The sequence below is a fragment of the Arthrobacter sp. CJ23 genome, from assembly GCF_024741795.1.
GTDB lineage: Bacteria > Actinomycetota > Actinomycetes > Actinomycetales > Micrococcaceae > Arthrobacter.
In genome coordinates this window covers 2,865,354-2,923,024 of record NZ_CP102950.1, presented here as the reverse complement: position 1 = coordinate 2,923,024, position 57,671 = coordinate 2,865,354, and the positions used below count along the sequence as shown (strand labels likewise).

At 67.0% G+C, this 57,671-nt stretch carries 44 protein-coding genes and 5 tRNA genes (2 of these 49 cut by a window edge); 27 read left to right on the top strand and 22 right to left on the bottom strand.

The window, feature by feature from the left end:
• From NVV90_RS13010 to bcp, 6 genes are all read right to left on the bottom strand, one after another.
• Positions 1-971, bottom strand: partial view of an LLM class flavin-dependent oxidoreductase gene (locus NVV90_RS13010; protein ID WP_258437699.1) — the 5' portion only. It extends 148 nt beyond the left edge of the window; 971 of the gene's 1,119 nt are visible here — the first part of the coding sequence; its start codon is at positions 969-971; its stop codon lies off the left edge, out of view.
• A gap of 202 nt (positions 972-1,173) precedes the next feature.
• Positions 1,174-4,374 (bottom strand): efflux RND transporter permease subunit, encoded by a 3,201-nt coding sequence (locus NVV90_RS13005; protein WP_258437698.1) that lies wholly within the window; start codon positions 4,372-4,374, stop codon positions 1,174-1,176.
• 179 nt (positions 4,375-4,553) lie between these two features.
• Positions 4,554-6,059, bottom strand: a complete 1,506-nt coding sequence (locus NVV90_RS13000) for a malate:quinone oxidoreductase (RefSeq protein WP_258437697.1) — start codon at positions 6,057-6,059, stop codon at positions 4,554-4,556.
• Between the two features lie 79 nt (positions 6,060-6,138).
• Positions 6,139-7,803, bottom strand: coding sequence for an ABC transporter substrate-binding protein (locus tag NVV90_RS12995; protein WP_258437696.1), 1,665 nt, complete (start codon positions 7,801-7,803; stop codon positions 6,139-6,141).
• A 184-nt stretch (positions 7,804-7,987) separates the two neighbouring features.
• Positions 7,988-8,069: transfer RNA gene (locus NVV90_RS12990), tRNA-Leu, on the bottom strand.
• A 125-nt stretch (positions 8,070-8,194) separates the two neighbouring features.
• Positions 8,195-8,668, bottom strand: coding sequence for a thioredoxin-dependent thiol peroxidase (bcp, locus tag NVV90_RS12985; RefSeq protein ID WP_258437695.1), 474 nt, complete (start codon positions 8,666-8,668; stop codon positions 8,195-8,197).
• Between the two features lie 145 nt (positions 8,669-8,813).
• On the opposite strand from bcp, the gene NVV90_RS12980 reads away from it, so the two are divergent.
• A complete protein-coding gene (locus NVV90_RS12980; protein ID WP_258437694.1) occupies positions 8,814-9,275 on the top strand; it encodes a MarR family winged helix-turn-helix transcriptional regulator in 462 nt (153 codons plus the stop codon).
• 30 nt (positions 9,276-9,305) lie between these two features.
• On the opposite strand, the gene NVV90_RS12975 is transcribed toward NVV90_RS12980, so the two are convergent.
• The 4 genes from NVV90_RS12975 to NVV90_RS12960 form a co-directional block, all read right to left on the bottom strand.
• Positions 9,306-9,381 (bottom strand) — tRNA-Lys (locus tag NVV90_RS12975).
• Positions 9,382-9,602: 221 nt separating this feature from the next.
• Positions 9,603-9,678, bottom strand: a tRNA-Lys gene (locus tag NVV90_RS12970).
• Between the two features lie 122 nt (positions 9,679-9,800).
• The gene (locus NVV90_RS12965; RefSeq protein ID WP_258441163.1) at positions 9,801-10,928 is read right to left on the bottom strand and encodes a sorbosone dehydrogenase family protein; all 1,128 of its coding nucleotides are present in this window, start codon (positions 10,926-10,928) and stop codon (positions 9,801-9,803) included.
• A gap of 47 nt (positions 10,929-10,975) precedes the next feature.
• Complete coding sequence (locus NVV90_RS12960) at positions 10,976-12,118, bottom strand: hypothetical protein (protein ID WP_258437693.1); 1,143 nt, start codon at positions 12,116-12,118, stop codon at positions 10,976-10,978.
• Between the two features lie 152 nt (positions 12,119-12,270).
• Between NVV90_RS12960 and NVV90_RS12955 the strand changes: the two genes are divergently transcribed.
• From NVV90_RS12955 to metG, 9 genes are all read left to right on the top strand, one after another.
• Positions 12,271-13,197 carry a LysR family transcriptional regulator gene (locus NVV90_RS12955; protein WP_258437692.1) on the top strand — a complete coding sequence of 309 codons (927 nt, stop codon included), beginning with the start codon at positions 12,271-12,273 and terminating at the stop codon, positions 13,195-13,197.
• 198 nt (positions 13,198-13,395) lie between these two features.
• A complete protein-coding gene (ilvD, locus tag NVV90_RS12950) occupies positions 13,396-15,117 on the top strand; it encodes a dihydroxy-acid dehydratase (protein WP_258437691.1) in 1,722 nt (573 codons plus the stop codon).
• 379 nt (positions 15,118-15,496) lie between these two features.
• A complete protein-coding gene (locus NVV90_RS12945; RefSeq protein ID WP_258437690.1) occupies positions 15,497-17,401 on the top strand; it encodes an acetolactate synthase large subunit in 1,905 nt (634 codons plus the stop codon).
• 2 nt (positions 17,402-17,403) lie between these two features.
• Positions 17,404-17,916: an acetolactate synthase small subunit gene (ilvN, locus tag NVV90_RS12940; RefSeq protein WP_258437689.1), complete on the top strand. Its 513-nt coding sequence runs from the start codon at positions 17,404-17,406 to the stop codon at positions 17,914-17,916.
• An 81-nt stretch (positions 17,917-17,997) separates the two neighbouring features.
• Positions 17,998-19,023, top strand: a complete 1,026-nt coding sequence (gene ilvC / locus NVV90_RS12935) for a ketol-acid reductoisomerase (RefSeq protein ID WP_258437688.1) — start codon at positions 17,998-18,000, stop codon at positions 19,021-19,023.
• Positions 19,024-19,151: 128 nt separating this feature from the next.
• Positions 19,152-20,741, top strand: coding sequence for a phosphoglycerate dehydrogenase (serA, locus tag NVV90_RS12930; protein ID WP_258437687.1), 1,590 nt, complete (start codon positions 19,152-19,154; stop codon positions 20,739-20,741).
• Positions 20,742-20,950: 209 nt separating this feature from the next.
• Positions 20,951-23,761 (top strand): ABC transporter permease, encoded by a 2,811-nt coding sequence (locus NVV90_RS12925; protein ID WP_258437686.1) that lies wholly within the window; start codon positions 20,951-20,953, stop codon positions 23,759-23,761.
• Positions 23,758-24,513 carry an ABC transporter ATP-binding protein gene (locus NVV90_RS12920; protein WP_258437685.1) on the top strand — a complete coding sequence of 252 codons (756 nt, stop codon included), beginning with the start codon at positions 23,758-23,760 and terminating at the stop codon, positions 24,511-24,513. Before NVV90_RS12925 ends, NVV90_RS12920 begins: the two co-directional genes overlap by 4 nt.
• Positions 24,514-24,530: 17 nt before the next feature.
• Positions 24,531-26,090 (top strand): methionine--tRNA ligase, encoded by a 1,560-nt coding sequence (metG, locus tag NVV90_RS12915; protein ID WP_258437684.1) that lies wholly within the window; start codon positions 24,531-24,533, stop codon positions 26,088-26,090.
• A 101-nt stretch (positions 26,091-26,191) separates the two neighbouring features.
• Here metG and NVV90_RS12910 read toward each other — a convergent pair whose 3' ends face one another.
• The 4 genes from NVV90_RS12910 to NVV90_RS12895 form a co-directional block, all read right to left on the bottom strand.
• Positions 26,192-28,795, bottom strand: a complete 2,604-nt coding sequence (locus tag NVV90_RS12910) for an ABC transporter permease (protein WP_258437683.1) — start codon at positions 28,793-28,795, stop codon at positions 26,192-26,194.
• A 2-nt stretch (positions 28,796-28,797) separates the two neighbouring features.
• Positions 28,798-29,574, bottom strand: a complete 777-nt coding sequence (locus NVV90_RS12905) for an ABC transporter ATP-binding protein (RefSeq protein ID WP_258437682.1) — start codon at positions 29,572-29,574, stop codon at positions 28,798-28,800.
• Positions 29,575-29,693: 119 nt separating this feature from the next.
• Positions 29,694-30,407, bottom strand: a complete 714-nt coding sequence (locus NVV90_RS12900; RefSeq protein WP_258437681.1) for a response regulator transcription factor — start codon at positions 30,405-30,407, stop codon at positions 29,694-29,696.
• Between the two features lie 4 nt (positions 30,408-30,411).
• Complete coding sequence (locus tag NVV90_RS12895) at positions 30,412-31,593, bottom strand: sensor histidine kinase (RefSeq protein WP_258437680.1); 1,182 nt, start codon at positions 31,591-31,593, stop codon at positions 30,412-30,414.
• A 170-nt stretch (positions 31,594-31,763) separates the two neighbouring features.
• Here NVV90_RS12895 and NVV90_RS12890 point away from each other — a divergent pair, with 170 nt between their 5' ends.
• From NVV90_RS12890 to NVV90_RS12880, 3 genes are all read left to right on the top strand, one after another.
• Entirely contained in the window at positions 31,764-32,816 is a 1,053-nt protein-coding gene (locus NVV90_RS12890) for a 3-isopropylmalate dehydrogenase (RefSeq protein ID WP_258437679.1), read from the top strand.
• A gap of 133 nt (positions 32,817-32,949) precedes the next feature.
• Positions 32,950-34,062 (top strand): branched-chain amino acid aminotransferase, encoded by a 1,113-nt coding sequence (locus NVV90_RS12885; RefSeq protein WP_258437678.1) that lies wholly within the window; start codon positions 32,950-32,952, stop codon positions 34,060-34,062.
• Between the two features lie 173 nt (positions 34,063-34,235).
• Positions 34,236-35,096: a response regulator transcription factor gene (locus tag NVV90_RS12880; RefSeq protein ID WP_258437677.1), complete on the top strand. Its 861-nt coding sequence runs from the start codon at positions 34,236-34,238 to the stop codon at positions 35,094-35,096.
• On the opposite strand, the gene NVV90_RS12875 is transcribed toward NVV90_RS12880, so the two are convergent.
• From NVV90_RS12875 to NVV90_RS12860, 4 genes are all read right to left on the bottom strand, one after another.
• On the bottom strand, positions 35,093-36,691 hold the full coding sequence (locus NVV90_RS12875) for an ATP-binding protein (RefSeq protein WP_258437676.1): 1,599 nt from the start codon (positions 36,689-36,691) through the stop codon (positions 35,093-35,095). The two genes, NVV90_RS12880 and NVV90_RS12875, sit on opposite strands and share 4 nt — an antisense overlap.
• Positions 36,692-36,841: 150 nt before the next feature.
• Positions 36,842-37,276, bottom strand: coding sequence for a hypothetical protein (locus NVV90_RS12870; protein WP_258437675.1), 435 nt, complete (start codon positions 37,274-37,276; stop codon positions 36,842-36,844).
• A gap of 2 nt (positions 37,277-37,278) precedes the next feature.
• Positions 37,279-38,286, bottom strand: coding sequence for a signal peptidase I (locus NVV90_RS12865; RefSeq protein ID WP_258437674.1), 1,008 nt, complete (start codon positions 38,284-38,286; stop codon positions 37,279-37,281).
• Between the two features lie 86 nt (positions 38,287-38,372).
• Positions 38,373-38,993 (bottom strand): CalY family protein, encoded by a 621-nt coding sequence (locus NVV90_RS12860; RefSeq protein ID WP_258437673.1) that lies wholly within the window; start codon positions 38,991-38,993, stop codon positions 38,373-38,375.
• 223 nt (positions 38,994-39,216) lie between these two features.
• Between NVV90_RS12860 and NVV90_RS12855 the strand changes: the two genes are divergently transcribed.
• The 4 genes from NVV90_RS12855 to NVV90_RS12840 all read left to right on the top strand — a co-directional run bounded on the left by NVV90_RS12855 (position 39,217) and on the right by NVV90_RS12840 (position 43,230).
• On the top strand, positions 39,217-40,014 hold the full coding sequence (locus tag NVV90_RS12855; protein ID WP_258437672.1) for an MBL fold metallo-hydrolase: 798 nt from the start codon (positions 39,217-39,219) through the stop codon (positions 40,012-40,014).
• A gap of 56 nt (positions 40,015-40,070) precedes the next feature.
• Positions 40,071-40,847, top strand: coding sequence for a fumarylacetoacetate hydrolase family protein (locus NVV90_RS12850; RefSeq protein ID WP_258437671.1), 777 nt, complete (start codon positions 40,071-40,073; stop codon positions 40,845-40,847).
• Between the two features lie 134 nt (positions 40,848-40,981).
• A complete protein-coding gene (gene gltX, locus NVV90_RS12845) occupies positions 40,982-42,496 on the top strand; it encodes a glutamate--tRNA ligase (RefSeq protein WP_258437670.1) in 1,515 nt (504 codons plus the stop codon).
• A 20-nt stretch (positions 42,497-42,516) separates the two neighbouring features.
• The gene (locus NVV90_RS12840) at positions 42,517-43,230 is read left to right on the top strand and encodes an HAD family hydrolase (RefSeq protein ID WP_258437669.1); all 714 of its coding nucleotides are present in this window, start codon (positions 42,517-42,519) and stop codon (positions 43,228-43,230) included.
• Positions 43,231-43,263: 33 nt separating this feature from the next.
• Here NVV90_RS12840 and NVV90_RS12835 read toward each other — a convergent pair whose 3' ends face one another.
• Entirely contained in the window at positions 43,264-44,697 is a 1,434-nt protein-coding gene (locus tag NVV90_RS12835; RefSeq protein WP_258437668.1) for a hypothetical protein, read from the bottom strand.
• Positions 44,698-45,044: 347 nt separating this feature from the next.
• Between NVV90_RS12835 and NVV90_RS12830 the strand changes: the two genes are divergently transcribed.
• From NVV90_RS12830 to NVV90_RS12815, 4 genes are all read left to right on the top strand, one after another.
• A tRNA-Gln gene (locus NVV90_RS12830) sits at positions 45,045-45,116 on the top strand.
• 128 nt (positions 45,117-45,244) lie between these two features.
• Positions 45,245-45,317, top strand: a tRNA-Glu gene (locus NVV90_RS12825).
• A gap of 119 nt (positions 45,318-45,436) precedes the next feature.
• Positions 45,437-47,215, top strand: a complete 1,779-nt coding sequence (locus tag NVV90_RS12820) for a dynamin family protein (protein ID WP_258437667.1) — start codon at positions 45,437-45,439, stop codon at positions 47,213-47,215.
• Entirely contained in the window at positions 47,212-48,831 is a 1,620-nt protein-coding gene (locus tag NVV90_RS12815) for a GTPase (protein ID WP_258437666.1), read from the top strand. Before NVV90_RS12820 ends, NVV90_RS12815 begins: the two co-directional genes overlap by 4 nt.
• A 38-nt stretch (positions 48,832-48,869) precedes the next feature.
• Here NVV90_RS12815 and NVV90_RS12810 read toward each other — a convergent pair whose 3' ends face one another.
• Both NVV90_RS12810 and NVV90_RS12805 read right to left on the bottom strand, forming a co-directional pair.
• A complete protein-coding gene (locus NVV90_RS12810; RefSeq protein WP_258437665.1) occupies positions 48,870-49,421 on the bottom strand; it encodes a DUF1697 domain-containing protein in 552 nt (183 codons plus the stop codon).
• 109 nt (positions 49,422-49,530) lie between these two features.
• Positions 49,531-50,250 (bottom strand): IclR family transcriptional regulator, encoded by a 720-nt coding sequence (locus NVV90_RS12805; protein WP_258437664.1) that lies wholly within the window; start codon positions 50,248-50,250, stop codon positions 49,531-49,533.
• 113 nt (positions 50,251-50,363) lie between these two features.
• Here NVV90_RS12805 and leuC point away from each other — a divergent pair, with 113 nt between their 5' ends.
• The 6 genes from leuC to NVV90_RS12775 all read left to right on the top strand — a co-directional run bounded on the left by leuC (position 50,364) and on the right by NVV90_RS12775 (position 57,441).
• A complete protein-coding gene (gene leuC, locus NVV90_RS12800) occupies positions 50,364-51,812 on the top strand; it encodes a 3-isopropylmalate dehydratase large subunit (RefSeq protein ID WP_258437663.1) in 1,449 nt (482 codons plus the stop codon).
• Positions 51,813-51,821: 9 nt separating this feature from the next.
• Positions 51,822-52,427 (top strand): 3-isopropylmalate dehydratase small subunit, encoded by a 606-nt coding sequence (gene leuD / locus NVV90_RS12795; protein WP_258437662.1) that lies wholly within the window; start codon positions 51,822-51,824, stop codon positions 52,425-52,427.
• 671 nt (positions 52,428-53,098) lie between these two features.
• On the top strand, positions 53,099-54,424 hold the full coding sequence (murA, locus tag NVV90_RS12790; RefSeq protein WP_258437661.1) for a UDP-N-acetylglucosamine 1-carboxyvinyltransferase: 1,326 nt from the start codon (positions 53,099-53,101) through the stop codon (positions 54,422-54,424).
• Positions 54,425-54,437: 13 nt separating this feature from the next.
• Positions 54,438-55,265, top strand: coding sequence for a 1-acyl-sn-glycerol-3-phosphate acyltransferase (locus NVV90_RS12785; RefSeq protein ID WP_258437660.1), 828 nt, complete (start codon positions 54,438-54,440; stop codon positions 55,263-55,265).
• Positions 55,262-56,302, top strand: a complete 1,041-nt coding sequence (locus NVV90_RS12780) for an NAD(P)H-dependent glycerol-3-phosphate dehydrogenase (RefSeq protein ID WP_258437659.1) — start codon at positions 55,262-55,264, stop codon at positions 56,300-56,302. Before NVV90_RS12785 ends, NVV90_RS12780 begins: the two co-directional genes overlap by 4 nt.
• 2 nt (positions 56,303-56,304) lie before the next feature.
• Complete coding sequence (locus NVV90_RS12775; RefSeq protein WP_258437658.1) at positions 56,305-57,441, top strand: D-alanine--D-alanine ligase family protein; 1,137 nt, start codon at positions 56,305-56,307, stop codon at positions 57,439-57,441.
• 65 nt (positions 57,442-57,506) lie between these two features.
• On the opposite strand, the gene NVV90_RS12770 is transcribed toward NVV90_RS12775, so the two are convergent.
• A protein-coding gene (locus NVV90_RS12770; RefSeq protein ID WP_258441162.1) for a DUF3515 domain-containing protein crosses the window boundary here: on the bottom strand, positions 57,507-57,671 show its 3' portion. 330 nt of this gene lie beyond the right edge of the window; 165 of the gene's 495 nt are visible here — the last part of the coding sequence; its start codon lies off the right edge, out of view; the stop codon is at positions 57,507-57,509.

The following is a 57,671-nucleotide window of genomic DNA, read 5'->3' as shown; positions in this document are numbered from 1 at the left end:
CCGAACAGGTCAAGCTGCTCCAGCACGGTCTTCAGCGGCAGGCCGGCGTGGTCCACCAGGAACAGCTGGCGCTGGTAGTCGCCGAAGTGCTCGCGGAAGGTGAGCGTCTTCTCGATGACTTCCTGCGGGCTGCCCACGGTCAGCGGCGTCTGCGAGGTGAAGTCCTCCAGGGACGGGCCGTGGCCGTAGACGGGCGCATTGTCGAAGTACGGCCGGAATTCCTTGACGGCATCCTGGGAGTTCTTGCGCATGAAGAACTGCCCGCCCAGGCCGACGATCGCCTGGTCTGCCTTGCCGTGGCCGTAGTGCTCGTAGCGCTCGCGGTACAGGCCGATCAGCTGCTGGTAGTGCTCCTTGGGCCAGAAGATGTTGTTGGCGAAGAAGCCGTCACCGTAGTACGCGGCCAGTTCGGCGATCTGCGGGCTGCGGATGGAACCGTGCCACACGAAGGGGGCCACGCCGTCCAGCGGGCGCGGTGTGGAAGTGAAGTTCTGCAGCGGGGTGCGGTACTTGCCGCTCCAGTTGACGGTGTCTTCGTCCCAGAGGCGGCGCAGCAGCGAGTAGTTCTCGATGGCGAGTTCGATCCCGTCCTGGATGTTCTTGCCGAACCAGGGGTACACCGGGGCGGTGTTTCCGCGGCCCATGATGAGGTCCACGCGGCCGTCCGCCAGGTGCTGGAGCATGGCGAAGTCCTCCGCGATCTTTACGGGGTCGTTCGTGGTGATCAGCGTGGTGGACGTGGACAGCGTGATGCGTTCCGTCTGCGCCGCGATGTAGGCCAACGTGGTGCTGGGGGAGGAGGAGAAGAAGGGGCGGTTGTGGTGCTCGCCGATGGCGTAGACATCCATGCCGATCTCTTCGACCTTCTTGGCGATTGCCACTGAGGCCTTGATGCGCTCGTTCTCGGTGGGCGTGTGGCCCGTGGTGGGGTCAGTGGTGATGTCACTGACGCTGAAAATACCGATCTCCATGGTGTGCCTTCCTGCCTGCCCGGTTGTGCCGGGGTTCTTCCAACAGTGTATCCCAAACTAGATGCATTTGCATGTATCACCGCTTGCAACAGTGCTGCCGGGGGATTTGTTCCCGGTGAGGGCGGGCGGTGAGGGCAGGCGGTGTGGGCGGCGGGCAGTGAGGGCGGGCGGCGTGCGGTGCGGGCCACGCAGGGCCCGGAAGCTATTCGGCCGGCGCGTTGGCCGCGCGGCGGCCGGAGACCTTGGACATCATCCCGGTGGTCAAGTAATCCTTGTCCTCGCCGCCGCCGGGCAGGACCTCGGGGCGCTCCGTCATCGAGCGCAGCAGGGCCCGCTTCTCCCGGCGCCCCTCCACCAGCTTGTAGAGCACCGGCACCAGGACCAGGGTCAGCGCCGTGGAGGACACCAGCCCGCCGATCACCACGATCGCCAGCGGCTGCGAAATGAAGCCGCCGCCACCAGTGAGGCCCAGCGCCATGGGAGTCAAAGCGAAAACGGTAGCCAAAGCCGTCATCAGGATGGGGCGGAGGCGTTGGCGCGCACCGTGGGTGATGGCGTCGGCCACGCTCATGCCGGGGCTGCCGTCGTGCGGCTTGCGGTACTGGTTGATGAGGTCGATCAGCACGATCGCATTCGTGACCACGATGCCCACCAGCATGAGCATGCCGATCAGCGACGGCAGGCCCAACGGAACACCCGTCACCAGCAGCAGGCCCACGGCGCCGGTGGCAGCGAAGGGGACAGAAACCAGCAGTATCAGCGGCTGAACAAGCGACTTGAAGGCGGCCACCATGATGACGTAGACAATGGCGATGGCGGCCAGCAATGCGAGCCCGAGCTGCCGGAAGGACTCGGCCTGCTGGGTGGTGGCGCCGCCGATCGCGGCGGTCACGCCAGGCGGAAGCTCCACCGAGGCCAGGCGTTCCTGTACGGCGGAGCTGACGGCCCCCAGGTTTCCGCCCGACGGCGTCACCGTCACCTTGGCGGTCCTCTGGCCGTTGCTGCTGGTGATGGACACCGGAGTGTCCACCTGCTCGACGGCGGCGATGCTTTCCAGCGCCACCCCGCCTCCCGCCGTCGGGACCTTCAGCCCGCGCACCGCGGCGATGCTGGTGAAGCGCGTTCCCTGGCCGATCTGTACGGGGTAGTCGTTGGTCTCGATGCGCACAGTGCCGGCAGGTATGGGGCTGACAGTCGATGCCAGGAAGGCGCCCACTTGTTCTTCCGTCAGGCCCGCCGCCACCGCCTTGGCCCTATCTACGCGGACCTGGACCACTGCTTGGCTTGAGGCCAGGTTGGTGGCTACCTCTGTGCTGCCCGGCACGCCGTCCATGGCCTTGACCATGGCATCGCTGGCTGTACGCAGCTCTGCCGTGTTGGCGGCCTTGATGGTGATGTCCACGGTGGATGACGTGCCGAAGCCACCCTGTTGGGATCCGACGGTGATCTTGCCGGCCGCTCCCTCCAGCTTGGCCCGGACGTCATCCTGGAGCTTCTTCTGGTCGACCTTCTCATCGGTGACGATCGTGAAGGTCGAGTTGGACGAGCCCGTGGACATCAAGGCCGCAAATCCTGTTTGGGCGTTGCCGGAAGTCACTTGGACGTCCTTGATCCCGTCCATGCCGCGGAGCAGGTCCTCGATCTTCCCGGCTTCATCGCTGGTTGCCTGGAGGCTGGTGCCGGCAGGGAGGACCTGGCGGACCGTCATGCTGTTCTCGCCGGACCGTCCCAGGAGGTCCGTGGCCAGGAGGGGGGAGACGGCCACGGTCGCGACGAGGATCAACGCAGCGGCCGACAACGTCATGACCGGGTGCTTTTGGGTTTTCGAGAGGATCGGAAGGTAGCTGCGCTGAAGCCGGCTCCGTTGTTCCGCTTGCCTGGCCTTGTCCGCGGCATCTTTGGCGGCCGTCCCCGGCGAATCAGCGCCGGTTGCGGGGGATTTGAGGAACCAGTAGGCCAAGACCGGAACTATCGTCAGGGCGACGAGCAGGGATGACAGCAGGGCTATGGTCACTGTCAACGCGAACGGACGGAACAACTCGCCGGCAAGGTCGCCCACGAAAGCGATCGGAAGGAAGACTGCCACCGTGGTGAGGGTGGAGGCCGTGATGGCGCCCGCTACCTCGCGGATGGACGTCAGGATCGCGGTGAGTTTGTGTTCGCCGTAGCTGAGGTGGCGCTTGATGTTCTCGATGACCACGATCGAATCGTCAACCACTCGCCCGATCGCGATGGTAAGAGCACCCAGCGTGAGGATGTTCAGTGAGTACCCAGTGGCTGAGATACCGATGAAGGTAATCAGCAGGGACAGCGGAATGGACACGGCAGTGACCAGGGTGGACCGGACCGACATGAGGAAGACCAGAATGACCGCGACCGCAAACCCAAGTCCCAAAAGGCCCTCCGTCGTGAGGTCCTTGATGGATTTCTCAATGAACGGAGCTTGGTCGAACGCGGGCGTGAAGCTCGCATTGTTGCCCAGTTCAGCTTCCATCGGGGCAATGGCCTCGTGCACGGCGTGGGAAATTGCCACCGTGTCGCCGTCAGGCTTCTTGGTGACAGACAACGCGAGGCTGGGTTTGCCGTTGGTGCGCGTGATGGAGGTTGCGGCGTCATCCGCAATGCTGACGTCAGCCACGCTGCCAATCGTGGTTGCGGCCTTGGCGCCGGCCAGCGGCAATGCCTTGATGATGTCGAGGGAATCCACGGGGCTGCCGAGCTGGAGCGACAGCGTCTTGCCTTGGTCTTCGATGGTGCCGACTGGAATCAGGGTTCCGTTGTTCTTCAAGGCGTTGCCGATGGACTGGACCGAGGCCCCTGTTGCGGCCACGTCCGCAGGGCGGGGCTGGATGAGGATGTGCTGGCGGGAGCCGCCGGTGACATCGGCTCCCCGGACGCCGTCGATCTTCAGCAGCCTGGGAACGCTCAGTCGCTGCAGCTCGGCGTTCAGCTCGCTCAGCGGCTTGTCCGAGGACACCGCAAGGTAGATGATCGGGAAATCGCTGATGCTGCCTGCGATGGACTGCGGCTCGACGTCGGCCGGCAACACGCGCTTGGCGTTGGAGATGGCACGGTCGATCTGGTTGCGTGCACGGTCCAGGTTGGAACCGTACGCAAACACCATGGTGATCTGCGAAACGCCGTTGCGGGACGTGGACGTCGTGGACTCAAGCCCCTCGACACTGTTCAACGCCGTTTCCAGCGGCTGGCTCAGCTGCTTGTCCACCACCTCCGGGGAGGCGCCCGGCATGGACGTCACGACCGTGATCTGCGGGAACTCGATCGACGGAATGAGTTCCTGCTTCAGGGACCCCATGGTGATCACGCCGAACACCGCCGCAAAGACGGTGATCAGCGCGATCAGGGCCCGGTTTCCCAGGGACAGCTTGGCCAGGCGGAACATTGCATCGACTCCTGACGTCTACGGAATGACTCGGCTGACGGGAAGCGACCGCAGCCCGGTGTAGGCCCACGCCGCCCGGGTTCCCTGACCGAGCGTAGCGAGGTGAGGGTGGCGGTGGGTGGGCCCACGCCGCCCGGGTTCCCTGACCGAGCGTAGCGAGGTGAGGGTGGCGGTGGGGACTAACTCTGGACGGCGTTGGCCACTTCCAGCTGCAGCGAGCGTGCCGTGCTGGCTTCGAGTTCGGCGGCCAGCTCCGGGTTGTCGTTCAGCTTGACGCCGTAGCCCGGCATCATGTCCTTGAGCTTGGACTGCCATCCCTTGAAGTTCTTGGGGAAGGACTTCTGCAAGAGTTCGATCATGATCGGGACGGCCGTGGAGGCTCCCGGGGAAGCACCAAGCAGGGCGCCGATGGAACCGTCGCGGGACGCGATGACCTCGGTGCCGAACTGCAGGACGCCGCCCTTGCGGGGGTCCTTCTTGATGATCTGCACGCGCTGGCCGGCAGTGATGAGCTCCCAGTCGCCGCCGGCGGCCTGCGGGTAGTACTCGCGCAGGGCCTCCACCTTGGCTCCGTGGCGCTTGGCCACCTCCTTGATGAGGTAGGTGGTCAGGTCCATGTTGTCCTTGGCTACCGCCAGCATCGGGATGATGTTGCCCGGGCGGATGGACAGCGGAAGGTCCAGGTAGCTGGAGGTCTTCAGGAAGTTCGTGGAGAAGCCGGCGTACGGGCCGAACAGCAGGGAGCGCTTGCCGTCAACGTAGCGGGTGTCCAGGTGCGGGACGGACATGGGCGGAGCGCCCACGGAGGCCTGGCCGTATACCTTGGCGCTGTGCTGCGAGGTGATCGAGTCATCCGTGCAGCGGAAGAACTGGCCGGAGACGGGGAAGCCGCCGTAGCCCTTGCTCTCCGGGATGCCGGAGGCCTGCAGCAGGTGAAGGGCGCCGCCGCCTGCGCCAACGAAGACGAACTTCGCGTGGATGCGGCCGTGCTCGCCGGAGGCGGGGTGCTTCGTGGTGAGGTCCCAGCCGCCGTCGGCGGAGCGGCTGACGTTGGTGACGTCGTGGCCGTAGTTGATTTCCGCGCCGTTGTCCTGGAGATAGCCGGTCAGCTCGCGCGTCAGCGCACCGAAGTCGACGTCGGTGCCTTCAGCCGCGCGGGTCGCGGCCACGCGCTGCTTGGCGTCGCGGCCCTTGACGACCAGGGGGGCCCACTTGGCGATCTGCGCCTGGTCCTCGGTGTATTCCATGCTCCGGAACAGCGCGTGCGGCTTGAGGGCCTCGAAGCGCTTCTTGAGGAAGTTCGAGTGGTCATCGCCGAGCACGAAGCTCATGTGCGGCACGGTGTTGATGAAGCCCTTGGGGGATCCGATCAGCTGGTTGTCCACCAGGTGGGACCAGAACTGGCGGGACAGCTGGAACTGCTCGTTGATGTGGAGGGCCTTGGCCGGGTCCACGCTGCCGTCTTTGGCTGCGGGCGTGTAGTTGAGCTCACACAGGGCTGCGTGCCCCGTGCCGGCGTTGTTCCACGGGCCGGAGCTTTCCAGTCCGGCCTCGTCCAGCCGCTCAAACAGCGAAATGGTCCAGGTGGGTTCAAGCTGCTTGATGAAGGCGCCGAGGGTGGCGCTCATGATTCCGCCGCCAATAAGGACGACGTCTGCGTGGGGGGTCTTGGAAATGAAGGTCACGATCAATCTCCGGTAGCGGCGGCACTGGCTGTCACAGAATATCCCCGCAGCATCCCATAACTGAAATTGCCGCGAATCGTCAAGGCTTTAGCCGGACGTTTGTGAAAACTTCGTTCAATACAGGGGAGGCAGGGTAACTTTCCACCTTGTCGGACAGGGCCAGCGCCGAGATCGGGAAAGCGATCGGTACGGCCGGAACCGCGGCGGCGATCGACGCATTGATGCCCTGGTACTGGGTGTTGCGCGCATCGCCGTCGGGCAGTCCGCGGGCGCGTTCGATCCTGTGGAAGACGTCCGAGTCGGTATAGCCGAACTCGCCCCGGCTCTCGCCGAAGAGCGGCCCCAGGAAGTTGTCGGCGTCGGCGTAGGCGCCGTTCCAGCCGAGCATGTGCAGGGCGTGATCGCCGGGGGACTGGACCTTCTGGAGGTAGCCGTCCTCCCAGTCGACCGGCACGGGCTTGATGTTCAGGCCCACGGCCACCAGCTGGCGGCTGATCTCGGCGTAGATCTTCTCCGGCGTCGGCATGTAGGCGCGGGTGGCGTTAAGCGGGTAGTAGAACTTCAGTTCCTCGCCCTTGTATCCGGCCTTCTCCAGGAGGTCCTTGGCCTTCTTGGGGTCGTAGCCCAGCGCCGGCGCGTTGTTGTTGAAGCCGCTCAGCTTGGGCGGCACGAACTGGGAGGCCTGGGCCGTGTTGTCGATGAAGAACTTCCGGATCAGGGTTTCCTTGTCGATGGCCAGCTCGATTGCCTGCCGCACCTCGAGCTTGTCCAGGGGTGCCACGGCCTGGTTGATGCCCACGTACATGACAGAGAAGGGATCGCGCTGGATGATCGGCAGGCCCTTCTTGACCAGTTCGTCGAAGGTACCGGGCGTCACGAAGTCGTAGGCGTCGATCTTGCCGTCCAGCAGTGCCTGTTGCCGGGTCTGCGCATGGTCATAGGGGATGAAGTTGACCGTGGCGATCTGCCCGCGGTTGCCCCAGTAGGCCTTGCTCGTGGACAGGGTGACCTTGTCCTTGTCCCAGGAGGTGAAGACATAGGGGCCCGTGCCCACCGGATGGCCGGCATAGGCGGACATTGCCTGGCCGTTCCGGAGCTGGTCGAGCACATCGGCCTTCTGCGCGGCCATCGCGGTTGGCGAGGACATGGCGAACGCCGGGAGGGTCAGGGCCTGCAGGAAACCCGTGTACGGGCGGGTGAGGTTGATCCGGACATTGTCCGTGGACACCACCGTGCAGTCCTTGAAGATCGAAAAGACCGGCTCGTCGGAGTACGCCTTGAAGATGCCCTTGAACGAGATGCCTGGGGCCTGCTGGCGGAGCGCCGCCGGGAAACTGAACCAGCGGTTGAAGTTGGCACACACGGCGGCGGCATCGAAGGGCGTGCCGTCGTGGAAGAGCACCTTGCTGCGCAGGGTGAAGTCGTAGCTGAGCCCGTTCTCGCTGTTCTTCCACTCCGTGGCGAGGAGGGGAGTGGGCTGGCCGGTGGCGCCGTCCACGCCCACCAGGCCCTCCAGGATCTGGCGGGTGACACGGTACGACTCGGAATCCGAGGTTACGGCAGGATCGAGCCCCAGGGGCATGGACGGCGTGCCGAAGTTGAAGGTGGCACTCGGCTCGGCCGGTGCGGAACTGGTGGCGGAGGTGGCTGGCGGATTCGGTGCCCCCGTGCAGGAGGTCAACGCCAGGGCCAGGAGACCGGCCCCGATTCGCACCGCTGTCCGGCGTATCTTGCTGCTTGCCACTCTCGTCCCCTCAAGACCGTCGGATGGGCTGTGGCCGGCTGCAGCCGGACCGCGTTCCAGTCTAGGGGAACGCCCTGAGTCTCCGGCGCGGCCCGGCGTGGCCCGGCGTGGCCCGGCCCGGCGCCGTCGCGGTCCGTCCCGGACGCGGAAATGCCCCGGTCCGGGGACCGGGGCATTTCATGTGTGCGCAAGGGGGGACTTGAACCCCCACGCCCGAAGGCACAGGAACCTAAATCCTGCGTGTCTGCCAATTTCACCACTCGCGCAAGGCCGGCGTCGGCCGCCGGTCCTCGTCCTGTTGGAAAAGGGTCCTGTTGGAAAGGCCCGGCGCCGTATGCCGCGTCCAGTGTACCTGCTACTGGACAGGCTTGGGCCACTTGGCAGGCTTGAACTACTTGTCCAGTTTGAGATCCCTGCGGAGCTTGGCCACATGGCCGGTGGCACGGATGTTGTACTGGGCCACGGCCACCTTGCCGTCGGGGTCCACCACGATGGTGGAGCGGATCAGGCCCATGTAGGTCCTGCCGTAGTTTTTCTTCTCTCCCCAGGCGGCATAGGCGTCTGCCACTGCGTGCCCTTCATCGGACAGCAAGGGGAACGTCAGGGCTTCTTCCGCCACGAACCTTGCGAGATCTTTGACCGGGTCCGGGGAGATCCCCACTACTTCGTAGCCGGCCGCCTGGAGGGAGGCCAGCGAATCGCGGAAGTCGCAGGCCTGCTTGGCGCAGGCAGGGGTGGACGCTGCCGGGTAGAAGTAGACGATGGTGTTGCGTCCTCGGAAGTCGGAGAGGCTGACGTCCTTGCCTTCCGCATTCTTCAGCGTGAAGTCGGGGGCGGCGGTGCCGGGGGTAAGTCGTTCAGCCAAAATGTGCTCCTTGCTTGCGTTCGCGACTCCCCAGCTTAGTGAGGGGCCGGGCCGTTCACGAATTGAAGGGCGCCGTCGCTGCGGGCTGTTCCGGGCACGAGCATGGCTCAGCGGGCTTCGGCGTGGCGTCTATATACTGGCGCTTATGCCTGACATGGAGCGTTGGCCAACGGTGCGTCTGCTCTCGACAGCGGCCCGTGTGGTGGAGCTTGCCTGGAACGAGAAGTTGAGCTCCATGGGACTGACCCATGCCGGAGTGATTGCCATGGAGGTGCTGGCCGTCAAGGGGGCGCTGAGCCAGGCGGCCCTGGCGCAGATCGTCCGCGTCCAGGCGCAGACCATGGGCAAGACCCTCGCCAGGCTTGAAAGCCACGGACACATCAGCCGCGAACGGAGCCAAACCGACCGACGGAGCCATCTGGTGACGCTGACCCGGGCCGGAGCCGTTGCCTTGGCACGTGCAGTCGAACTGGAACGGGACGTCCTTGGCCCCGTGCCGGTGGATACGGGCAGGCTCAGGCAGGAGCTCCTGACCGTGGTCCGGGACCTCGCCGGCAGGAACTCCTCGCAGGCCATGCGCGGGATTGTTAAACCTGAAAGGCCCTGAACGGCGTTTCCGCCATTCAGGGCCTTTCCTTGGTGCACCCCCCGGGACTTGAACCCGGAACCCATTGATTAAGAGTCAATTGCTCTGCCAATTGAGCTAGAGGTGCAGCTGTTGAATCCGACCACTCCCGGGAATCAATATTCCCTTGTTGATCTCCGCAACGAGCAATAACTCTACACCATGTTTCGCGCTCTTGTGTCCACCGCGCGCGCAACGTGATGGAAGCCATATTGGCAGCCATCACTGCGCGGAGCAGCACGCCGGCAGGCGGGAAAGGGCGCACTAAAAAGGCCCTGAACGGCGTTTCCGCCATTCAGGGCCTTTCCTTGGTGCACCCCCCGGGACTTGAACCCGGAACCCATTGATTAAGAGTCAATTGCTCTGCCAATTGAGCTAGAGGTGCATCTGTTGAATCCGATCACCCGAAGGCTTTTCTTCCCTCGTTGATCTCCGCAACGACATGTAACTCTACACGAGTTCCGGCCAACTGTGAAATCGGCGGATCCGCCCGGATGCCAGCACGCTTCACGGGCGCAAAACCAGCGCAAAGTCGGGGTTTCTGTTGTTGCTCAGGACCCACATGGTGCCGTCCGGTGCCCGCGCTACGTCCCGCAGCCGCCCGTATTCGCCGGTGAAATAGGCCGCCGGCGTCCCCGCCGCACCGTTCTCCAATGGCACGGCCCATAGGCGCTGGCCCCGCAGTGCGCCCGTGTAGGCAACGTCGTCGATGATTTCCAGCCCGCTGGGCGAGGCCTCGGCCGTGGAGGGCCACACCACCTTGGCGTCGATGAAGCCTGCCCGGCCCGGAGCCCCGGTGACCTCCGGCCAGCCGTAGTTCCCGCCGGGCTGGATGAGGTTCAGTTCGTCGTCCACGTCCGGGCCGAATTCACTGGCCCACAGCCTGCCGGCGCTGTCCCACGCGAGGCCTTGCACATTGCGGTGGCCGTAGCTGTAGACGGGATTGTCGCCAAAAGGATTGCCGGAGGCGGGCTTTCCGTCCGGGGTGAGGCGCAGGATCTTGCCGCCCAGGGCGTGGGCGTCCTGCGGTTGCTGCCGCCGCTGCGAGTCTCCGGTCCCCACATAGAGGAGGCCGTCGGGGCCGAAGCGGATGCGCCCGCCGTTGTGGGTGGATGCCTTGGACATGCCGGAGAACACCACCTCGGGGGCGCCGAGGGCGAGCCTGCCGCCGGTATCCTGGTCAAGGCGCATCCTGGCGATCCGGTTGTCTGTAGCCGAGGTGAAGTAGGCATAGAGCAGGTGGTCGTCCGCGAATGTGGGGGACAGTGCCAGGCCGAGAAGCCCGCCTTCACCGCCGGGCACGACGCCGGGCACCTCGCCCACCGTTGTTGCCTGCCCGTCCCGGATCGCCTTGATCAGGCGGGAATCGCGCTCGGAAATGATCGCGGTGCCGTCGGCCAGGAACACCACCGACCACGGAAGCTGCAGCCCGGCGTCGAGCTTGCGGAGCAGTTGGGGCTGTCCGGGTCCAGCGCCGGCGGGTTGGCTGGTGCCCCCTGGAGTCGCCGCGGTGCCCGGGGATGAAGGGCTGCCGATGCAGGAGGTGAGCAGCACGGCCGTGAGCAGCATCGCGGAGAGCCGCAGGGCAGCAGCGACGCCTGCCCTTGGGGCCCGTACCGCCGTCGCCCGCTCCATGCCGTCCAAGCCCTTTCAGTGCTGTGCTGCCTCCGCGGCCTTCAGCCTCAGTGCCGGCTCCGGCGGGGCGGCCGAAAGCCAGCGGCCTCGGCGTGGGCGGCGGATTCAAACCACACCTCTGCCGTGACAGTCGCGTATTCGGGGCTGTCCTCGTCGTGATAGGTCATGGAACCGGCCTCGCCTTTGACCGCATAGCCCTCCGGGCCGCTTCCGTCCGCTGCGGCAGCCGCCGAGCCGGAGCCATACGGGTGCTCGGCAGCCAGATGGCCCCCAGGGGCACTGGCTTCGGCCGCGGGCACTCCGGTGGCAGAGGATCCGTTGGCCGGAGATCCGGCGGGGTCGAGGTCTTCCGCCGCGCCCGATTCCGCGCCCGGCAGCGTGGGGGCATGCGGATCCGTGTATTCGTTGTGGTGGGCGGGGTTGCCCTCAGTCGGCGCGGCGGGTTCCGTTGTGGCCGCAGCTTCCGGCGCGGCTTCAGCCTCCGGTTCGGTTTTGTCGACGGCGGCCGCGGGGGCGGCCAGCGGAGCGCCGGCGGCGTCGGTCCAGGAAGCCTCCCATTCGGCTTTGTCGGCCGCCTCGGCTGCCGCTGCCGCCGTGTCGTCGCCCAGTGCTTTTTCTCCCGGCATTTCTTCCTCCGGCGCTGACGCTGCTTCTTCTGCCGGTACGGCAGTCTCGGCCGGTGCCGCGTCAGTTACGGCAGTCTCAGGAGCGGCGGCTTCGGGTGCTGAGGTATCGGCCGGCGTCACGTCGTCCGCAGTGACGCCTTCCTCAGCCGGCAAGGACTCTTCGCCGGCGTCGCTCGGCTCTTCGCCTGGGCCTGCGTCCGCTTCACTTGCCGCAGAGGCTTCTTCCGGCTCTGCCACCTCGGCTGGGGCGGCCGGCGCTGGCGCCTCCCAGTCATCGACATCGACGCCGCCGGCTTCGGTGGGCTCCTCGGTGGGCCGATCATCGGCGGGCTGATCGGTCGAGGTTGCAGCCGCCGTCGTGGTCGCTGCCGCGGCAGCGGGCTCATCAGGTTCGGGAAGCTGCGCCGCGTGAGGCGCGGAACCTGTCAGGCTGGCCGACTCCACATCCATGACGTGCGACGCTGGCGAACTCGGTGCCTGGCCGCCAGGGGGCGTGCGCCTCATGAACCTCCAGACAATCGCGACAATCAGCACAATGACGATGACCCAGATCAACCAGTCCATGGCGAGCCCCTTCTGTTCACGCGGCACAGTTTGTGGTGTTCCCGACGTTACGTGCCTGTCACGACGGCTGTCCAGCACTGTCAATCGATTCCCGGGAGCGGAACTGTTGAGGAAATCCCAGGCGATTCCGGAGCATCCCATAGTGTGGCTCCATGGACCTCAAGAGGCTGCGAATTCTCCGCGAGCTGGCCGACCGGCAGACCGTGGGAGCCACCGCCGATGCCATGAACGTGACGGCCTCGGCGGTTTCCCAGCAGCTCAAGACACTGCAGGAGGAACTCGGCGTCGTTCTGGTCGAGAAGGCCGGCAGGGGAGTGCGGCTGACCGAAGCCGGCCACGCCATGGCCGGGGCCGCGGCCGATGTTGCCACCGCGATGGCCAGGGCAGAATCGACCATCGACACCTACCGCAAGGGCTGGCAGACGCACATCAATGCGGCGTTCTTCCCGAGCGCCGCGGAAATGCTGCTCCCGGGGCTGCTGCACCGGCTTGCCGGGATTGCCGGCCTTCGCTTTGAAGCGCATTTCGAGGATCCCGGGACCGCCCATTTTGCCGGGCTGGCCGCGGACTACGACATCGTGCTGGCCCACAGCGTGGACGGTCCGGACGTGTTCGCCCGGCACGGCCTCGAAGTGTTCCCGCTGCTGGAAGAAGCCCTCGACGTCGCCATGCCGGCCGGCCACGCCCTGGCGGCCATGGCGCGGCTCACCGCGCAGGACGTGGTGGACTACCAATGGATCGGCGTGCCGGAGGGATTTCCCTTCGACACGGTGCTTCGACAGATCGAGCTCCATGCCGGGCGCACGGCCACCCGGAGCCAGCGCTATCCGGACCTGCGCGTTTTGGAAGCGCTGGTCAGTGCCGGCCATGGCATCTGCCTCCTGCCGCGCTACACAGCCCTGGCCAATGCCGGGCGGGGCCTGGTGCTGCGGCCCCTCACGGGAGTCAAGGCCAGCCGCAGCATCGTGGCCCTGGCCCGTCCCGAGATTGCGGCCCGGACCACCATCAAGCAGGTGCTGGGCATGCTGCAGGACGAGGCGGCGCACATCGCGAGCGAGCTCCAGCTCCGTGAGCCGTGATTGTGACCCGCCCATGGCCTGTGTCCGGTTCGTGACCCGACCGGCGACCCCGGCAAGCCCCGGAATGGTGGCGAAGGGACCCGCGCGTCTCATTATATGAGACGCATGTCCAGTATTTGATCGAAATATTCTCGATTTTCCGCTTAACGCGCCCAAAGGGGTCGTTCGGCGCATCGCGGGACACATAGACTTTGGGTCATGAGTGACCAGACCCATATTGCGACAGACGCCAAGCCGGACATCAAACCGCGTAGCCGGGTCGTGACGGATGGAATTCATGCGGCTCCCGCGCGAGGCATGTTCCGCGCGGTTGGCATGGGCGATGACGACTTTGCCAAGCCCCAGATCGGCGTCGCGAGCTCGTGGAACGAAATCACTCCCTGCAACCTTTCCCTGAACCGTCTGGCCCAGGGCGCCAAGGAAGGCGTTCACGCCGGCGGCGGTTTTCCCATGCAGTTCGGCACCATCTCCGTGTCCGACGGCATCTCCATGGGCCACGAGGGCATGCATTTCTCCCTGGTGTCCCGTGAGGTCATTGCGGACTCCGTGGAGACGGTCATGCAGGCTGAGCGCATCGACGGCTCCGTGCTCCTGGCCGGCTGCGACAAGTCCCTTCCGGGCATGCTCATGGCTGCCGCCCGCCTGGACCTCGCCAGCGTCTTCCTCTATGCCGGCTCCATCATGCCCGGCTGGGTCAAGCTTGAGGACGGTTCCGAAAAGGAAGTCACCCTCATTGATGCCTTCGAAGCCGTCGGCGCCTGCGCAGCGGGCAAGATGAGCCTCGGGGACCTGGAGCGCATCGAAAAGGCCATCTGCCCGGGCGAAGGCGCCTGCGGCGGCATGTACACGGCCAACACCATGGCCTGCATCGGCGAAGCGCTGGGCATGTCCCTCCCCGGCTCGGCCGCACCGCCCTCGGCAGACCGCCGTCGTGATGACTTCGCCCGCAAGTCCGGCGAAGCGGTGGTCAACCTGCTCCGCCTCGGCATCACTGCCCGCGACATCATGACCAAGAAGGCCTTCGAAAACGCCATCGCCGTCACCATGGCGTTCGGCGGTTCCACCAACGCCGTGCTGCACCTGCTGGCCATCGCCCGCGAAGCCGAGGTTGAGCTCACGCTGGACGACTTCAACCGCATCGGCGACAAGATCCCGCACCTGGGTGACCTGAAGCCGTTCGGCCGCTACGTCATGACGGACGTGGACAAGATCGGCGGTGTGCCGGTCATCATGAGGGCACTGCTCGACGCCGGCCTGCTGCACGGCGACTGCCTCACCGTCACGGGCAAGACCGTCGCGGAAAACCTTGCGGCCATCAACCCGCCGGACCTGGATGGCAAGATCCTCCGCGCCATGGACAACCCGATCCACAAAACCGGTGGCATCACCATCCTGCACGGCTCGATGGCCCCTGAAGGCGCCGTGGTCAAGAGCGCCGGCTTTGACGCCGACGTCTTCGAAGGCACCGCCCGCGTGTTCGAGCGCGAGCAGGGCGCCCTCGATGCCCTGGACAACGGCAAGATCCACGCCGGCGACGTCGTCGTCATCCGCTACGAAGGCCCCAAGGGTGGTCCGGGCATGCGCGAGATGCTGGCCATCACAGGCGCCATCAAGGGTGCGGGCCTCGGCAAGGATGTCCTGCTGCTGACCGACGGCCGCTTCTCCGGCGGAACCACGGGCCTGTGCATCGGCCACGTTGCCCCGGAAGCCGTCGACGGCGGCCCCATCGCCTTCGTCAAGGACGGGGACAAGATCCGCGTGGACATCGCGGCCCGCTCCTTCGACCTCCTGGTCGACGAAGCAGAGCTCGCGGCCCGCAGGATTGGCTGGGAGCCGCTCCCGGCCAAGTTCACCAAGGGCGTCCTCGCCAAGTATGCCAAGCTGGTCCACAGCGCCTCCACGGGCGCCTACTGCGGCTAGAAACCTGTTGCGTGTCCCCGCCCAACTAGGTAGCAGTAGATGTCGTTTTGAGCGTTCATAACGACATGAGCTGCTACTCAGTTGGGCGGGGTGTTCAGCAGGTGGACTTGAGGGTCCAAATAGTGAGATAGTCTCGACTGTCGTTTGACACTCTTCTCACTAAGAGGGAACACTGAACGCATGATCACTTTCGTTACCGTCGGCTCCGTCGTCGTACTTACCAAGCGCGTGGCGTCTTAGCCCGACTGGTAACGAACCGTCACGCGCAACCCCTCGAAAAGCCGCAAGGCTGAGGGGTTTTTTTATTACCCCGCGACGAAGTGAAGCATTACCGCACGAGCAACACCCATCTACTGAAGATCCACAAAGGAAGAGTCCGATGAGCAAAGGATCGCCGATCAGCCCCTCGCTGATGGCTGCAAAGTCCGCTGGAGCCCCCAAGGCTCCGGAAAAGGTCGACCGTCCGGCTGACGCCGTCGTCGTCGACGCTGCTGCAACTCTCTCTCCTGTACTCGGGCCGAACAACGTTGTACCCCCAACGGTGATGACCGGCTCGCAAGCTATTGTCCGCTCGCTCGAAGAACTCGGCGTCGACGATATTTTCGGTTTGCCCGGTGGCGCGATCCTGCCCACCTATGACCCCTTGATGGCATCCAGGATGAATCACATCCTGGTCCGTCACGAACAGGGAGCCGGCCACGCCGCCCAAGGCTACGCCATGGTCACCGGACGGGTTGGCGTCTGCATCGCCACCTCGGGCCCCGGTGCCACCAACCTCGTCACCGCCATCATGGATGCCCACATGGACTCCGTTCCGATGGTTGCCATCACCGGCCAGGTCTCCAGCGGTGTCATCGGCACCGACGCGTTCCAGGAAGCGGACATCGTCGGCATCACCATGCCGATCACCAAGCACTCCTTCCTGGTGACCGACCCCAACGACATCCCCCACGTCATGGCCGAGGCCTTCCACCTTGCATCCAGCGGCCGTCCCGGCCCCGTGCTGGTGGACATCGCCAAGGACGCCCAGCAGGGCAGCATGACGTTCTCCTGGCCGCCCAAGATCGACCTCCCGGGGTACCGCCCCGTGGTCCGCGGCCACAACAAGCAGGTCCGTGAAGCCGCCAAGCTGATCGCCGCTGCCAGCAAGCCCGTGCTGTACGTGGGCGGTGGCGTTGTGAAGGCGCACGCCGCTGCGGAGCTCATGGCACTGGCCGAGGCCACCGGTGCGCCCGTCGTTACCACCCTGATGGCCCGCGGCGTCTTCCCGGACTCGCACCCGCAGCACGTCGGCATGCCCGGCATGCACGGCACCGTTTCCGCGGTGACCGCGCTGCAGCAGTCCGATCTGCTCATCACCCTCGGTGCACGCTTCGACGACCGCGTCACGGGCGTGCTCAAGACCTTCGCACCCTTCGCCAAGGTCATCCATGCGGACATCGACCCCGCGGAAATCTCCAAGAACCGCACGGCCGACGTCCCCATCGTGGGCTCGGTCAAGGAGATCATCCCGGAGCTGACCGAGGCCGTGAAGGCGCAGTTCGAACTGAGCGGCACTCCGGACCTGGAGAGCTGGTGGGCATTCCTTAACAACCTCAAGGAAACCTACCCGCTGGGCTGGACCGAGCCGGAAGACGGCCTCAGCGCACCGCAGCGCGTCATCGAGCGCATCGGTGCACTGACCGGACCCGAAGGCATCTACGTGGCCGGCGTTGGCCAGCACCAGATGTGGGCCGCCCAGTTCATCAAGTACGAGCGTCCCCACGCCTGGCTCAACTCGGGCGGTGCGGGCACCATGGGTTACGCCGTTCCGGCCGCCATGGGCGCCAAGGTGGGCGAACCGGACCGCGTGGTCTGGGCGATCGACGGCGACGGCTGCTTCCAGATGACCAATCAGGAACTGGCAACTTGCACCTTGAACAACATCCCCATCAAGGTTGCGATCATCAACAACTCCTCGCTGGGCATGGTGCGCCAGTGGCAGACCCTCTTCTACGAGGGCCGCTACTCCAACACCGACCTGAACACCGGCCACGAAACCGTCCGCATCCCGGACTTCGTCAAGCTGGCAGACGCCTACGGCTGCGCCGCGCTCCGCTGCGAACGCGACGAGGACATCGACGCCACCATCCAGAAGGCCCTGGAAATCAACGACCGTCCCGTGGTCATTGACTTCGTGGTCAGCCCCGACGCGATGGTGTGGCCGATGGTGCCCGCCGGCGTCAGCAATGACCAGATCCAGGTTGCCCGCAACATGACCCCGGAATGGGAAGAGGAGGACTAAGCATGAGCCGCCACACACTGTCCGTTCTGGTGGAAGACAAGCCCGGTGTGCTGACCCGCGTGGCCAGCCTGTTCGCCCGGCGTGCCTTCAACATCAACTCCCTCGCCGTCGGACCCACCGAGGTTCCCGGCATGTCCCGCATGACGGTTGTCGTCGACGCCGACGGCGACCTGATCGAGCAGGTCACCAAGCAGCTCAACAAGCTGGTCAACGTGATTAAGATTGTTGAGCTGACTTCCGAATCTTCCGTACAGCGTGACCACATCCTGGTCAAGGTACGTGCGGATGCCGCAACACGTCTGCAGGTTACCCAGGCTGCAGACCTGTTCCGTGCCTCAGTGGTCGACGTGTCTACAGACTCGGTGGTCATTGAAGCAACCGGTACCCCCGAGAAGCTCGCCGCACTGCTTTCAGTGCTCGAGCCGTTCGGCATCCGTGAAATTGTGCAGTCCGGCACCTTGGCCGTTGGGCGGGGATCCCGCTCCATGAGTGACAGGGCACTTCGTTCGGCATAGCTCCGGCTGGCAGGACGCGGTTCCCTTTACCGCAGCACCACAGACTACATCTCCAAAAACCACTCAAGAGGAGTTACGCAAGTGACTGAAATGTTCTACGACGACGACGCAGACCTGTCGATCATCCAGGGTCGCAAGGTTGCCATTGTCGGCTACGGTTCCCAGGGCCACGCCCACGCGCTGAACCTGCGCGACTCCGGCGTCGAGGTTGTCATCGCCCTCAAGGAGGGCTCCAAGTCGATCGCCAAGGCCGAAGAAGCCGGATTCAAGGCACTGAACGTCGCCGACGCCGCCGAATGGGCCGACGTCATCATGATCCTCGCGCCGGACCAGCACCAGCGCTCGATCTACAACGACTCCATCAAGGACAAGCTGACCCCCGGCAAGGCCCTGGCCTTCGCCCACGGCTTCAACATCCGCTTCGGCTACATCGAGGCACCGGAGGGCGTTGACGTCATCCTGATCGCCCCGAAGGCTCCCGGCCACACCGTGCGCCGCGAATTCGAAGCCGGCCGAGGCATCCCGGACATCATCGCCGTGGAGCAGGACGCCACCGGTTCCGCTTGGGACCTGGCCAAGTCCTACGCCAAGGCCATCGGCGGCACGCGCGCCGGCGTCATCAAGACCACCTTCACCGAAGAGACCGAAAGCGACCTCTTCGGCGAGCAGGCTGTCCTCTGCGGCGGCGTGTCCCAGCTGGTCCAGTACGGCTTCGAGACCCTGACCGAAGCCGGCTACCAGCCGCAGATCGCCTACTTCGAGGTGCTCCACGAGCTCAAGCTCATTGTTGACCTCATGTGGGAAGGCGGCATCGCCAAGCAGCGCTGGAGCGTTTCCGACACCGCAGAGTACGGCGACTACGTCTCCGGCCCGCGCGTCATCACCCCCGCGGTGAAGGAAAACATGCAGGCTGTCCTCGCCGACATCCAGTCCGGTGCGTTCGCCAAGCGCTTCATCGACGACCAGGACAACGGCGGCGCCGAGTTCAAGGAACTGCGTGCCAAGGCAGAGCAGCACCCCATCGAGGCCGTTGGCCGCGAACTGCGCTCCCTGTTCTCCTGGCAGCAGCAGGACCAGGACTACGTAGAGGGCTCCGCAGCCCGCTAGTCCCGGCATTCAGCCGCCAGGCAAAAGACAGCAATGAGGCCGGGTTCACACTTAACAAATGTGAACCCGGCCTTTCTGTCAGCCTAGACTTCACTTATCCCCCCGGACTGCAACGCAGAGGATCAGACGTGTCAAAACCCGTAGTACTGCTCGCCGAAGAGCTTTCGCCCGCCACTGTTGCGGCCCTTGGCCCGGACTTTGAAGTCCGTCAGACCGACGGCGCCGACCGCTCCCAGCTGCTCTCCGCCATCGCCGACGTCGACGCAATCCTGGTGCGCTCCGCTACGCAGGTGGATGCAGAGGCCATCGCCGCTGCCAAGAACCTGAAGATCATCGCCCGTGCAGGCGTGGGCCTGGACAACGTGGACATCAAGGCCGCCACCCAGGCCGGCGTCATGGTGGTCAACGCCCCGACGTCGAACATCATCTCCGCCGCAGAGCTCACCGTGGGGCACATCCTCAGCCTCGCCCGCCACATTCCGCAGGCCAGCTCCGCCCTCAAGAACGGCGAGTGGAAGCGCTCCAAGTACACCGGCATCGAGCTCTTCGAGAAGAAGATCGGCATCATCGGCCTGGGCCGCATCGGCGCCCTTGTCGCAGCCCGCCTCCAGGGCTTCGAGACCGAGATCCTCGCGTACGACCCCTACATCACGGCGGCCCGCGCAGCGCAGCTCGGCGTCAAGCTGGTCACCCTCGATGAACTGCTCGAAAACGCGGACTTCATCACCATCCACATGCCCAAGACGCCGGAAACTGTCGGCATGCTCGGCGAGGACGCCTTCCGCAAGATGAAGGAGACCGCCTACGTCGTCAACGTCGCCCGCGGTGGCCTGGTGGACGAGGAAGCCCTCTACATCGCCCTGAAGGAAGGCCAGATCGCCGGCGCCGGCGTGGACGTCTTCGTCAAGGAGCCCAGCACCGACCTGCCGTTCTTCGAACTCGACAACGTCGTGGTGACCCCGCACCTGGGCGCCTCCACCGACGAAGCCCAGGAGAAGGCCGGCGTATCCGTCGCCAAGTCCGTCCGCCTCGCCCTCGCCGGCGAACTCGTGCCGGACGCCGTGAACGTGGCCGGCGGCATCATCGCCCCGGACGTCCGCCCGGGCATCCCGCTGATCGAGAAGCTGGGCCGCATCTTCACCGCCCTCACGCACGCCTCCCTGACCCAGATCGACGTCGAGGTGGCAGGCGAGATCGCCGCCCTTGACGTCAAGGTCCTGGAGCTCGCGGCACTCAAGGGAATCTTCGCCGACGTCGTGACCGAACAGGTCTCCTACGTCAATGCCCCCGTCATCGCCGAGCAGCGCGGCATCAACACCCGCCTCATCACCACTCCGGACGCTGAGGACTACCGCAACGTCCTGACCATCCGCGGCGCGCTCAGCGACGGCTCGCAGATCTCGGTTGCCGGTACCCTCACGGGCCCCAAGCAGGTCGAGAAGCTGGTGGGCGTCAACGGCTACGACATCGAGATCCCCATCAGCGAGCACATCGTGGTGGTGTCCTACGCGGACCGTCCCGGTGTCATCGGCACCATCGGCCACATCCTGGGCATGAACAACATCAACATCGGCGGCATGCAGGTGGCCCGCCAGTCCGAAGGCGGCCAGGTGCTCGCGCTCCTGACCATCGACACGTCCGTGCCGCAGCAGGTCCTGGAAGCCATCAAGGCCGGAATCGGTGCAGACATGGTCCGCGAAGTGGATCTGGAAGACTGAGGCAGGACCCAAACAAGTAGTGTGTGCGCCGACGGCAACCTTCGGCGCGTATGATTGGCCGGTCTGCATACAATGGCTGGGTCCGAATTTCGGAACCGGCGGCAGGCCGGCCAATACTTTTTGCACACACGCCCATGGATCCCCTTTGTCATCCCAGGGAACCTGGCAGCCGTGTGTGCGCGCCCGCAATCAAGGTCTCAGGGAGCCCAATGAACGCCGTCCAGAGGTTCATCAGAAGCCGTGTGCTGCTGCTGACCGCGGCCATTTTGATCGTCGCCATGTGTTTGTCCGTCCTCGTCCAGAGCCAGTCCCAGGCGGCGCTGAACCGCACCGTGGACGAAAACTCGAGGGGACTCTATGACATCCTGGTCCAGGCCAAACCGGAGCAGTCCCAGGACGGCGACGGCGGTGCCCTGATCCAGCCGGAAATCGCCACCGGCCAGGGCGGCATCAGCTTCGAGCAGCTCGACAAGATCCGGGCCATGGGACAGACCGGCGTTGCCGCCCCCATCAGCCTCGTCTCCCGGGTCACCCAGAACCTCGAGGCACCCCGGCTCAGCGCCATGGACTATCTCGGCTTCAACTCCGGCCTCGCCGGGGCCGTGACGGCCGGAGACCCCTCCGCACTGGATCCGTCCAAGTGGCCCGCCGCCGAATCCGTGCTGTCCGCGGCGCCGAAGAACTACCGACTGACCGCCACCGCCGTCAGCTCCGACGGCGTCAACGAACAGACCCTGTTCAAGACCAGCGCCGAAGGCACCCTGGGCAAGGGCCGCCTCGTGGAGGAACAGACCGCGGGCGGCAAGAGCATCCGCATCGCCGGCGCCGCGGGCGAGACCGGGATCAAGTTCCCGGCACCTGCCGGAGGCTCCGAGCACAACCTCTTCAACCTCTCCGTGGCGCTGCCCCTGGCGCCTGAGGTGACCGAGTCCGTGGTCGCCGTCGACCCTTCCGCCGAACGCGCCCTGCTGGGCTCGGCTGGCGACTTCCTGGCCCCGCTGGAGAAGGCCCCGCCAGCCGACGCCCGCAACGCCGGCGCCATCGGCCGCCACTTCGAGAGCCTCTTCACCAGCGGAATCGGCATGGACCAGCTCACCGAAGGCCCGGACTTCCTGGGCGTCAAGCTCAAGTACTGGGCACCCCTGATGACGCAGTACCAGCAGGCCAAGCGCGACGGCAAGCTCACCGCCGACTCGCAGGCCATCCCGCTGATCGTGCGCTCGGGCACTTCCCTGGACCTGAAGTACTCGGTCAAGATCGAGGAAATCGACGCCAGCGGCAAGGTCATCAACGACGTCGGAACCGTCACCCGCTCGCTCGACAAGGACTACCTGCCCTTTGTCTCCAATTCCCCGTTCGCCCTCGAATGGCCCGGTTCCACGGACCACAGCAAGGTGCTGGGCGCCACCGGAAGCTTCAGCCAGGGCCTCTACAACCCGGCCGCCTGGAGTGCAGCCTTCGCCGCAGCACCGCAATACAAGGACGAGGAAACGGCGGCCAACGGCGCCGTCGGCAAGACCGCGACGCCTGGCGACTGGGTCACCGTCAACCGCCTGCCCGAGAAGTCGGCCTTCGGCGCTCCGGTGGACCAGACGCAACGCAGGCCCGTGGACGAGCGCTCCTACCGCGAGGACCTCGAAACCGGCAAGAAGCCCGCTGCGCCCCTGCCGATGGTCTACGGCACCTTTAACCCCGCCGACGTCATGGCTGCCGCCGGCGACGTCAACCGGCTGCCCCTGGGCGGCTACGACCCCGCCCCGCTGACCCTCAGCAAGGACGCCGAAGGCAAGGACACCGACGCCACGGTGCTCAAGCCGTCCCTGAGCGCCACGGGACTGGTCAGCCAGTCGGCCGGTGCCATCACCGACTACTACGGCCTGGCCGCAGCCCGCGGCTACGACGCCAACGCCAACGTCATCGACGCCATCCGCGTGCGCGCCAACGCAGCCGGCACCTGGAAGCAGGCCCAGCCGGAAGTTGAGAAGCTCGCCGCGGAAATCCGCAAGCTCGGGCTCGAAGCCACTGTGGTGGCCGGTTCCGCCCGCGAGGACACCAGCATCTTCGTCCCCGGCTACTCCAAGGACGACGCCGGCAAGGAAGCGGCGCTGGGCACCGTCCAGCAGTCGTGGGTGCGCCAGGACGCAGCGGACGCCGTGTCCGGCTCGCTGACCGGCACCAACATCACCCTGCTGTTCCTGACGCTGCTGGGCGCCACCCTGCTGACCGGTGCCTCCACCGTGAGCTACATCCGCCAGCGCCGGCGCGAGGCCGGCACCCTGCGGGCCATGGGCTGGACCCAGAAGCGGATCCGCTCCTGGGTGCTCGAGGAATTCGCGGTGGGCGCGGCGGCCCTGGCGGCTGCCGGGATCCTGCTGAGCCTGCTCAGCTGGAACCTTGCCACCGTGATCGTGTCCATCTCGATGCTGGCGATCTACGCCGGCGCCGCCTACCTTGCGGCCCGCCAGTTGCGCCACCGCGAGGTGGTGGACCAGGAGCCGCAGCACGACGACCGCCTCATCATGGTGGACTCGCCGCTGACCTTCGCCAACCGCCAGCTCACCACGAACCGCTTCAACTCGGCTTCGCTCGCCGTCGCCGTCGGTGTTTTCGGCGCGGCCGTCGGTGCGCTGATCGCGCTGCTGATCGACATCCCGCGCGCCGCCGGCGCCAGCGCCCTCAGCGGCCTGGCCGCCGCGAGCATCACGCTCCCCAGCGTGGTGCTGGCGGTCTTCGGGGTGCTCGTCGGCCTGATCCTGACCTTGGTCACCGGACGGTTTGAGCTGCACGCCAAGCGCGAGTACCTCGGCACCCTGCGGGCCATGGGCTGGAACCCGGACATGCTGGGCCAGGTCCGGTTCTTCGAAAACGCACTCGTCGGCACCGTGGCCGTGCCCTTGGGCGTCCTCGGTGCCCTCGGGCTCGGGCTGCTCCTGGCCCCCTATGCCGCACTCTGGGCCGGACTGGCCGGGCTGCTGGCCGTACTTTGCTGGATTCCCATTGCAACGAAAGTGGTCAAATGACTGACAACCTCCACACCGAGCTGACGGCGACCGCGGAATCCACCGACGAGTCGCTCCAGACGCGCGCCAACACCATCGTGAAGGCCGCCGACCACGCGACCCCGCTCGCACTGAGCCGGATCACCATCCACTACGGTGGGGACAAGGGCGGCGCCGAGCCGGTCGACGTCGTCGACGATTTCGACCTGACCCTGCACGCCGGCGAGATGCACTGCATCGCCGGGCGCAGTGGCTCCGGCAAGACCAGCATCCTGACGGTGAGCGCCGGGCTGACGCTCCCGACGTCGGGACGGGTCTTCTGGGAGGGCACCTCGCTGGAGAACATGGGCGACGACGAGATCGCCGACCGCCGCCGGGCCCTGATCGGCTACGTGGACCAGGGCGGCGCCCTGATCGACGGCATGAGCGCCCTTGAGAACGTGCTGCTTCCCGCCGTGCCCGACGGCGAAGTGGAGCAGCGTACGGAGATGGCCAAGGACCTCCTGGACCTGGTGGGCCTGGGCCGGCGCATGCGTCACCGTCCCGCGCAGCTCTCCGGCGGTGAGCGCCAGCGCGTGGCCATCGCCCGTGCGCTGATCCTGGGCACCCGCGTGCTGGTGGTGGACGAACCCACGGCCAGCCTGGACCGCGCCGCCGCGAACCGCATCATCGGCATCCTGAAGGACACCACCAGCGACGGCATCGCCGTGCTGGTGGCCTCGCATGACCATGAGCTCGTCCGTCTCAGCGACACGCTGACCGAACTGAACTAGAAAGGTAACTTCTTAGAGTGACGTCCGCAGAGAAGCCCCCGTTCTACATCTCCACTGCCATCAGCTACCCCAACGGCGTGCCGCACATCGGCCACGCCTACGAGGTCATTGCCGCCGATGCCATGGCACGGTTCAAGCGCCTCGACGGCCATGAGGTCTTCTTCATGACCGGAACGGACGAGCACGGGCTGAAGATGCAGCAGTCGGCCGAGAAGGAGGGCCTCACGGCCAAGGAACTCGCCGACCGCAACTCCGCAGCCTTCAAGCAGATGAGCCAGGACCTGGGCATCTCCCACGACCGCTTCATCCGGACCACGGACGAGGACCACTACACCGCCTCGCAGGCCATCTGGAAGAAGATGGAAGCCAACGGCGACATCTACCTGTCCAAGTACGAGGGCTGGTACTCCGTCCGCGACGAGGCGTACTACGTCGAAGACGACACCCTGGTCAAGGACGACGGCCTGCGGTACACCAAGGAGACCGACACGGAGGTCACCTGGACGGCAGAGGAAAGCTACTTCTTCCGCCTGTCCGCGTACCAGGACAGGCTGCTCGCCCTCTACGAGGCGCAGCCGGAGTTCGGCGCGCCGCAGTACCGCTTCAACGAGGTCATCAGCTTCGTCAAGCGCGGCCTGGAGGACCTCTCCATCAGCCGCACCACCTTCGACTGGGGCGTACCCGTCCCGGGCGACGCGAACCACGTCATGTACGTGTGGGTGGACGCGCTGACCAACTACCTCACCGGTGTGGGCTACCCCGACGTCGAGTCGGAATCGTTCCGGAAGTTCTGGCCGGCCGACGTCCACGTCATTGGCAAGGACATCTCCCGCTTCCATGCGATCTACTGGCCCGCGTTCCTCTTGAGCGCAGGCCTGGAGCTGCCCAAGCGCGTCATGATCCACGGCTTCCTCACGAACAACGGCGTGAAGATGTCCAAGTCCCTCGGTAACGTGGTGGCACCGCAGGACTTCGTGGCCCAGTACGGCCTGGACCAGGTCCGCTTCTTCTTCCTGCGCGAAGTGCCTTTCGGGGCCGACGGCAGCTACAACCACGAGGCCATCGTCGGCCGCATGAACGCGGACCTGGCCAACAACTTCGGCAACCTGGCACAGCGTTCGCTGTCCATGGTGGCCAAGAACTGCGAAGGCAAGGTGCCGGTACCCGGTGCCTTCACCGATGCCGACACGGCCCTGCTGGCCCAGGCCAGCGAACTGCTCGCCACGGCCCGCGCCGCGTTCGACAAGCAGGAATTCAGCCGCGCCCTCGAGGCCATCTGGGGCGTGCTGGGCGACACCAACGCCTACTTCGCGGACCAGGCCCCGTGGGTGCTGCGCAAGACCGACGTCGAGCGCATGAACACGGTCCTGTACGTCACCCTCGAGGTGGTCCGCATCGTGGCGCTCCTGGCCCAGCCGGTCATGCCGGCAGCCGCCGCCAAGCTGCTCGACGTTCTGGGACAGCCGGAGGGTGAGGCCCGCCGGTTCGACGCCATCGCGACTCCGATCGTAGCCGGCACCGAACTGCCCGCCCCGGCACCGGTGTTCCCCCGTTACGAGGAGCCCGCCGAAGCCTGACGGTTGGGCTCCGCACCCGATCGTTTCCGCACCCGGTAATGACTTTGGCACCCACAGCAGTGAGTGCCAAAGTCATTACCGGGTGCTTTTCCTTCGCAGGACTACGCCGTGGCGAGGCCCTCGACGGGGGAGAGGCGGGCTGCACGCCGGGCCGGGAGCACCGAGGCGAGGAGTCCGGCCACCACGGCCACGCCGAATACGCCGAGCAACTGCAGCCACGGCACGGCCGGGACCACGTCCGCCAGGCTGCCGAGCGAGGCCTGCGCCCCCAGCCAGCCGTAGCCGACGCCCAGGGCCGTGCCGATCACGGCCGCCACGCCGGCCACGAGAACCGCTTCGATCGCGAGCATGCCGCGCAGCTGGCCCTTGGTCAGGCCCAGGGCCCGCAGCAGCGAGTTCTCCCGCGTCCGCTCCAGGACGGACAGCGAGAGCGTGTTTGCAACACCGATGAGGGCGATCACCACCGCCACGCCGAGCAATCCTGTTACGACCAGCAGGAGCACGTCGATGATGCTGTTGAATGTCACGCGCTCGATGGCCGCACCGCTGATGGTCCGCTCGGGAACGCCCAGCGCCGCGGCCACTTCCTTCTGGATGCCCGGCACCCGGTCTGCGGCAACACTATCGTCCAGTTTCACCCAGACCATCCCGGCCGGCGCGCTGACCGCCGGGGAACCGGCTGCTGAAGAACCGGCTGCCGAAGAACCGGCTGCTGAAGAACCGGCCGAGCCTGTCGCCCCCGCAGGAGCACCCCCCGCAGGAGCACCCGCCGTCGTCGGGCCCACCAGGAACGGCACCACATGCCGTGTCCGGAGCACGACGGCGTCGTGTTGCGTGGCTCCGCCGGCTCCGGCGAGCGTCGCCGGACCTTTGGGGGAATCCTTGGGAAGGTAGACGGTTCCCGCGGTGGGCTGCAGTTTGTCGTCGCGCAGCACCGAGGCTGCGTCCTGCGCGGAGACCGCGTAGACCGCGGGGCCGCCGTCGGGATAGGCTGTGCCGCCCAGCGTGCCGGCAGGCCGGAGCAGCACGGCGGCAGCGACGCCGTCGAGCGCCTTGATCTGCTCCACCGCGCGGACCGGATCCACCGCCGTGCCGGAGGCCGTGCCGCCGTCGGCAAGCCCGGACCCCGCAATCCCCGCGGCCAGGTCCACTGGGTACGTCTCGGCAAGGGTGCTGTTGAAGGCCTGCCGCGAGGTCGCCGCACCGGTCATCATCATGGTCACCAGCGTGACGCCGATCAGCAGCGCGGCAGCCGTGGCGGAGGTCCGCGCCGGGTTGCGCGTCGCGTTGACGGCGGCCAGCCTGCCGGGCACGCCGGCCGGGGCCGCGAGGTGCCCGGCCCACGCCACCACGGAGGGGATGAACAGGCTGGCGCACAGCAGCAGGCCCACGAAGGACACCGCGCCGCCCAGCATGGCCACGGGCAGCATCACGGAGATGGCTCCGAACACCAGGGCGGGAATGCCGGCAAGCAGCGCCAGGATGCCCAGCACCAGACGGACCCTGCCGCGCTTGTTGCCCACCTTGGCGTCGTCGGCGGGCCGCAGCGCGGCCAGCGGCGCGACGGCGGTGGCCGCCTTCGCGGGGATGAGGGCCGCGACGACGGTCAGCAGGGTTCCGGCCACCAGCCCGGCGATGATTGCCGACGGCGGGACGGCCAGTGTTGCGAACGCCTTGTCCGGCGTGCTGCGCGCCCAGGCGATGAGCCCGGACATGAGTCCGACGCCGGCGAGGACGCCCATCACGGAGGAGACAAAGCCCACCACGAATGCTTCGAGCAGCACCGAGCCCCGGATCTGGGCCTTGCCCGCGCCGAGGCAGCGCAGCAGCGCCAGTTCGCGGGTGCGCTGCGCCACCAGCACGGCGAAGGTGTTGGCCACTACCAGGGCGGAGACCAGGATGGCAACGCCGGCGAAGGCCAGCAGGATCACGGTGAGCTGGTCCTGCCCGCCGCTGAAGGATGCCACCACGGAGGTCACCTTCTCCTGGGCAGTCTGGACGGCGGCGCCGGAGGCCCCGGCCGCCTCCATCCTGCGCGCCACGTAGTCCTTGGCGGCGGCCACGTCCTGGCCGGGCTTGAGGAGCAGCTGCAGCCCGGTGTAGCCGGCTCCGGCCTCCTGGACGGCGTCGAGGGTGGAGTCCGTGGCCAGGAGCTGTGCCATGGCCGCCGAGAAGGGATCGTTGCTGGCCTGGACCAGCCCGGTGATGGTCACCTTGAGGGGCTTGTCCTGCCCGGATCCCCGCAGCTCCAGGACGCTGCCGGCAGTGAGCCCGAGGTGCCCGGCGGACTTGGCGTCGAGGGCGGCCTCGAACGGTGCCGAGGGGAGCTTGCCGGAGGACAACACCGCGCTTTCCAGGGCCTGCGGGGCCAGGTTGCGGAGCATGCCGATCTGCTCGTCGCCGCCGGACGTGCCGCCGGAGGTGAAGAGAGCCGGTGCGGTGCGCTCGGCGTAGGAGTCCTTGACCGCAGGCGCGGAGGCGGCGGCCTCCACGGCGGCCTGGTCGAAGGCCGCGCCCAGGCCCGGAGTGGCTACGAGGTCCGCTTTGCGGTAGGCCTCGCCCAGGCTGGCGCCCAGGGAAGCCTGGGTGCTGGCGCCGACCATGAGCGTGGTGGACAGGAAGGCCACCGAGAGCATCACGGCCAGGCCCACGGCAATGAACCGCCTGGCATGGGTGGAGAGTTGTGACAGGGCAACGCGAAGCATGCTCAGGCCCCCAGCTTGCCGAGGGCCGCCAGCACCGAATCGGCGGTGGGGTGGTGCAGCTCGCCTACCAGGCCGCCGTCGCTCATCAACACCACACGGTCCGCGTAGCTCGCGGCGACGGGGTCGTGGGTCACCATGATGATGGTCTGGCCCAGCTCCTGGCTGCTGCGGCGCAGGAGGGCCAGGACCTCTCCGCCGGCCTTCGAGTCCAGGTTGCCCGTCGGTTCATCGCCGAACACGACGTCGGGACGGGTCAGCAGGGCCCGCGCGACGGCGACCCTCTGCTGCTGCCCGCCGGACAACTCGTGCGGACGGTGGCTCAGCCGGTCCTTCAGGCCGAGCGTGGTCACCACATAGTCCAGCCAGGCGGCGTCGGCAGTGGTCCCGGCCAGGGCGAGGGGCAGGGTGATGTTCTGCTCCGCCGTCAGCGTGGGAACCAGGTTGAAGGCCTGGAAGACGAAACCGATCCGCTCGCGCCGGAGGGCAGTCAGCTGGCGGTCGTTGAGCGCTGTCAGCTCGGTCCCGCCCAGCACGATCCTGCCCGAATCCGCGGTGTCCAGTCCGGCCAGGCAGTGCATGAGCGTGGACTTGCCGGAGCCGGACGGGCCCATGATGGCGGTGAAGCGTCCGGCCTCGAAACTGACGCTGACATCGTCCAGGGCGGTGACGCGCGTTTCGGCGCGGCCGTAGCCCTTGGACAGGTTGAAGGCTTCGACGGCGGGGGCGGCGGGGAATGCCTCCGGTCCGGAGGGGCGGGGGAGCGGCGTGAAGGTTGTCATGCTTCCACGCTATTTTCCGGGCAAGCCGTTCCGGATCCGGCCAGGGGGCGATTGTCCGGACGCCCGCCTCATACCGTGGTCGGAGACGCCGGGGCCACCGGTGGGAGAAGCAGAGGGGCTCAGGCGCCGGGGGCCACCACTCCGGTCTCGTACGCGATGACCACCACCTGCACGCGGTCCCGTGCGCCGAGCTTGGCCAGGATATGGCCCACATGCGTCTTCACTGTGGCCTCGGACAGGTACAGCCCCGCCGCGATCTCCGGGTTGGAGCGGCCGATGGCGATGAGTTCGAAGACCTCGCGCTCGCGGGCGGTCAAGCGCTCGACGGCGGCCGCATGCTCGCTCTGTTCCGGCGTCTGGGTGCGCAGGAGGGGAGCGACGTGGTCCAGGAGCCGCCGAGTAGTGGAGGGGGCGATGACGGCGTCGCCGCGGTGTACGGTGCGGATGGCTTCGAGGAGTTCCTCGGGCGGGGCGTCCTTGAGCAGGAAGCCGCTGGCCCCGGCCTGGATCGCGGCCAGCGCGTACTCGTCCAGGTCGAAAGTGGTCAGGACCACGATCCTGATGGCTGCCCGCTGTGAACCTTCGGGCTGGGCCGCCGCCTGTTCCAGGATCCGGCGCGTGGCCTCGATGCCGTCCATGCCGGGCATCCGGACGTCCATCAGCACCACGTCGGCCGCAGTGGCGTTGAGGGCCTGGATGGCCTCGATGCCGTTGCCGGCCTCGGCCACGACCTGCAGGTCCGGCTGGGAGTTGATGAGCATGCCGAAGCCGGAGCGCACCAGCTGCTGGTCGTCGACAAGGGCCACCCGGATGGGCTGCTGGTCTGCGGGCATGGGCTCAGGCCTCCGAATAGGGAACGAACGCGGATACGTGGAAACCGCCGCCCGTGGCCGGGCCTGCGGTCAAGGATCCATCGTAGAGCGAGATCCGCTCGCCCATTCCCCGGAGCCCGTTGCCGGCACCGTCGGCGGGAGGATCGGCGGCGGCTCCCCGCCCGTCGTCGTGCACGTCCACTTGCAGGCCCCGGTTCTGCCACTCCAGTGCCACCCCGGCGCGGGCCCGGGGGCCGGCGTGCTTGATGACGTTGGTGAGCGCTTCCTGGATGACACGGTAGGCGGTCAGCTCGGCGCCGGCGGGCAGCCGCCGCCGCGGCGTTCCGCTTTGTTCGAAGGCCAGCTGTAGTCCGGCGGCGCGGAAGCCCAGCAGCAGTTCGTCCAGGTCCGCGAGGCCTGGCTGGGGCCGCGTGGGGGCGGCGTCGTCCGAGCGCAGGATTCCCAGCAGCCTGCGCATCTCGCCCAGGGAATCGCGCCCGGTGGCCGCAATGGTGGCCAGGGCCTGCGTGGCGAGTTCGGGTTTGGCCGCGGCTGCGTAGCGGGCGCCGTCGGCCTGGGTGATGATCACGGACAGGGAATGGGCCACGATGTCGTGCATTTCGCGGGCGATGTGCGAGCGTTCATCGGCGGCGGCCAGCTGGCGCTCCTGCTGCTGCTCGATCTCGAGCCGCCGGGTGCGGTCTTCCAGGGCCTGCAACTGCAGCCGCCGCACGCGCGTGAGGTCGCCCAGTGTCCAGCTGACCAGGACCAGCATCCAGATCAGCACGGTGTACACGGCGCCGATGGTCAGGTCCATGATGCCCGAGGAGGAACTCATGGACAGCCGCGTGGTCAGCATGACACCGCCCAGCAGGCCCAGCACCAGCACCGAGCGGCTGGCCCAAACGGGCCCGTAGGCCGCCGTCGCGTAGATGATGAGCGGCACGGCGAGCTGCCCGGCTACCGGCTGCTCGGCGAGTGCCCACTGCACCAGACAGACAAGGACGACGGCGGCGGCGGCCGGCACCGGGCGGGTGCGGCGCCACGCGAGGGGCAGGACCAGGGCAGCGGAGATCAGGAACAGCACCGGCCGTTCGGCAAAGAGGTACACGGGACCCAAGAGCAGGAACAGGAGCGCAGCGGCGGCCAGGTCTACCTTGAAGGGGTTGTCCCGGAACCAGCTGTAAATTGCATGCCTTCTGTCCACGGATTGAACTCTAGTGCCGGGGCCGGGCGAGGGGCATCATGCCGCGGTCTGAGGCGGGCTCCCGCCCGCATTCCGCGGGCGCTCCCGCCCGCGTCCCGCCCGCCGTCGAGCGTGTTCGAATGGTGAGACGTTTTTGACCAACATGTGGATGCCTTGGCTACATTGGATTCATGAGCGCATCGTCCATCAATCTGGCTGTCATCCCCGGTGACGGCATTGGCCCCGAGGTCATTGCCGAAGCCATCAAGGTTCTCGAAAAGGCTGTCGCCGCTGAAGGCGTCACCCTGGAGCAGACCCACTACAAGCTCGGTGCCCAGCACTGGCTGGAGACGGGCGAGACCCTCCCGGACGAAGTCCTTGCTGACCTGCGCACGCGGGACGCCATCCTGTTCGGCGCCGTCGGGGCGGCCCCGGGCGATACGCGCATCCCCTCCGGCATCATTGAACGCGAGATGCTGCTCAAGCTCCGCTTCAGCCTGGACCACTTCGTCAACCTGCGGCCGTCGCGCCTCTACGGCACGGTGGGCAGCCCGCTGGCCAACCCGGGCACCATCGACTTCATCGTGGTCCGCGAAGGCACCGAAGGCCCATATGTCGGCAACGGCGGCAGCCTGCGCACCGGCACCCCGCACGAGATCGCCACGGAGGTCTCGCTCAACACGGCCCACGGCGTGGAGCGCGTGGTCCGCGATGCCTTCCGCCGCGCCAGCGAGCGCCCCCGCAAGCACGTCACCCTCGTCCACAAGCACAACGTGCTGGTCTACGCCGGCCACCTGTGGAAGCGGATCGTCGAAGAGGTGGCCCAGGACTTCCCCGAGGTCACCCACGACTACCTGCACATCGATGCCGCCACGATCTTCATGGTCACGGACCCCGCGCGTTTCGATGTCATCGTCACGGACAACCTGTTCGGCGACATCCTCACCGACCTCGCCGCGGCCGTCACCGGCGGCATCGGCCTGGCCGCTTCGGGCAACATCAACATGGACCGCACCGCTCCGTCCATGTTCGAACCGGTCCACGGCTCGGCTCCGGACATCGCCGGCCAGCAGAAGGCCGACCCCACGGCGGCCATCCTGTCCGCGGTGCTCCTGCTGGACCACCTCGGCTTCACCGCCGCGGCCCGCAGGATCGAAGCCGCCGTGGTGGCCGACGTCGAGGCCCGCACCGGTGAACCGCGCAGCACTGCTGCCATCGGCGATGCGATCGCGGCGGGTCTTTAGGCCCTGCCTGCGGGCGTAAGCTTGACGTGAATTACTTACATGCTGCCGTGGTCCGCCGCTGAACCATATCCCTCCGGGGCACCTATCCCCTGGGTGAGGTTCGCGCCGACAGGCAGCCGACTGTGGAGGAACAATGACCCAGACTGCCCACGGCGTCGAATTCAACAAGCACCTGTCAGCCACGCCGAAGTCTGTTGAAGAACGAGAAGCCATCCTGGCGAACCCGGGATTCGGTGACTACTTCACCGACAACACCGCCATTGTCGACTACAAGGTGGACGCTGACGGCAACGGTGGCTGGAGCAATGCGCGGGTCGAAGCCTATGGACCCATCTCTTTGGATCCCTCGGCGGCAGTCCTGCACTACGGCCAGGAGATCTTCGAGGGCCTCAAGGCGTACCGCCACGCCGACGGCTCGGTCTGGACGTTCCGTCCGGAAGCCAACGCCGCCCGCCTGAACAAGTCGGCCCGCCGCCTGGCCCTGCCGGAACTGCCCGAGGACTACTTCCTGGGTGCCATCCGCGAGCTCGTGGCCGCGGACCAGGATTGGGTTCCCTCCGGCGACGGCGAGGCCCTGTACCTGCGTCCGTTCATGATCGCCACGGAGGCCTTCCTGGGTGTCCGGGCAGCCCGCGAGGTGTCCTTCCGCGTCATCGCCTCGCCGGCCGGCAACTACTTCGGCGGCGAGCTGAAGCCTGTTTCCATCTGGATCTCCCGCGAGTACGCCCGTGCAGGCCGCGGCGGCACCGGCGCGGCGAAGTGCGGCGGCAACTACGCTGCCTCCCTGATCGCCCAGCAGGAAGCCGAGGCCAACGGCTGCAAGCAGGTCCTGTTCCTGGACCACTTCAACGACGACGCCGTGGAAGAACTCGGCGGCATGAACGTCTTCTTCGTCTTCAAGGACGGCTCGCTCGCCACCCCGGCGCTCTCGGGCACCATCCTGGAAGGCGTCACCCGCTCCTCGGTCATCCAGGTGGCCAAGGACATGGGCCGCGAGGTCGCCGAGCGCAAGATTACCCTCGCCGAATGGCGCGACGGCGTGGCCTCGGGCGAGATCACCGAGGTGTTCGCCTGCGGCACCGCTGCGGTCATCACGCCCATCGGCGTCCTCAAAGACGAGACCGAATTCATCGGCTCCGAGGACGCGAAGGCCGGCGACGTCACCATGGCCATCCGCGAACAGCTGCTGGGCATCCAGACCGGCACGGTCGAGGACACCCACGGCTGGCTGACGCGACTGGTCTAGCCTTCCGGTCCTGAGCCTGCTGTTCTGAAGCAATGCCCGACGGCGGTCGGTCCACTGCGGTGGGCCGGCCGCCGTCGGGCCTGCGCGAGCCGCACAAGGGACCATGCGTGATTTACGCCGAAACTGTGGGCACCGCGGGCACGTCTGATGTTAAGGTGGGCTGAGGATGGGAGATGGGGGATCTTGACGTGAGCACACCGGGCGTTGCCGTAGTAATTGAGGATGACGACGATATCCGGGAGGTGGTCCACGCCATCCTTGAAGCATCGGGAATCGAGGTCCACGCGGCCGGGAACGGCATTGACGGCGTTGCCGCCGTCCAGCGCCACAATCCGGACGTCATTACCCTGGACCTGGGCCTGCCTGACATTGATGGGATTGAAGTCACCCGCCGGGTCCGGGAGTTCAGCGACGCCTACATCATCATGCTGACGGCCCGTGCGCGCGAGGTCGACACACTCCAAGGACTGGCCGTCGGTGCCGACGACTTCATCACCAAACCCTTCCGCCCCAGGGAGCTCCTGGCCCGGGTCGAGTCGCTCCTCCGACGCCCCCGCGGCAGCAAACTGTTGGGAAGCAATTCCAGCGGGATGCGGGCGGCGGAGCTGCCTCCGGCCGAAGGGTCGCCGGAGCCTGGGTTGCCGGCAGCGTTGCCCCAGGCAAGCAAACCCCAAGAATCCGAGACTCCCGCGTTGGAATACAACGGCCTCCACTTGGAGGTGGCCACTCGCACAACCCGGATCGGTCCAAACGAGGTGCAATTGACCCGCACCGAGTTCGACCTGCTCCAGGCGCTCATGGAGACCGGACGGGTCGTCCGGAGCACCACAGGGCTGGCCCGTTGGCTTCACGCCCGGGAGTACGAAACCGGGGGCTACGTCAGCGAGTCCGAAGAACGTGCCATCCAAGTCCACATCGGGAACCTGCGACGGAAACTTGGCGACTCCGCACAGAAACCACGTTGGGTGGAAACGGTGCGCGGCGTCGGATACCGTTTGGCGGCAAAGACTACGGAAAACCGAGCGGATACCTAGCTGCCCGTATCCAGCAGGAGCCGTACGGAGACGGTGGTTCCTACTCCGAGTTCGGATTCGACATCGAGCCTGCCGGCGTGGCGCTTCACGATGTCGTGGGCTATGGCGAGGCCGAGTCCGCTGCCGGGGATGGCTGCCGTAGAGGCGTTTGAGGCGCGGAAGAATCGCGTAAACACCCGGTCGACTTCGTTCGAGGGGATCCCGACGCCGGTGTCTTCCACGCGCACAACCACGCTGGGAACCGTCCCTGGACCGATGCTGATCCCGCTGCTCACGGCGACGTGGCCGCCGTGGGGGGTGAACTTGATGGCGTTGCTGATGATATTGGAAAAGACCTGCTCCAGTTTGGCCTCGTCACCCTGAACAATTACCGTTCCTGGCGCGTGCATCACGGTCAGCGATAGTGAACGGGAGTCCGCGAGGGGCTGCAATGCCGCGACGACGAGCTTGAGCACTGTGCCCACGTTCACCCGACTCAATTGGAGGTCGCCCGCCGTGTCCTGGTGGGAGACCGTGAGCATGTCTTCGATCAGCTGGCGGAGCCGCTCGGCATTGCGTGAAATGACGTCGACCATCCGGCCGACGCTTGGCGGAACCGCTCCGCCGGCGCCGCTGCGGATCATGTCCACGTAGGCGGCGATGGACGTCAGCGGGGTTCGAAGTTCGTGGTTGACGGTAGTGAGAAAGTCGGTCTTGGCTTGATCCAACTCGTGGAGTTTGAGCATGACCATCTGCTGGGCGCCGATCAGGTGGCTCTGCATGAGGGCGTAGGCCAGATTCCCCGAAACGTGCTGAATCAGTCCGATTTCAGCCCGGGTCCATTCCTGTGCGGTGTCTGGCCGGGCGATCCAGATGACGCCCAGGACGAGATGTCCCTCGCCGACCGGCACCACCACGGAACGTGACGACGGCGCCCCGCGCCCGCGCAGCGGCTGCACCTCGGCTTCGGCCCACAAGCGCGCCGCCAATTCGAACATCGTGCTTTCGTCGCTGAGTTCGTCCGGCAGGACCCCATTTGCTGCGCCCGGGGCGTTCCACTCGGCGCTGACCTGCGTCACGCGCGCATCCTGGAAGGTGGTGAACCAGACGTGGTCCGCGCCCAGTGCCCCTCCGATTCCTTCGACCAGGTGCAGGGCAATCTGTCCGGGGTCAATGGTCGACCGGATGGCCGCGGACACCTTCCGCAGGCTCTCCCGCAGCGACTCGGCTTTCGCGCGGCGGCTGGTCCGTTCGGTGGCGCGGTGAGTCAGTACCAATGCCCGGTGGGCCCGGATCTCCGGGGCCTGGCCGTGGTACACGAAATCCGCAATTCGCCAGGCCTCCAGGGCGGCAACGTCAAGCTCGTCCGCGGGATCCAGCATCAGCAGGACAGGGGAGCCGTTTGTGGGACGGAACCCGCGGAGGTCATTGTCCAACACCACCACGTCGCTTGGCCCGTGTTCCAGCGCGTCAGCGAGCGAATCGGCGTCACAGGCTGAACGGACCGAGAACCCCGCAGAGGTCAGCGCCGCAACTGTCTCAGCCAAACGGGCCGTGTCAGGGTCGGCCACCAAGGCGCGTTTCGGCTCCGATGCATCGTTCTTCAGGCGACTCACCACTGCACTCCTGCCGTCCGGTTCGGCCCTGAGTAAGGCCCTCCATGGAGAACCCTACTTGAGCCCTGCCCCCGGACGCGGAACAACGGCCCCTTCCGCCCCGGTATTGGGGTTCAGCGACCACCGATTTGGCTCAGAGCGGCCGTTCCGTCAGCAGACGACTGTTCCCGTAAACGGTTGGCCCGTCCACACGTTGCCGGGAGATGCCGTATACAACCCGCGTATCTGGTACGTCCAGGTGCCCTTGGCTGCTGGGGATTTGACGTATATTCCATCGGGCGCTGAGAAGGTGGAACCGCCGGGGTTCGTCGCCGTGAACTCGTAGGATGTCGCGCGGGGGACTGTTCCGTAGCTAACCACAATGATGCTGAGGCTGCGTGCTATGCAGGTGGCCGCAACACTTGCGCCGGTCGGGGCAGGCAGCGTCATGCTCCCTACGCTGGTTGAGCCGGTAGCCGTCCTGGTGAACGCAGCCTGGGCGATGCCGGGGGCAAAGATCAGCACCGCCGCAGCAGCCAGGGCCGCGACGACGTGCCCCATGGCGGGAGTCTTGGCGGCATCGGCGGTGCTTTGGCTTCTACGCAAGGTCAGCGGCTTTCGACGCGGCGGGCTGTTTGGCCGCCGAGTGCCTTTTCCAGCTGCGGACGGTGCCGGCGTACGTCTTGCGCGGCTTCGGCTGCAGCGGTGTGATCGACCATGACCAAGGCACGTTCCAGGCGGGCGCAGTGCTGCTCCATCCGGAGTGCCCCGACCATCGAGGAACTGGTCTTCAGGCTGAGCACCGCGTCCATGGCCAGGTTACTGTTCCCGGCGCTCAGAGCGTGGCTGATCCGGTCCACCCGCTGCGGCAGCAGCCTGGTGTAAGAGGCAGCGAAGTTCCTGGCGGCGTCCTTGCTGTTCATTTCCCTTGCCAATCGCCTGAGGGGGCGGCGGTCGAGGGCTGGCAGGGGGCGTTCCGCCAGGTCGGCGTCCGCAGCGGCGTCGTCGTCTTCTTCTGGCTTCTTCCGCCAGATGGACACGAGGAGCATGACCACCAGGACCGCGGGAGCACCGTACATCAGGGTGTTCAGGACCAGGGGATCCCGGAAGGCCCGGATCGCATTGCCGAGGTAGGGAACGGCGAAGGCCTCACGGTCAACGTGGCCCGCCGCCAAGGTTGCGGTCCATGGGTCGGCGCCGTTGTTGGCGTCGCCCTTGGTGCGAACGGTTGCGGTGCCCTGGTTGTTGACGGCGAGATCAATGATCCGGTGTGTCTCGACACGTTGGTCGTCCACCGGAATGTGGTAAGTGATGATGTCCCCGACCTTGAGGTCCTGGACCGGGACGGGAACGGTCACGACGACGTCGCCCGGATTGATCAGCGGCGACATCGAGCCGGTCAACATCGTGCTGGTCTGGTAGCCGAGGACGCGGGGTCCGATTGCGAGGAACAGGAACGCCGCAACAGCCACAACCATCACAGCGGTGGTGATCAGCCGTACGAAGGCCTGGACCACCCGCGGGCCAATGCCGCGCTTTGTGTCCGCGCCCGGAGCCGCCGCAGTGGTTGCGGTCCGGTCGACCCGCCGCGTGGTGCGGAGTGGGGATGCGGTCATGGCTCGGTCTCCGTTCCGGAAGGTGGCCCGCCGCCGCCGCTTCCCAGGGAGCGACGGCGGCGAGGCGGTCCTATTGTTCGTCAGGCTTATTTGTTGGTGGCGGTGCGCTGGGTACCGGTGAAGTTGAAGCCAACCGTGCTGCTCTGCCCCTGGAGGGTGTTGTCAGCTGTTGACGGGAGCGTCATGGTGACCCGCAGGTTGTCGGTCTGGCCGGCGGCAACCGAGGTGACGTTGCTCAGGGAGAGGTTCGATCCGATGACGGGGCGTGAAGCCAGCACCGAGGTGGTGGTGCCCGAGCAGGTGTAGGTGTAGGCAGGGGAGGTGCCGGCCTCGGTCCACGGGACGGAGCAGTTGTCGATGGTCAACTGGAGGCCCATGGTGGCGTCGGTGTCCAGCTTGGAGGTGGGGAGTGCCGAGGTGGTCAGGGTGATCGAGGACAGGTCCTGGTTTCCAGCGGTGTTGCTCAGGGTGACCGCACGCTGCACGGTGTCACCGGGGACCAGGCCGGAGGCTGCGACGCTGAGGCGGTTCGCGGTGCCGGATGCGCCGAGGGCGATGCTCACAGTGCCGGAAGCGACGACGTTGCTGGCGGAAGTGCTGGAGGTGAAGGCACCGTACGTTCCCAGTCCGGCCACGCCGGCAGCCGTGCCGACCAGGGCCAGGGAGGCAATGACTTTACCGGTGGTGGTTTTCAGGTTGAGACCCATGATGACATCCGTTTCGTGAAGCCCGGCAGACCCGGGGTTTTGCTGTCCGATGGCTCTACTTTCCTCGGTGAGTTTTAGGAAGCCGCAAGGACCCCGCAAGGTTTGGCTCAAGATTGCTTAAAGATTGGATCAAGTGGTTTTCGAGTGGTGCGACGTGTGCATGGATCGCCCGGTAACTGCGTTGAGAGTCGCCGGGTTAGGCAGTGCTTGGCATGATGGAAGCGTGAACCCGGTCAATGACGCCTCTTCCCAGCACTCGGATTTCCAGCAGAGCAGCCCGCTGACGCGCTTCCGGCTGGCACCAAACCCCGGCCCGATGAGCCTGGACGGCACCAACTCCTACGTGATTGGCGTCCCGGGGTCCGGGCACGTCGCGGTGGTGGATCCCGGGCCCCTGGATGAGGGACACCTGGCAGCGCTGGCGGCCGCTGGCACCGTGGACCTCGTCCTGATAACGCACCGGCACGCCGACCACACCGAGGCCTCGGCCCGCTTCCACGAACTCACCGGCGCCCCCGTCCGGGCCGCGGCCCCGGAACACTGCCATGGCGGCGGACCGCTGCGGGACGGCGAGATGCTCCTGGCCGGCGGCGTGGAGATCCGCGTGCTCGCCACGCCCGGCCACACCTCGGACTCGCTGTGCTTCCACCTGCCCGGCGACGGCCCGGCCGGATCCGTGCTGACGGGGGACACCATCCTGGGCCGCGGCACCACGGTGCTGGATTACCCGGACGGGCGCCTCGGCGACTACCTGGGTAGCCTGGACCGCCTCGAAGCCCTGGGCGCCGCCACACTGCTGCCGGCCCACGGCCCGGTGCTGCCGGCCCTTGACGAGAAGTGCCGCGAGTACCGCGCCCACCGACAGGAGCGCCTGCAGCAGATCCGCGCGGCCTTGGCGGAGCTGGGCCAGGACGCCGGGATTCCGGCCGTCACCGACGCCGTCTATCCCGACGTTGCGCCCAATGTCCGCTGGGCGGCCGAGACGTCCGTGGCGGCGCAGCTGGACTACCTGCGGTCCTGAACAGCACGTGACGGCCCAGTGCGGACGACAGCGGGTCGGGCGGTAGGCTTGAACCCATGCGTATCGCCCGGTTTGTAGTTGATTCTGACCCCCTTTACGGCGTTGTTGAAGGCCAGCCCGGCAGTGAGGAAATCACTGTCATCAACGGCGACCCCTTCTTCAACGGCGTGGAACGTACCCACGTCAAGCACAAGCTCGAGGACGTCCGGCTCCTCGCGCCGATCATTCCCCGCAGCAAGGTGATCGGCGTGGGCCGCAACTTCGCCGAGCACGCCGCCGAGCTGGGCAACGAGGTCCCGCAGCAGCCGCTGCTGTTCCTGAAGCCGAACACCTCCGTGATCGGCCCCAACGATCCCATCGTGCTGCCGGAATTCTCCGAAGAGGTCTCCTATGAGGCCGAGCTGTGCGTCGTGATCGGCCGCATCTGCAAGGACGTGCCGGAAGAGCGCGTGGACGATGTCATCTTCGGCTACACCTGCGGCAACGACCTCACCGCCCGCGATGTCCAGAAGACCGACCTGCAGTGGGCCCGTGCCAAGGGCTTCGACACCTCGGCCCCGCTGGGCCCGTGGATCGAAACCGAGCTGGACACCGAGGACCTGGCCATCAAGGGCTGGCTCAACGGCGAACTGCGCCAGGACGGCAACACCAAGCAGATGATCCGCGGCGTCCGCGAGATCGTCTCCATCGTCTCTCAGGCCTTCACCCTGCTCCCGGGCGACGTCATCATGACCGGCACCCCGGCCGGCGTCGGTCTCGTCTCGGCCGGCGACCGCTACGAGATCGAGATCGAAGGCATCGGGCGCCTCTCCAACCCGGTGGTCCGCCGCTAGGCGGCCGCCGCCGCTGAACCCCAGCCACTGACAAGCGCCCGACGGCGGCACCCACCCGGGTGCCGCCGTCGGGCATTGCCGGGACGAACCCCCGCGAAACCCAACACCCCGCAGGCGGTAAAGTTGGAACCACTATGACTACTGCTTCCGCGTCGAACTCTGCCGACATCCCCGCCGTCAACGCCGAGACCCCCGTCCGCGTCCGGTTCTGCCCGTCACCCACCGGCACGCCCCACGTGGGCCTGATCCGCACCGCCCTCTTCAACTGGGCGTATGCACGGCACACCGGCGGCAAGATGATCTTCCGCATCGAGGACACCGACTCCGCCCGCGACAGCGAGGAAAGCTACCACCAGCTGCTGGACGCGCTGAAGTGGCTCGGCATCAACTGGGACGAGGGCGTCGAGGTGGGTGGCCCGCACGAGCCCTACCGCCAGTCCCAGCGCAGTGACATCTACCAGGACGTCATCGCCAAGCTCAAGGCCGGCGGACACGTCTACGAGTCCTACTCCACGCCGGATGAAATCGAAGCCCGCCACAGGGCCGCTGGCCGCGACCCCAAGCTGGGCTACGACGGCTTCGACCGCCACATCACGGAGGAGCAGCTCGCCCAGTACAAGGCCGAGGGCCGTGAGGCCGTGCTCCGCCTGCGCATGCCGGACGAGGACCTCACGTTCAACGACCTGGTCCGCGGCGAGATCACCTTCAAGGCCGGTTCCGTACCGGACTTCGCCGTGGTCCGGGCCAACGGTGCACCCCTTTACACCCTGGTCAATCCGGTGGACGACGCCCTCATGGGCATCACCCACGTGCTCCGCGGCGAGGACCTGCTGAGCTCCACCCCGCGCCAGATCGCCCTTTACCGCGCCCTGTACGCCATCGGCGTGGCCGAGTACATGCCGGAGTTCGGCCACCTTCCCTACGTCATGGGGCAGGGCAACAAGAAGCTCTCCAAGCGGGACCCCGAGTCGAGCCTGTTCCTGCACCGCGAACGCGGCTTCATCCCCGAGGGCCTGCTCAACTACCTCTCCCTGCTGGGCTGGTCCCTGAGCGCCGACGAGGACATCTTCACCGTGGAGCAACTCGTGGCCAACTTCGACATCCACGATGTCCTGGCCAACCCGGCACGCTTCGACATCAAGAAGGCCGAGGCCATCAACGGCACGCACGTGCGCCTGCTCAGCCCGGGAGACTTCCGCGAACGGCTCGTCCCGTACCTGCGCGCCGCCGGTTTCGTGGGCGAGATCCTCACGGACCGCCAGGAAGAGATCCTTATCGAGGCCGCGCCGCTGGTCCAGGAGCGCATCATCCTGCTGGGCGAGGCCCCTGAGATGCTCGCCTTCCTGTTCAAGGCGGACGACGCGATCGACGTCGCGGACGACGCCCGCAAGGGCCTGCCGGAGAACCTGGGCGAAGTGCTCGACGCCGCCCTGGCGGCCCTGGAGCCCGTTGAGGACTGGAACGCGGAGAACATCCAGACTGCACTGAAGCAGGCGCTGGTGGAGGACCTCGGCATCAAGCCGCGGCTTGCCTTCGGCCCGGTGCGCACAGGCATCTCCGGACGCCGCATCTCGCCGCCGCTGTTCGAATCGATGGTCATCCTGGGCAAGGACTCGTCCCTCGCCCGTCTCCGCGCGTTCCGCGGCTAAGCACCCAAGGCGCAGCCACCATGGCAATTGACGGTTCCTTCGGCCCCATCCGGGGTGTCCTCTTCGACATCGACGACACCCTGGTGGACCTTGAGTTTTCCATGACCACGGCGCTGCGCGACGTCAGCGAACATCTCCTGCCCGGCCTCGATCCGGCCGGGTGGGAGAAGTTCGGGCGCATCTTCACCCACGAAACCACGCACTACTACGACCGCTACCTGGCCGGAGAACTGACGTTCAACGAGCAGAGGCTGCTGCGCGGGCGCGCGGCCCTGGGCCACTTCGGAGTGGACCTGGGCGAAGGCGAACTGTCGCATCTCTGGCTCAGCGAGTATTCCCGCCTGCAGCCCAGCTACGTCCGGGCCTTCGACGACGTGGCTCCGGTGCTGGATGCCCTGGACGCCGCAGGCATCCCCTACGGCGCCGTCAGCAACAACGTCCACGACTACCAGCGGGCCAAGCTGGACAGCGCCGGGCTCTCCCGCATCACCGTCCTGGTGGGCACCGACACCGTGGGGGTGCCCAAGCCGGATCCCGCCATCTATCTGGAGGGCGTCCGCCGCCTGGGCACCGCACCAGGTGACACTCTCTACATCGGTGACAACCGCCTGCTCGACGCCGACGGCGCCACCGCGGCAGGCCTACTGGGCGTCTGGCTCAACCGCACCGGCGAGACCGCCGAGGGCTTTGCAGGCCGCGAAGTCGACTCCCTGGCGCGGTTGCTCGCCGCCTAGCTTCCGGGGCCTGGCTTCCAGGCTTGGCCCGCTTTACGGCGCGCCCAACGCCAAGCGCCGCTTGCGCAGGAACACGAACGCGCCCACGGATCCCGCACCGAGTACCCCCACGAGTCCCACTGCCGTTCCGGCGTCGGACTTTTCCGCCATGCTCGACGGCGATACTGCCGCCGCGCCGTTGTGCAGCTCTTCGGTGCCGGCCGCGATCCTGGCGTTGCCATCGGCGAGCTTGTCCGCGCCGCCGGCCAGTTCGCCGGAGCCTGACGCGAGCTTGGCCGTGCCATCGGACAGCTGTGCCGCCCCTGCCGCCACCGCCTTGGATCCGTCCAGCAGGCCGGGGGAGGCGGGGTCGGACGGGCTCCCCTTGATGCCGGCATTGAGGGACAAGGTACCCTCGGCCAGGCGCGCAGAACCGTCGCTCATCCGGGCGGTCGCCGCCAGCAGGCCCGGGCGTTCCGGATCGCCGGGTACGCCGTCCATGCCCGTGCGGATCTTCGCGGTGCCTTCGGCGAGCAGCTGCGTCCCCAGCACCACACCCGGCGCGGCGGGATCCTGGCTGTTCAGCTTCTGCGACAGGGTCTGGAAGCCCTCCGTGAGCCGGCCTGTGCCATCCTGCAGCCGGGCGGTGCCGTCCCGGAGCTGGAGGCTGCCGTTCTGGAGTTCCGCGGCGCCGCCCTGCAGCTGCGCGGCCCCGGCGTCCAGCTTGGCGGCACCGGCCGACAGCAGGGCGATCTTGTCCTTCAGGAGGGCCAGCGGAGCCATGCCCTGGAGGGGATCATTGGCGGCTGCTTGCAACTGGGCGAGTGCCTGGGCCAGGGCCGCGGTACCTGTTCCCTTGCTCGGATCGTTCCCCGCGCCGGGGTAGCCCTTGAGCTGCAGCGTGCCTGCGGCCAGGCGGGTCGTCCCGTCGGCCAGGCGGCTCGCGCCTGCATTCAGCTGCACGGCGCCGCTCTTGAGCTGCCCGGCACCGTCGGCGAGGTTGTTCTCGGCGTTGCCCGCCGCCGTCGGCGTCAGGGCGGCAGAGAGCTGCACGGCGCCGGCAGCGAGCCGCTGGGCGCCGTCGTCTACCTTGTAGACGCCCGGTGCCAGTTTGGCGTTGACGTCGTTCTCGATCTTCAGGGCACCGCTCGCCAGGGTTTCGGCGCCGGCCTGGAGCTTGTCCGCGCCGGGTGCCAGTTTGCCCAGCACCCCCAGATGTACCTTTTCGGCACCGTCTGCGAGTTTCGCGGCGCCGCTGCCCGCCTGCGCGGCCCCGCCGGCCAGCCTGGCCGCTCCTTCCTTCAGCTGCCCCGCGCCGGCCGAGGCCTGGCCGGCGCCCTCCTTGAGCTGGGCAGAACCGGCGGTGATCTTCCCTGTCACCATCGTGTAGAAGCCCAGCAGGGCGATCAGCAGCAGGACCAGGACGGCAATGGCGATGACCTGGGCCCGGGTTCTTGTCCTCATGGCACTGGCACGGTTCTGTGTCACGGGTAATTCCTCTCGATGACTTCCCGACGGCGGCGCTGCCGGCGGTTGATCCCCCATGTGACGCAGCTAACAGCCGGAATTGGCTGCAGCTGTGCCGGTAAAGCGAATGAAAGTGGCTGGCTACCGATCGGTAACTTACCGAGAGTAAACTTATGAATCCTTGAAATGCAAGGGTTTTTGCCTGGCCGAAGGTCCCGGGGCTGGTTCGGAGGGTGCTTGGGGAGCCCGCTTGCGAGCCGATTTGTGCAGTCCCAAAGTGTCGGGTAGAGTAATTACTCGTGCTGAGGGGCACGGAGGGAAAAGCCAGGGCAAAGCCGAGGCGAGGAACTCCGGTCCGAAAGTCACTTTGGGATATGGTGTAATTGGCAACACAACGGTTTCTGGTACCGTCATTCTAGGTTCGAGTCCTGGTATCCCAGCTCTGAAATTCCGCGGAATTCCGCGGAAAATTCGGAAGTTTTGAATCGGTTCGCCGATTTGGAGCGAGGCTGAATATGTGAAACAATCATTCAGCCTGAATGCCGGAAACGGCAATCAAAAAGTGCAAGGCCCCATCGTATAGCGGCCTAGTACGCCGCCCTCTCACGGCGGTAACGCGGGTTCGAATCCCGCTGGGGTCACAGATGAATCCCCCGGAACCACTGGTTCCGGGGGATTTTCTTTTGCCCGGAATGCAAGGGTTGCAGGAATGCCACTTGCCTTCACCCTCGAAGCGGTAGCGGGCTGGCATGATGATGCTGTGACCGCAAACGAACAGCCGCCGGCTGCAGACAGCCAGCCGGGACGGGGACCGGCCGCCGCCGTCGGGCTCCTTGAGGCCACCCGCGGGGCATTGGCAACAGCTTCCTTGCCGCTGGCACTTCCCGAGGCCGAGGAGGCACGGCGCCGGATCCGTGAATCGCTCGCCCAACTGGATGACTACATCCTTCCGCGGTACCGGAACCTGGACGCCCCTCTGCTGGCCGTCGTCGGCGGTTCCACCGGGGCTGGAAAGTCCACGCTCGTCAACGCGCTCGTGGGGCACCCGGTGACCCGGGCCGGGGCCATCAGGCCCACCACCCGGCAACCCATCCTGCTGCACAACCCCGCCGACGCCGCATGGTTCCAGGACCAGCGGATCCTGCCGAGCCTCAGCCGCATCCAGGGGACCGTCACGGCCGCCCCCGTGCCTGCGAACCAGGCAGGCGCGACTCCCGACGCCGCCGCCACCACCTCGCTGGTCCTGGTGGGGCACGAGGGCGTTCCCGGCGGCATCGCCCTGCTGGACGCCCCCGACGTCGACTCCATCTCGGACGACAACCGCCGCCTGGCCGGGCAGCTCCTGGCCGCCGCTGACCTCTGGATCTTCGTCACCACTGCAAACCGCTACGCCGACGCTGTCCCGTGGAAGCTGCTGCTCGACGCAGCCTCCCGCGACATCACCGTGGCCGTGGTGCTGGACCGTGTGCCGCCCGCCGCGGAACAGGAGGTCGCGGCCGACCTCGCGGCGATGCTCGGGCGCGAGGGGCTGGGAGGCGCCCGGCTCTTCACCGTCCTCGAGGCGGCCCTGGACGAGTTCGGCATGCTGCCCGTAGCCGCCGTCGCACCGCTAAGCCTCTGGCTCAAGGAACTGGCCGCCGATGCCGCCGGACGGGCCCAGCTCGCCCGGCGCACGCTCAACGGCGCCGTGAAGGCCCTGAGCGGCCATGTGGAGGCCGCATCGCAGGCCGCGAGGGCCCAGGGCCAAGCCTCGGGCCAGCTGCGCGCCGCCGTCCACGAGGAATACCAGCAGGCCCTCGAACGCATCGTGGCTGCCACCCAGGACGGTGCGCTGCTGCGCGGCGAAGTCCTGGCGCGCTGGCAGGACTTCGTGGGTACCGGCGAATTCTTCCGGGCGCTCGAACAGAACATCGGCCGCCTGCGCGACAGGGTCGGGGCCTTCTTCCGCGGCGAGCCGACGCCGGCCGTCAAGGTCGAGACCGCCATCGAGACAGGACTGCAGGCGGTGATCCTCGACGAGGCAGCCAACGCCGCCGAGGACGTGGACCGGCGCTGGCGCTCGGACCTGGCCGGCCGCCAACTGCTCGGCAGCGACGACCTCTCCGGCACCAGCCCCGGATTCGAGCAAAGGGCCGCTGCGGCCATCCGCGGATGGCAGGAAGGGCTCATGAACATGATCCGGATCCAGGGCCAGGGAAAGCGCAGCCAGGCCCGCTGGATGTCGTTCGGCGTCAACGGGCTGGGCGCAGCACTGATGATCGTGGTCTTTTCGATGACGGCGGGACTCACCGGCCTGGAGATAGGCATCGCAGGCGGCACCGCCGTCGTCGGCCAGAAACTGCTGGAAGCCGTCTTCGGCGAAGAGGCCGTGCGCAAACTCGCCCGGCAAGCCAGGGAGGACCTCCAAACCCAGTGCCGCAGCCTGCTGGAGGCCGAGAAGGCAAGGTTCCTGTCCCGGCTCAGCGATGACGCCGCCGGGTCCGCGGAGACCCTCGCCCGCAACGCACTGGCTCTCCGGCGGCTGGCGGAATCCGCATGAGCCGCCACAGCCAGGTCAAGGAGGCCTCCGCGCTGCAGGCCCGCCTCGAGGCGCTGAACACGGCCCGGGAACTCGCAGAAGGCATCCTGCCGGAGACCACGCTCGACTCGGTGTACGGGGTCCTGGAGCGGGCCAGCTCCCGGCGTTCCCTGTCCGCCGGGCACACCGTGGTGGGATTCTTTGGCGCCACGGGCAGTGGCAAGTCCTCGCTGTTCAACGCGGTCGCGGTCACCAACATCGCCACCGCTGCCGCCCGCCGGCCCACCACGTCCGAGCCCCTTGCCGGCATCTGGGGATCCGAAGGCAGCGGGCCCCTGTTGGACTGGCTCGAGGTGCGGCAGCGGCATGCCCTCGGCGAGGTGCCCGGCCTCGCCGCCGAGGACACCGGCCTGATCCTGCTGGACCTGCCCGACTTCGATTCCACGCGCGCCGAAAACCGGCAGATCGTCCAGCGCATGGTGGGAATGGTGGACGTCCTGGTCTGGGTCCTGGACCCGCAGAAGTACGCCGACGCCGCCGTCCACAACGACTTCCTCCGGCCCCTGGCCTCCCACGGGGCCGTGACGCTGGTGGTGCTGAACCAGATCGACAAACTCGCCGCGGGCGACACCGCGGCCGTCCTGGAATCGCTGCGCGGCATCCTTGCCCGCGACGGCCTGGGGCAGGTTCAGGTACTGGGCGCCTCCGCCCTGGAAGGCACCGGCGTCGATGCCGTGCGGGCGGCCATCCGCCGCGTGGTGGTGCAGCGCGAAGCCGTCACCCAGCGCCTGGCCGCCGACGTGGCCAAAGCCGCGGAGGAACTCGGCAGTGCCTCGGGCGAGGGCGCCGCCAGCGGCGCCGGCTCCGCAGCGAAGGCGCGGCTCACCAAGGAACTCGCGACGGCGGCCAACGTCCACGTGGTGGTCGAGGCCGTGGGGCGCTCCTACAAGCGGGAGTCCGTGCGCCGCACGGGGTGGCCTTTGACGCGCTGGCTGCTGCGCTTCCGGCCGGATCCGCTGCGCCGCCTGAACCTCGGCCGGGACGACACGAAAGCCGAACTCAACCGGACTTCATTGCCGCCGGCCGGAGCCCCCGAGCGTGCCCGGACGGATGCCGCCGTTCGCGACTTTGCCGACTCGGCCTCGCAGGGCGCCCCGGGCCCCTGGCGGGCCAGCATCCGCGGCGTCGCCCGGGATGGCCGTGACCAGTTGCCCGACGCCCTGGATCAGGCCATCGCCGGAACGGACCTCAGGGCAAGCAGGCGCTCGTGGTGGTGGCCGGTGTTCAACACCGCGCAGTGGCTCTCGCTGCTGTTGGCCTTGGGCGGCGTCGGCTGGCTCGGCGTCCTGGCCGTGCTGGGCTACCTGCAGATGCCAGTGCCGGAGGTGCCGCGCGTGGAGGGCTGGCCGGTGCCGACGCTCATGATCGCCGGGGGAGTGCTGCTGGGGATTGTCCTGGCCATCGTGGGGCGGCTGATTGCCGGCGCCGCGGCCAGGATGCGTGCGGCGCAGGCGGGGAAGCGGCTCAGGGCTGCCGTGGCCCGGGTTGCCGAGAGCCGGATCGTGGAGCCCGTGGAGCTGGAGATCAGCCGGCTGGCCTCGTTCAACGCCGCGCTGAAGGCGGCCCGGGCGAAGTAGCTGCCCGGGCGAAGTAGGTGCTCGGGCGAAGTAGGTGCTCAGAGCGCCGCGGCGGCGTCCCGGACCTTGATCATGGTGCGGAGGTTCCGCGTGGTGGTGCTGGCCTTGTAGCGGGTCTTGGAAGAGAGCTTGCTGAACGGGCTGTCCAGGGTTCCCCCGGCAGGGGCGAGCCACGCCGACGCCTCGGGGCCAAGCCGGACTTGCTCCACACCGCCTTCAGAAGCACTGCCAAGGGCCTCGCCGGCGTCGAACAGTTCATCCAGCATTGCGGTGTCCGAGGCGAGCGTGACGTAACTGTGGGTGGACTTGTCGTCCGCGGGGTAGGGGCAGGCGTCCACCAGCTCGGCCACGCGGGAACCGCTGAGCACCACCACCCAGGCGTCATAGCCGAAGGCATCGCGCAGGCACTTCTCGAACTGCGATTTCACGTCCGCGGCGGCAAGCTCGCTCCGCAGCACCACATTGCCGCTGGCCAGCAGCGTCTTGACGCCGGTGAACGGATACGCCTTCAGGGCGTCCTTGAGATCGGCCATCTTGATGTTGATCCCGCCCACGTTGATCCCGCGCAGGAATACGGCGTAGCTGTCCATGCGCCCACCCTACAACGGCTGCTCTTCACCCAACTGAGTAGCGCCAACTGTCGTTTTGACACTTCAATGCGACAGTTAGCGCTACCTAGATGGGGTGGGGGCCCGACGCTTAGTCGTTGTTCTTGCGGAGCGCTTCTGTCAGCACGCGGGCGGCGTTGCAGACTACTTCGGCGTGCAGCCGGCCCGGCTGGCGCGTCAGGCGCTCGATGGGACCGGAAATCGAGACGGCGGCAATCACGCGGCCGGACGGACCGCGCACCGGTGCCGAAACGGAAGCGACCCCTGGCTCGCGCTCGCCGAGGCTCTGGCCCCAGCCCCGGCGTCGTACTCCTGCCAGCACGGTGGGTGTAAAGCGCGCGTTCTGCAGGCCGTCCAGGAGGCGGTCGTGGTCTTCCCAGGCGAGGAGGACCTGGGCGGCGGAGCCGGCCTTCATGGACAGCTGGGTGCCCACCGGGATGGTGTCGCGCAGGCCGATGGGGCGTTCGGCCGAGGCGACGCACACGCGCCAGTCGCCCTGGCGGCGGAAGATCTGGGCGCTCTCGCCGGTGGCGTCGCGCAGCTGGATGAGCACGGGGCCTGCCGAGGCGATGAGGCGGTCCTCGCCGGCGGCCGAGGCCAACTCCACCAGGCGGCTGCCCAGAACGAAGCGGCCCTGGATGTCGCGGCTGACCAGGCGGTGGTGGACCAAGGCCAGGGCAAGCCTGTGCACGGTGGGCCGGGCGAGGCCCGTGGCTGCCACCAGCTGTGCCAGGGTGGTTGGCCCGGCTTCGAGTGCATCGAGCACCTGGGCCGCTTTATCGATGACGCCGACTCCACTAGAATTGTCCATGTAATGATATTGCCGTCTCAATATCTGAGATGCAAGTTGTTTCGCTGGCCTATTCCACGGCCGTGCTGGTTCAGTGGAGGCAGAACATCCAACCGCAGTGAAGGGAGCAGGCCGTGGGAAAGACACTGGCCGAGAAAGTCTGGGACGCACACGTGGTGCGCAAGGGTGAAGGCGAAGGAGCCAATGCCCAGCCCGACCTTCTCTTCATCGACCTGCACCTCGTCCACGAGGTGACGTCCCCGCAGGCATTCGAGGGCCTGCGCCTGGCCGGCCGCCAGCTGCGCCGGCCGGACCTCACCATCGCCACCGAGGACCACAACACCCCCACGCTGGAGATCGACAAGCCGATCGCGGACCTCACCAGCCGCACCCAGATCGAGACCCTGCGCAACAACTGCAAGGAGTTCGGCGTCCGCCTGCACTCCCTGGGCGACGCCGAGCAGGGCATCGTGCACGTCGTCGGCCCGCAGCTGGGCCTGACCCAGCCCGGCATGACCGTGGTCTGCGGCGACTCCCACACCTCCACCCACGGCGCCTTCGGTGCCCTGGCGATGGGCATCGGCACGTCCGAGGTGGAGCACGTCATGGCCACCCAGACGCTCTCGCTCAAGCCCTTCAAGACCATGGCCATCAACGTCGAAGGCACGCTGCGTCCCGGCGTGACCGCCAAGGACATTATCCTGGCCGTCATCGCCAAGATCGGCACGGGCGGCGGCCAGGGCTATGTCCTGGAATACCGCGGCTCGGCCATCCGCGCGCTGTCCATGGACGCCCGCATGACCATCTGCAACATGTCCATCGAGGCAGGCGCGCGCGCCGGCCTGGTGGCCCCGGACCAGACCACGTACGACTACATGTACGGCCGCCCCCACGCTCCGGAAGGCGCCGACTGGGACGCCGCCGTCGAGTACTGGAACACCCTGCACACCGACGCCGACGCCACCTTCGACTTCGAAGTCGACCTCGACGCGGACACCCTGGAGCCGTTCGTCACCTGGGGCACCAACCCGGGCCAGGGCGTTTCCCTGTCCGCCAAGGTTCCCTCCCCGGAGGACTTCGGCGACGAGAACGCCAAGGCGGCCGCCGAGCGCGCCCTGCAGTACATGGGCCTCGAAGCGGGCACGCCCATGAAGGACATCCGCGTGGACACGGTCTTCCTGGGCTCATGCACCAACTCCCGCATGGAGGACCTCCGCGCCGCGGCGGACATCGTCCGCGGCCGCACCAAGGACCCCAACATCCGCATGCTGGTGGTACCCGGCTCGGCCCGCGTCCGCCTGGAAGCGGAGGCCGAGGGCCTGGACAAGGTCTTCAAGGACTTCGGCGCCGAGTGGCGCTTCGCCGGCTGCTCCATGTGCCTGGGCATGAACCCTGACCAGTTGGACGTGGGGGAGCGCTGCGCCTCCACCTCGAACCGCAACTTTGAAGGCCGTCAGGGCAAGGGTGGCCGTACGCACCTGGTCTCACCCGTCGTCGCTGCTGCCACTGCCGTCCGCGGCACGCTCAGCTCGCCGTCGGACCTGGACCCCGCCCCCGCCGCCACCCTGACCGACGCCGCCTAGGAGGATCCCATGGAAAAATTCACCACCCACACCGGAATTGGCGTCCCGCTGCGCCAGAGCAACGTGGACACGGACCAGATCATCCCGGCCGTCTACCTCAAGCGAATCACCCGCACGGGCTTCGAAGACGCCCTGTTCGCTGCCTGGCGCAAGGACGAAACCTTCATCCTGAACCAGGAACCGTTCAAGTCCGGCTCCGTGCTGGTGGCCGGCCCTGATTTCGGCACCGGCTCCTCGCGTGAACACGCAGTCTGGGCACTGAAGGACTACGGCTTCAAGACCGTGCTGTCCTCCCGCTTCGCGGACATTTTCCGCGGCAACTCCGGCAAGCAGGGCCTCCTCGCCGCCGAGGTAGCCCAGGACGACATCGAGCTCATCTGGAAGGTCCTGGAGAATGCTCCGGGCACCGAAGTCAAGGTTGACCTGGTCTCCAAGACGGTCGAATGCGGCAACGTGGTGGCGCCCTTCGAGATCGACGACTACACCCGCTGGCGCCTCCTGGAAGGCCTGGACGACATCGGGCTGACCCTGCAGCACGAGGAAGACATCACCGCCTACGAGGCTACGCGCCCTTCGTTCAAGCCGCTGACGCTCCCCGCGAAGACCCAGAGCTAGGGCCGCCTTCAGGGCTTGGCTTCAGAAGTGCACCCGGTAAGGAACATCGCCCCCGTTTGACGGGGTGCCCTGGTCCTCACTGGGTGCATTTTCGTTTCCGGGGCAGGTAGAGGCCGCGCCGGACCCGGACCAGTTCCTTGCGCCTGGCCTGCCTGGCTACGGTTCGGCCGCCATAGTCATCACCGGGGTCGCTGTGCGGCGCGATCCAGTCCGGGGCGGACAGTGCGGCTCGCGGTTCCTGGCCGGTCGTCTCGGCCCAACTTGATTCCGCCAAGCCCGGACCCGACGGGCCTGCATCCGAGCCCTTTGCGTCTGACCAGCTCGGCTCCCGCCAGCCTGAATCCGACCATCGCGGATCGGACCAGCCAAGGGACGTCGTGTCTGCAGTCATAGGTCCACGGTCGGCCCGCAGAGCCCGGCCGCGCCAGCCCGCCGTCGTCGTATGTTGATAACGGGGCCCTGCGGCCGGTGCCCCGCGCGGAATCTGCACCCGCAAAGGAACCCGTCGCGCCCATTGCAACAGGTGCCGCGGTCCCCACCGAATGCAGATCTCGCAGGCCGCAACGCCACCCCTGCAGCCCCGTCATTTCGGATCAGTTCCGCGAGCTTCTATGCTTAGCTGGAGCCTTTGTAAGTATGGGGGGCGAGTATTCGTGAGGAAACCGGTATAGATGAGTAGTGTTCTGACAATCCGCGGTGGCGTCCCGTTGACCGGGCGCGTAACCGTTCGCGGTGCCAAGAACCTTGTACCAAAAGCAATGGTCGCGGCGCTGCTGGGCAGCGAGCCTTCCGTGCTGCGGAATGTGCCGGAAATCAAGGACGTGGAGGTTGTCACCAGCCTCCTGCAGCTCCACGGCGTGACCGTTGTGAAGGACCCCGCCACGGGAGACCTGACCCTGGACCCGAAGGATGCCAAGACGGCCTCCAGCACAGCCATCGACGCCCACGCCGGTGACTCCCGCATCCCCATCCTGCTCTGCGGCCCGCTCATCCACGCGATCGGCGAAGCCTTCATTCCGGACCTCGGCGGCTGCAAGATCGGCGACCGCCCCATCGATTACCACCTGAACGTGCTGCGCCAGTTCGGGGCCGTGGTGGAGAAGCGCCCCGGGGGCATCCACATTTCGGCCCCGCACGGCCTGCAGGGCGCCAAGATCTCGCTGCCGTACCCGTCCGTCGGGGCCACCGAGCAGGTCCTCTTGAGCGCCACGCGCGCCGAGGGCATCACGGAGCTCTCCGGTGCCGCCACGGAGCCGGAAATCATCGACCTCATCGCCGTGCTGCAGAAGATGGGCGCCATCATCAGCGTCCAGACGGACCGCACCATCAGGATCGAAGGCGTCAAGGACCTGGGCGGCTACGACCACCGTGCATTGTCCGACCGCAACGAGTCGGCGTCCTGGGCCTCCGCGGCGCTGGTGACCCGCGGCGACATCTTCGTCGAGGGTGCCTCGCAGCGCGACATGATGACCTTCCTGAACACCTACCGCAAGGTGGGCGGCGGCATGGACATCCGCGAGGACGGCATCCGCTTCTACCACCCCGGCGGCAAGCTGAGCCCGCTGGTCCTCGAGACCGATGTGCACCCCGGCTTCATGACCGACTGGCAGCAGCCCCTGGTGGTCGCCCTGACCCAGGCCGAAGGCGTCTCGATCGTGCACGAAACCGTGTACGAAAACCGCTTCGGCTTCACGGAGGCGCTGACCCGCATGGGCGCCAGCATCCAGGTCCACCGCGAGTGCCTCGGCAGCGTGCCGTGCCGCTTCGGTCAGCGGAACTTCCTGCACTCGGCCGTCATCTCCGGCCCCACCCCGCTGCACGGCACGGACATCGACATCCCTGACCTCCGCGGGGGCTTCAGCCACCTCATCGCAGCCCTCGCCGCCAACGGAACCTCACGCGTGACGGGCATCGACATCATCAACCGCGGCTACGAGCGCTTCACGGACAAACTGGCCGGCCTCGGCGCAGATTTCGACATCACCTCAGCCAAGTAAACGGGGGACCTCCTTGAAGGAATCGGCCAAGAGCCGTGCCATGTTCGCGCTGCTCGCAGGGCTCGCGCGTCCGCTGATGAACATCCTCATGGCCAAGAAATGGGAAGGCACTGACAAGCTTCCCGCCGGAGGCTTCATCGCGGCACCGAACCACTGCACCGAGATCGACCCCGTGGTGGTGGGGCACATGCTGTACAACATGAAGCGCCCGCCGCACTTCCTGGCCAAGGCGGGTCTGTTCAAGGCTCCCGTTGTGGGTGCCTTGCTGCGCGCCACCAACCAGATCCCGGTGGAACGCTCGACGGCGGGGGCGAACCGTTCGCTGCAGGCCGCCCAGAGCGTGGTGGACGCCGGAGGCGCCATCATCATCTACCCGGAGGGCACCCTCACCCGGGACCCGGATCTGTGGCCGATGAAGGGCCACACCGGTGCGGCACGCCTGGCCATCCAGACCGGGGCCCCGGTGGTCCCGATCGCGCACTGGGGCGCGCAGGAGGTCTTTCCCCGCTACGCCAAGCGCTTCCACATCTTCCCGCGCAAGACCTCGCGCATCCTGGTGGGGGAGCCCGTGGACCTGAGCGCCTTTGAGGGCAGGCCCATGGACCGGGCCACGCTGACGGAAGCGACGGATGTGATCATGGATGCCATCACCGCACTCCTGGCCACCTTGCGCGGCGAAGAACCCCCGGCTGAGCGCTGGGATCCCGCGGCCCACAAGCAGTCCAAGCACGGACGTTTCATGGAGAGGGGCGCCGCTAGCGCCGCTAGCGCCGCCGGCCCGGACGCGCCGGGCGGCGCACCCAAGGACGAAACCGACCCCGGTCAGGACGGCCCCAAATGACGGCCACACACAGCCAATCAGCCATTGCCGTGCTCGGTGCAGGGTCCTGGGGCACCACGTTCGCGAAGGTCCTCGCGGACGCCGCTGCCGCTGCCGGCAGTGAACGGAGCATCCGGATCTGGGGCCGCCGCGCCGAAGTGGTGGAGCAGATCAACACCAAGCACCGCAACGAGCAGTACCTCAAGGACACTGAGCTGCCGGACTGCATCACGGCCTCCACCGACGTCGCCGAGGTCCTGAACGGCGCGGGCATCGTCATCCTCGCCGTCCCGGCCCAGTCCCTTCGTGCCCAGCTGAGCGAATGGAAGCCGCTGCTGGCGCCCGGCGCCGTGGTGGTTTCCCTGATGAAGGGTCTCGAGCTCGGCACGGACGCACGCATGAGCGAAGTCATTGCCGAGGAATTCGACATCCCGGCGGATCGCGTCGCGGTGGTCTCCGGGCCCAACCTGGCGATGGAAATCGCCATGGAACAACCGACGGCGTCCGTGGTAGCCTGCAGCGACGAGGCCACCGCGGTGTCCATCGCCGTCTGCTGCACGGCCCCGTACTTCCGCCCGTACACCAGCACCGATGTGGTGGGCGTGGAAATCGGCGGCATCGTCAAGAACGTCATCGCCCTCGCCGTCGGAATCTGCGAAGGCAAGCAGATGGGCGACAACACCAAGGCCTCCGTCATCACGCGCGGCCTGGCCGAAACCTCGCGCCTGGCCCTGGCGCTGGGCGGCGAAGCGCACACCATGGCCGGCCTCGCGGGCCTGGGCGACCTCGTGGCAACCTGCTCCTCGCCGCTGTCCCGCAACCACACCGCGGGCCGGCTGCTGGGCGAAGGCCTCACCCTGGAGCAGGTCACGCAGCACATGACGCAGACCGCCGAAGGCATCAAGTCCGGCCACGCCGTCCATGAGCTGGCCGGCAAGCTGGGCGTCGAGATGCCCATTACGGCCGCCGTCGTGGCCGTCCTCGAAGGCAAAATGTCCGTTGATGACCTCGGGCCGCGTTTGCTGGCCCGGGCCCTGAAGTCCGAAGGCGATTACTGACCGTGACCGAAGAAACCACTCCCGACGCCGTCCGCCGCCCTCGTGTGGCCGTGCTGTTCGGCGGCCGCTCCAGTGAGCACGCCGTCAGCTGCGTGACCGCCGCCGGCGTCATGGGCGCCATCGACAAAAGCAAGTACGACGTCGTCCCCATCGGCATCGCGAAGTCCGGCCAGTGGGTGCTCGCCTCCGGCGACACCAGCCAGTGGTCACTAAGCTCTGCCTCACTGCCGGAGGTGGCGCCGTCGGGCAAGACCGTCACGCTCGCCGAAATCGGCGGCGCGCACCAGCTGATCGTCACGGAACCGAACGCGGTTCCGCAGGAACTCGGCTCGGTGGACGTCGTCTTTCCGCTCCTGCACGGCCCCTGGGGCGAGGACGGCACCATCCAGGGGCTCCTGGAGCTCTCGGACACGCGTTACGTGGGTGCCGGCGTGCTGGCCTCCGCCGTGGGCATGGACAAGCACTTCATGAAGGTGGTCTTCGAGGCCGCCGGGCTGGCCGTGGGGCCGTACATCGCCGTGACCGACCGTGAGTGGAGCAACGACGCCGAGGCCGTGCGCAAGCGCGTGGACCGGCTGGGCTTCCCGGTCTTCGTCAAGCCGGCGCGTGCGGGCTCGTCGATGGGCATCTCCAAGGTGGACTCCATGGCCGGCCTGGACGCCGCCATCGAAGAGGCCCGCCGGCACGACCTCAAACTGGTCATCGAGGCCGGGATTGTGGGCCGCGAGATCGAGTGCGCCGTGCTGGAAGGCCGTGGCACGGAAGCCCCGCGCACGTCCATGCCGGGCGAGATCGCCGTCGCGGCAGGCGAGCACGAGTTCTACGACTTCAACGCCAAGTACGTCGAGGACGGCGCCGCTGCCCTGAGCTGCCCGGCGGACATGCCGGAGGAGGCCATTGCCCGGGTCCGCGAGCTTGCCGCTCAGGCGTTCGACGCCGTCGGCGCCGAGGGCCTGAGCCGGGTGGACTTCTTCTACACGCCCGACGGCGAGCTCATCATCAATGAGATCAACACGATGCCCGGCTTCACGCCCAAGAGCATGTACCCGCAGATGTGGGCGGCGTCAGGCTTGCCCTACGCCAAGCTGATCGACGAACTGATCTACCTTGCGTTGAACCGGAAGACCGGCCTGCGCTGACGGCAGCCCTGTCGACAGCCCGACGGCGGTGGCCGTCGGGCGCTGTCCGGCAGGAGGCGATTCGGCTACTTGCTGCTCGGCAGCTTCTGGACGTCTCCCAGGCCCACGCAGTTTCTGGTGGCCTTGATCTTGCCCGCTGCTGCGGAGAGGTCGGCCAGCACCGTTGCCGAACTGATCTTGTCCACGTCCATCAGGATTTCAGTGGCCGGTTCGCGGCCGTAGGTGGTCAG

Coding starts and splice junctions, on each gene's coding strand:
- NVV90_RS13005 (WP_258437698.1), bottom strand. CDS start 4,374: ATGTTCCGCCTGGCCAAGCTGTCCCTGGGAAACCGGGCCCTGATCGCG.
- NVV90_RS12980 (WP_258437694.1), top strand. CDS start 8,814: ATGCCTGACATGGAGCGTTGGCCAACGGTGCGTCTGCTCTCGACAGCG.
- NVV90_RS12965 (WP_258441163.1), bottom strand. CDS start 10,928: ATGGAGCGGGCGACGGCGGTACGGGCCCCAAGGGCAGGCGTCGCTGCT.
- NVV90_RS12960 (WP_258437693.1), bottom strand. CDS start 12,118: ATGGACTGGTTGATCTGGGTCATCGTCATTGTGCTGATTGTCGCGATT.
- NVV90_RS12955 (WP_258437692.1), top strand. CDS start 12,271: ATGGACCTCAAGAGGCTGCGAATTCTCCGCGAGCTGGCCGACCGGCAG.
- ilvD (WP_258437691.1), top strand. CDS start 13,396: ATGAGTGACCAGACCCATATTGCGACAGACGCCAAGCCGGACATCAAA.
- NVV90_RS12945 (WP_258437690.1), top strand. CDS start 15,497: ATGAGCAAAGGATCGCCGATCAGCCCCTCGCTGATGGCTGCAAAGTCC.
- ilvN (WP_258437689.1), top strand. CDS start 17,404: ATGAGCCGCCACACACTGTCCGTTCTGGTGGAAGACAAGCCCGGTGTG.
- NVV90_RS12925 (WP_258437686.1), top strand. CDS start 20,951: ATGAACGCCGTCCAGAGGTTCATCAGAAGCCGTGTGCTGCTGCTGACC.
- NVV90_RS12920 (WP_258437685.1), top strand. CDS start 23,758: ATGACTGACAACCTCCACACCGAGCTGACGGCGACCGCGGAATCCACC.
- NVV90_RS12910 (WP_258437683.1), bottom strand. CDS start 28,795: ATGCTTCGCGTTGCCCTGTCACAACTCTCCACCCATGCCAGGCGGTTC.
- NVV90_RS12905 (WP_258437682.1), bottom strand. CDS start 29,574: ATGACAACCTTCACGCCGCTCCCCCGCCCCTCCGGACCGGAGGCATTC.
- NVV90_RS12900 (WP_258437681.1), bottom strand. CDS start 30,407: ATGCCCGCAGACCAGCAGCCCATCCGGGTGGCCCTTGTCGACGACCAG.
- NVV90_RS12890 (WP_258437679.1), top strand. CDS start 31,764: ATGAGCGCATCGTCCATCAATCTGGCTGTCATCCCCGGTGACGGCATT.
- NVV90_RS12885 (WP_258437678.1), top strand. CDS start 32,950: ATGACCCAGACTGCCCACGGCGTCGAATTCAACAAGCACCTGTCAGCC.
- NVV90_RS12880 (WP_258437677.1), top strand. CDS start 34,236: ATGGGGGATCTTGACGTGAGCACACCGGGCGTTGCCGTAGTAATTGAG.
- NVV90_RS12865 (WP_258437674.1), bottom strand. CDS start 38,286: ATGACCGCATCCCCACTCCGCACCACGCGGCGGGTCGACCGGACCGCA.
- NVV90_RS12860 (WP_258437673.1), bottom strand. CDS start 38,993: ATGGGTCTCAACCTGAAAACCACCACCGGTAAAGTCATTGCCTCCCTG.
- NVV90_RS12850 (WP_258437671.1), top strand. CDS start 40,071: ATGCGTATCGCCCGGTTTGTAGTTGATTCTGACCCCCTTTACGGCGTT.
- gltX (WP_258437670.1), top strand. CDS start 40,982: ATGACTACTGCTTCCGCGTCGAACTCTGCCGACATCCCCGCCGTCAAC.
- NVV90_RS12840 (WP_258437669.1), top strand. CDS start 42,517: ATGGCAATTGACGGTTCCTTCGGCCCCATCCGGGGTGTCCTCTTCGAC.
- NVV90_RS12815 (WP_258437666.1), top strand. CDS start 47,212: ATGAGCCGCCACAGCCAGGTCAAGGAGGCCTCCGCGCTGCAGGCCCGC.
- NVV90_RS12810 (WP_258437665.1), bottom strand. CDS start 49,421: ATGGACAGCTACGCCGTATTCCTGCGCGGGATCAACGTGGGCGGGATC.
- NVV90_RS12805 (WP_258437664.1), bottom strand. CDS start 50,250: ATGGACAATTCTAGTGGAGTCGGCGTCATCGATAAAGCGGCCCAGGTG.
- leuD (WP_258437662.1), top strand. CDS start 51,822: ATGGAAAAATTCACCACCCACACCGGAATTGGCGTCCCGCTGCGCCAG.
- murA (WP_258437661.1), top strand. CDS start 53,099: ATGAGTAGTGTTCTGACAATCCGCGGTGGCGTCCCGTTGACCGGGCGC.
- NVV90_RS12780 (WP_258437659.1), top strand. CDS start 55,262: ATGACGGCCACACACAGCCAATCAGCCATTGCCGTGCTCGGTGCAGGG.